This window comes from Shewanella sp. 125m-1, from assembly GCF_052977065.1.
Window position 1 is genome coordinate 1 of the sequence record NZ_JBRILT010000036.1, and the last position, 51,110, is coordinate 51,110.

The 51,110-nt window shown below is 43.2% G+C and carries 42 protein-coding genes; 20 read left to right on the forward strand and 22 right to left on the reverse strand.

Translation table 11 applies throughout. The annotated features are described in order from the left end of the window. Positions 1–122: 122 nt before the first annotated feature. From ACVBIK_RS14865 to ACVBIK_RS14875, 3 genes are all read right to left on the reverse strand, one after another. A complete protein-coding gene (locus ACVBIK_RS14865) occupies positions 123–941 on the reverse strand; it encodes a DUF2797 domain-containing protein (RefSeq protein ID WP_447170002.1) in 819 nt (272 codons plus the stop codon). 150 nt (positions 942–1,091) lie between these two features. Then, entirely contained in the window at positions 1,092–1,853 is a 762-nt protein-coding gene (locus ACVBIK_RS14870; protein WP_447170003.1) for a hypothetical protein, read from the reverse strand. 337 nt (positions 1,854–2,190) lie between these two features. Beyond that, positions 2,191–2,691, reverse strand: a complete 501-nt coding sequence (locus ACVBIK_RS14875) for a glycine cleavage system protein R (protein ID WP_447161540.1) — start codon at positions 2,689–2,691, stop codon at positions 2,191–2,193. Positions 2,692–2,951: 260 nt separating this feature from the next. Here ACVBIK_RS14875 and ACVBIK_RS14880 point away from each other — a divergent pair, with 260 nt between their 5' ends. From ACVBIK_RS14880 to ACVBIK_RS14905, 6 genes are all read left to right on the forward strand, one after another. Beyond that, on the forward strand, positions 2,952–5,207 hold the full coding sequence (locus tag ACVBIK_RS14880; protein WP_447161541.1) for an ABC transporter permease subunit: 2,256 nt from the start codon (positions 2,952–2,954) through the stop codon (positions 5,205–5,207). An 87-nt stretch (positions 5,208–5,294) separates the two neighbouring features. After that, entirely contained in the window at positions 5,295–6,947 is a 1,653-nt protein-coding gene (gene pstA / locus ACVBIK_RS14885) for a phosphate ABC transporter permease PstA (RefSeq protein WP_447161542.1), read from the forward strand. Between the two features lie 31 nt (positions 6,948–6,978). Continuing rightward, the gene (pstB, locus tag ACVBIK_RS14890; RefSeq protein ID WP_447161543.1) at positions 6,979–7,797 is read left to right on the forward strand and encodes a phosphate ABC transporter ATP-binding protein PstB; all 819 of its coding nucleotides are present in this window, start codon (positions 6,979–6,981) and stop codon (positions 7,795–7,797) included. A 21-nt stretch (positions 7,798–7,818) separates the two neighbouring features. Next, a complete protein-coding gene (phoU, locus tag ACVBIK_RS14895) occupies positions 7,819–8,529 on the forward strand; it encodes a phosphate signaling complex protein PhoU (RefSeq protein WP_447161544.1) in 711 nt (236 codons plus the stop codon). A 602-nt stretch (positions 8,530–9,131) separates the two neighbouring features. Next, the gene (locus ACVBIK_RS14900) at positions 9,132–11,108 is read left to right on the forward strand and encodes a BCCT family transporter (protein ID WP_447161545.1); all 1,977 of its coding nucleotides are present in this window, start codon (positions 9,132–9,134) and stop codon (positions 11,106–11,108) included. A gap of 79 nt (positions 11,109–11,187) precedes the next feature. After that, on the forward strand, positions 11,188–11,550 hold the full coding sequence (locus ACVBIK_RS14905; RefSeq protein WP_447161546.1) for a YajD family HNH nuclease: 363 nt from the start codon (positions 11,188–11,190) through the stop codon (positions 11,548–11,550). Between the two features lie 100 nt (positions 11,551–11,650). On the opposite strand, the gene ACVBIK_RS14910 is transcribed toward ACVBIK_RS14905, so the two are convergent. Beyond that, positions 11,651–11,890: a DUF1289 domain-containing protein gene (locus ACVBIK_RS14910; protein ID WP_447163593.1), complete on the reverse strand. Its 240-nt coding sequence runs from the start codon at positions 11,888–11,890 to the stop codon at positions 11,651–11,653. A 262-nt stretch (positions 11,891–12,152) separates the two neighbouring features. Here ACVBIK_RS14910 and ACVBIK_RS14915 point away from each other — a divergent pair, with 262 nt between their 5' ends. The 6 genes from ACVBIK_RS14915 (at position 12,153) to oleD (ending at position 19,965) form a co-directional block, all read left to right on the forward strand. Next, positions 12,153–13,331 (forward strand): chemotaxis protein, encoded by a 1,179-nt coding sequence (locus tag ACVBIK_RS14915; RefSeq protein WP_447161547.1) that lies wholly within the window; start codon positions 12,153–12,155, stop codon positions 13,329–13,331. A gap of 108 nt (positions 13,332–13,439) precedes the next feature. Then, positions 13,440–14,756, forward strand: coding sequence for a methyltransferase (locus ACVBIK_RS14920; RefSeq protein WP_447170004.1), 1,317 nt, complete (start codon positions 13,440–13,442; stop codon positions 14,754–14,756). Positions 14,757–15,016: 260 nt separating this feature from the next. Next, complete coding sequence (locus tag ACVBIK_RS14925; RefSeq protein ID WP_447161549.1) at positions 15,017–16,066, forward strand: 3-oxoacyl-ACP synthase III; 1,050 nt, start codon at positions 15,017–15,019, stop codon at positions 16,064–16,066. Positions 16,067–16,198: 132 nt separating this feature from the next. Beyond that, the gene (locus tag ACVBIK_RS14930; RefSeq protein ID WP_447170005.1) at positions 16,199–17,134 is read left to right on the forward strand and encodes an alpha/beta fold hydrolase; all 936 of its coding nucleotides are present in this window, start codon (positions 16,199–16,201) and stop codon (positions 17,132–17,134) included. Positions 17,135–17,139: 5 nt separating this feature from the next. Further along, entirely contained in the window at positions 17,140–18,861 is a 1,722-nt protein-coding gene (gene oleC, locus ACVBIK_RS14935) for an olefin beta-lactone synthetase (RefSeq protein WP_447170006.1), read from the forward strand. 6 nt (positions 18,862–18,867) lie between these two features. Then, positions 18,868–19,965: a 2-alkyl-3-oxoalkanoate reductase gene (oleD, locus tag ACVBIK_RS14940; protein ID WP_447170007.1), complete on the forward strand. Its 1,098-nt coding sequence runs from the start codon at positions 18,868–18,870 to the stop codon at positions 19,963–19,965. A 307-nt stretch (positions 19,966–20,272) separates the two neighbouring features. On the opposite strand, the gene ACVBIK_RS14945 is transcribed toward oleD, so the two are convergent. Continuing rightward, positions 20,273–20,983 (reverse strand): LuxR family transcriptional regulator, encoded by a 711-nt coding sequence (locus tag ACVBIK_RS14945; protein ID WP_447170008.1) that lies wholly within the window; start codon positions 20,981–20,983, stop codon positions 20,273–20,275. 294 nt (positions 20,984–21,277) lie between these two features. Between ACVBIK_RS14945 and ACVBIK_RS14950 the strand changes: the two genes are divergently transcribed. Next, on the forward strand, positions 21,278–22,180 hold the full coding sequence (locus ACVBIK_RS14950; protein WP_447170009.1) for an SH3 domain-containing protein: 903 nt from the start codon (positions 21,278–21,280) through the stop codon (positions 22,178–22,180). After that, complete coding sequence (locus ACVBIK_RS14955; protein WP_447170010.1) at positions 22,177–24,498, forward strand: hypothetical protein; 2,322 nt, start codon at positions 22,177–22,179, stop codon at positions 24,496–24,498. Before ACVBIK_RS14950 ends, ACVBIK_RS14955 begins: the two co-directional genes overlap by 4 nt. Positions 24,499–24,752: 254 nt before the next feature. On the opposite strand, the gene ACVBIK_RS14960 is transcribed toward ACVBIK_RS14955, so the two are convergent. Both ACVBIK_RS14960 and ACVBIK_RS14965 read right to left on the reverse strand, forming a co-directional pair. After that, positions 24,753–25,604, reverse strand: coding sequence for a mechanosensitive ion channel family protein (locus ACVBIK_RS14960; protein WP_447170011.1), 852 nt, complete (start codon positions 25,602–25,604; stop codon positions 24,753–24,755). A 230-nt stretch (positions 25,605–25,834) separates the two neighbouring features. Further along, a complete protein-coding gene (locus ACVBIK_RS14965; protein WP_447163548.1) occupies positions 25,835–28,129 on the reverse strand; it encodes a U32 family peptidase in 2,295 nt (764 codons plus the stop codon). A gap of 110 nt (positions 28,130–28,239) precedes the next feature. Between ACVBIK_RS14965 and ACVBIK_RS14970 the strand changes: the two genes are divergently transcribed. Both ACVBIK_RS14970 and ACVBIK_RS14975 read left to right on the forward strand, forming a co-directional pair. After that, the gene (locus tag ACVBIK_RS14970) at positions 28,240–28,911 is read left to right on the forward strand and encodes a glutathione S-transferase (protein ID WP_447161555.1); all 672 of its coding nucleotides are present in this window, start codon (positions 28,240–28,242) and stop codon (positions 28,909–28,911) included. 358 nt (positions 28,912–29,269) lie between these two features. Beyond that, positions 29,270–30,025 (forward strand): cytochrome b/b6 domain-containing protein, encoded by a 756-nt coding sequence (locus ACVBIK_RS14975; protein ID WP_447170012.1) that lies wholly within the window; start codon positions 29,270–29,272, stop codon positions 30,023–30,025. A gap of 76 nt (positions 30,026–30,101) precedes the next feature. On the opposite strand, the gene ACVBIK_RS14980 is transcribed toward ACVBIK_RS14975, so the two are convergent. Next, positions 30,102–30,953 (reverse strand): pseudouridine synthase family protein, encoded by an 852-nt coding sequence (locus ACVBIK_RS14980; RefSeq protein ID WP_447161557.1) that lies wholly within the window; start codon positions 30,951–30,953, stop codon positions 30,102–30,104. A gap of 327 nt (positions 30,954–31,280) precedes the next feature. On the opposite strand from ACVBIK_RS14980, the gene ACVBIK_RS14985 reads away from it, so the two are divergent. Together ACVBIK_RS14985 and ACVBIK_RS14990 are read left to right on the forward strand one after the other, a co-directional pair. Beyond that, the gene (locus tag ACVBIK_RS14985) at positions 31,281–33,002 is read left to right on the forward strand and encodes a phospho-sugar mutase (RefSeq protein ID WP_447170013.1); all 1,722 of its coding nucleotides are present in this window, start codon (positions 31,281–31,283) and stop codon (positions 33,000–33,002) included. 467 nt (positions 33,003–33,469) lie between these two features. Next, the gene (locus tag ACVBIK_RS14990; protein WP_447161559.1) at positions 33,470–33,955 is read left to right on the forward strand and encodes a VOC family protein; all 486 of its coding nucleotides are present in this window, start codon (positions 33,470–33,472) and stop codon (positions 33,953–33,955) included. Positions 33,956–34,389: 434 nt separating this feature from the next. Here ACVBIK_RS14990 and ACVBIK_RS14995 read toward each other — a convergent pair whose 3' ends face one another. Then, positions 34,390–34,734: a hypothetical protein gene (locus tag ACVBIK_RS14995; RefSeq protein ID WP_447163543.1), complete on the reverse strand. Its 345-nt coding sequence runs from the start codon at positions 34,732–34,734 to the stop codon at positions 34,390–34,392. 584 nt (positions 34,735–35,318) lie between these two features. Here ACVBIK_RS14995 and ACVBIK_RS15000 point away from each other — a divergent pair. Next, positions 35,319–36,314 carry a zinc transporter ZntB gene (locus ACVBIK_RS15000; protein WP_447170014.1) on the forward strand — a complete coding sequence of 332 codons (996 nt, stop codon included), beginning with the start codon at positions 35,319–35,321 and terminating at the stop codon, positions 36,312–36,314. Positions 36,315–36,603: 289 nt separating this feature from the next. On the opposite strand, the gene ACVBIK_RS15005 is transcribed toward ACVBIK_RS15000, so the two are convergent. The 6 genes from ACVBIK_RS15005 to ACVBIK_RS15030 are packed head-to-tail and all read right to left on the reverse strand — an operon-like array spanning position 36,604 to position 41,672. After that, positions 36,604–37,341, reverse strand: coding sequence for an ETEC_3214 domain-containing protein (locus tag ACVBIK_RS15005; RefSeq protein WP_447161562.1), 738 nt, complete (start codon positions 37,339–37,341; stop codon positions 36,604–36,606). Between the two features lie 2 nt (positions 37,342–37,343). Beyond that, positions 37,344–37,514 (reverse strand): hypothetical protein, encoded by a 171-nt coding sequence (locus ACVBIK_RS15010; protein WP_447161563.1) that lies wholly within the window; start codon positions 37,512–37,514, stop codon positions 37,344–37,346. A 20-nt stretch (positions 37,515–37,534) separates the two neighbouring features. After that, positions 37,535–39,010, reverse strand: a complete 1,476-nt coding sequence (locus tag ACVBIK_RS15015) for a transglycosylase SLT domain-containing protein (RefSeq protein WP_447161564.1) — start codon at positions 39,008–39,010, stop codon at positions 37,535–37,537. 60 nt (positions 39,011–39,070) lie between these two features. Then, the gene (locus ACVBIK_RS15020; RefSeq protein WP_447161565.1) at positions 39,071–39,670 is read right to left on the reverse strand and encodes an LPP20 family lipoprotein; all 600 of its coding nucleotides are present in this window, start codon (positions 39,668–39,670) and stop codon (positions 39,071–39,073) included. After that, entirely contained in the window at positions 39,667–40,671 is a 1,005-nt protein-coding gene (locus ACVBIK_RS15025; RefSeq protein WP_447170015.1) for a hypothetical protein, read from the reverse strand. The genes ACVBIK_RS15020 and ACVBIK_RS15025 overlap by 4 nt, the downstream gene beginning before the upstream one ends. Positions 40,672–40,694: 23 nt before the next feature. Continuing rightward, on the reverse strand, positions 40,695–41,672 hold the full coding sequence (locus ACVBIK_RS15030) for an LPP20 family lipoprotein (protein WP_447170016.1): 978 nt from the start codon (positions 41,670–41,672) through the stop codon (positions 40,695–40,697). A 609-nt stretch (positions 41,673–42,281) separates the two neighbouring features. On the opposite strand from ACVBIK_RS15030, the gene ACVBIK_RS15035 reads away from it, so the two are divergent. After that, positions 42,282–42,419: a hypothetical protein gene (locus ACVBIK_RS15035; protein ID WP_447161568.1), complete on the forward strand. Its 138-nt coding sequence runs from the start codon at positions 42,282–42,284 to the stop codon at positions 42,417–42,419. Between the two features lie 41 nt (positions 42,420–42,460). Here ACVBIK_RS15035 and panP read toward each other — a convergent pair whose 3' ends face one another. From panP to ACVBIK_RS15070, 7 genes are all read right to left on the reverse strand, one after another. Further along, on the reverse strand, positions 42,461–44,107 hold the full coding sequence (gene panP, locus ACVBIK_RS15040) for a pyridoxal-dependent aspartate 1-decarboxylase PanP (protein ID WP_447170017.1): 1,647 nt from the start codon (positions 44,105–44,107) through the stop codon (positions 42,461–42,463). 467 nt (positions 44,108–44,574) lie between these two features. Beyond that, positions 44,575–45,729 carry a glycerate kinase gene (locus ACVBIK_RS15045; RefSeq protein ID WP_447170018.1) on the reverse strand — a complete coding sequence of 385 codons (1,155 nt, stop codon included), beginning with the start codon at positions 45,727–45,729 and terminating at the stop codon, positions 44,575–44,577. A gap of 128 nt (positions 45,730–45,857) precedes the next feature. Then, entirely contained in the window at positions 45,858–47,216 is a 1,359-nt protein-coding gene (locus tag ACVBIK_RS15050) for a GntP family permease (protein ID WP_447170019.1), read from the reverse strand. A gap of 440 nt (positions 47,217–47,656) precedes the next feature. Continuing rightward, entirely contained in the window at positions 47,657–47,995 is a 339-nt protein-coding gene (locus tag ACVBIK_RS15055) for a prepilin-type N-terminal cleavage/methylation domain-containing protein (RefSeq protein WP_447170020.1), read from the reverse strand. Beyond that, on the reverse strand, positions 47,992–49,161 hold the full coding sequence (locus tag ACVBIK_RS15060) for a sugar diacid recognition domain-containing protein (protein ID WP_447170021.1): 1,170 nt from the start codon (positions 49,159–49,161) through the stop codon (positions 47,992–47,994). Before ACVBIK_RS15060 ends, ACVBIK_RS15055 begins: the two co-directional genes overlap by 4 nt. 109 nt (positions 49,162–49,270) lie before the next feature. Then, positions 49,271–49,912 carry a uracil-DNA glycosylase family protein gene (locus ACVBIK_RS15065; RefSeq protein ID WP_447170022.1) on the reverse strand — a complete coding sequence of 214 codons (642 nt, stop codon included), beginning with the start codon at positions 49,910–49,912 and terminating at the stop codon, positions 49,271–49,273. A gap of 31 nt (positions 49,913–49,943) precedes the next feature. Then, a complete protein-coding gene (locus ACVBIK_RS15070; RefSeq protein ID WP_447161575.1) occupies positions 49,944–50,522 on the reverse strand; it encodes a hypothetical protein in 579 nt (192 codons plus the stop codon). Positions 50,523–51,110: the final 588 nt, after the last annotated feature.

Consider the following 51,110-nt stretch of genomic DNA (forward strand, 5'->3'; position numbering starts at 1 on the left):
CCCAGAACAGTAAAACCAAGGCCTCAACGGTATGCCAAAAATAAAAATGCCGTTCACCTTAAGTGAACGGCATTACCTGCTTAGAGGGCATTTTTGTTTGACGTTATAGCTGTGAGCTAGGGTTAATAACTCACACTGACTTCGTAAGAGCCAAATTTACGCACATTAATCACCCCAGTATCAAAGATTAGATATTGGCCCTTAATACCTTGTAATACTCCCGATACTTCAGGGTTTTTATCAAAGTTATGAGAGCTGATTTTGGTTGGAAACACACTAACTGGGTAGTTAATTGTTTGAATTTGCTCGTCAAGCTTCGACACTGCAAACTCGCCGTGCTCTGCAGTGATCTCTTTTAAACGTTCGCTAATGTGCGGAATTAACGTTTCAGCTTGCTGCTTAAGGTCAAGATCATCGGCATTGCCCTTAAGCATAGTGCGCCAGTTAGTCTTGTCTGCAATCATTTCGGCTAGGGCGGTTTCAACTAAACCAGATAACAGACGAGTTTCTACTTTAAAAATAGGCAGGCCTTGAGTTGCACCTTGATCTATCCAACGGGTTGGTAGCTGGGTATGGCGGGTAATACCGACCTTTACACCTGAGGTATTTGATAAGTACACATAGTGTGGTACGAAGCAGTTAGCCTCACCCCAAGATGGCTCACGACAGGTGCCCGCAGCGTAGTGGCAGGTTTCTGGCTTCATAATACACATGTCACAACTCGCAAGTTTTTGCATGCACACATAGCAGTGGCCTTGTGAATAGCTCTTTTTAGTTTTCTTACCACAGCTACAACAGAGGATTTTACCGGTATGAGTTAACGTCAGTTGTTGACCAATTAATGGATTTAGATCCAGTAACTCTTCGCCAACAGGTAGCTGATATTGCACTAGATGATTCTCATCCAAGTGGCTGCGCATTTTTCTTAAGGTTCCAAGCATGACATTTTAATTCTTTTTAAGATTTACGCTTAGTCTAACAGATTGTTATACCAGCTTTGGAATGGTTTTTTCGATTGCTAGTGTGGGAATGCTTGATTGCAATGACATCTAGCTTATGGCTCAGAGTTCAGAGCTATGACATTACAATGATTATGATATGGGGATACATGGTACTGACTTGTAAGCGCCAAAAATAATTCTCGCTGATTTAAAGGCGCGAGGACAAGTCGCAAAGTAAGCCGGGATTGATGAGCGAATAGGTTCGGTTAAAATAAGTGCGTAAACTTGGTTTAGGCACTTATTTTTGGAAACACTTATTTTAGGGGGGTAGCATTGACCGAGGCTTAACTCCAGTTTTGGATTGTCTCGAGTCGTTAAATTGCCAAAATGTATTGTTGTTAGCAGATAGCCTTGGGCTAATAGATTTTGCTGAATGCGTTTTTTCAAATCATCACATGCCTCTTGTTGAAACTTAGGCAGGTCTTTTGCTAAGTAGTAGCTTGCGATGGTGTTTCTAAATGCAGCTGCACTAATATGCTTGGCTTCGGTGTCGATGTGTTTTGTTGGAATGACTTGTGGGATCTGCTTACTGTCGAGCTGATAACTCATGCTCAAGGTTAAGTGATAATCTCTATGAGCAATATCTTTAGCGAGTAGAGGTGGTTGATTGATTTCTATCGTTCTTGCAGAGGTATTAAATAAAGCTACCTGCAGATCAAGGGTAAAATGTGTACCTGGTGGCAGTAACTGCTGTCCTTTTTCTGCTGAATAAGTATAGGCAAACTCATTTTCTTCGACCAGAACAATATGAATGGGGTACTTAAGATGATTGTACTCTTTATCTGCATTTAGCTTTGATGAGACAAGTTGAGTCGAACCGACTACTAACGTTGCAAATAGCAGGAAAAACACTAATGCGGCGCAGATAAGTAATGTTGATATTTTACTCCATTTGAATGACGAAGAACGTCCTTATTGATTTTTTAAAGCTTATTTTTCAGATGTTTAAGTTGATTAAAGAGTTGATCGCCGCCGATGCTAGCATGAGCATTTAACTGCCGTCAATGTAACCAATTTACAGCCTAATGCCGACGTTATTGATGCCATTGCTTGGCTTTTAGTTATCTGATTTGTACAGGGGAGTTAAATACCAATAAAGCAGATTACGACTACGAAGACTATGAGACCGACATCTAGCCCCTTTTTTAACACAAGCCTGACTCTGCGGCGAGTCAGGCTTGTGTTAAGGTTACGCTGACAGCTTATCTAGCTGTACATCATCACCTATGCTGTGGAGCGCTTGGGTCAATTGCTCTTCATCACTCGCATCTTTCATTCCCACATTAAAATCGGCTCTGAACAGGGCTATACCCGAATGGCTGGCACTCTCGTAACGTGTGCTCATATGCTCAATATTGATCCCAAGTGAACTGATTTTATTTGAGATTTCATGTACTAAACCCGGTCTGTCATAGGCAACGAGGGAGTAACTTACATGCTTAATTTTAGCCTGTGGCTTACTGGTTTTGGAGTAGGTTAACGATACTCCCTCAAGCATCTCGAGATTTTCGATCAATTCATCCCAATGAGCGGCTGGGACTTCCAGCAGTAGGATCGCTGCAAAAATACCATCGATATGACGTAGTTCAGAATCTAGCCAGTTGCCACCATGGCGACTAACCGCATGGGCTATTTGCTCAACTAAGCCTTCTCTATCGCTTGCTTGTAGGGTAACTAGGTATTTTAACATTTGATATTACTCCTTTATTTATCTAAATAGTCGATCGTTATTGCCTGGTTTTGCAGGGGGTTAACGCCTAATATAGCCAAATTCAAAATCGGAACAGTATAAGTTAACCGCTGTAACACTAGTGTCATTTTTGCGTCATATAATGCTCCACATAAATTTACGCGTGCACAAAAATTGTTTTAAAACATTAGTGTTAGCATAGTCGTTAATGCAATCCCAGTTAAAAAACTTAACTGGCTTTATAATAATCGAGGTTCTTAATGGAAACTCAGGTATCTCAACCTGGACCTGCTACGAAAAACCTATTGATAAATAATGGTTCTTCGCGCAGAGCAATCAAGGATAAAGCAGCCCAAATTGGTGTCACCATTGGTGGGATCATGGTGTTTGTGGCGCTATTACTGATCTTCTTTTATCTACTTTATGTGATAAAGCCAATCTTCGATAGTGCCGAAGTGACACCGGTCGTGAGCGCTGAGTATTACGACCCAAAGCCTGCACTGATGGTAGGAAGTGATGAGCAAAATGAGATTATGTATCGCGTATCTCAGCTTGGCAAAGTCGATTTTTATGACACTCAAACTTCTCAACTAATACGCAGTGAACAAATTAATACGCCAGCGGGAACAGAGATTGTCAGTAGTTCGGCTGGAGCGCCAAGTGAGCAACGCTTTGCGCTGGGACTGAGTAATGGCCAGGTGATTATTGCTGGTCTTGAATTTGAGGTCACTTATCCAAATGATAAGCGCTTGATCACCCCTAAACTTCGTTTTTATAACAACAATGAGGTATTAACCGCGGATCGACAATCTCGCGCGCTAAATCATTTAGTATTTGGTTACCGTAGCGACAAAATGAGCTTTGTGTACCAGACAGACGACAAAGCGTGGCATCTCTCTCGCCAGGAAGGTGAAGAGAATATGATGACCGAAGAGGTGGAGTGGGGATCATATAATAGTATTATTCCTGACTCACCGGTTAATGTTCAGCAGCAGCTGATGACACCAGACCAGCGCCAACTTATTTTAAGTTCTGACAATAAACTATTTATTTACGATATTCGTGATGCAGAAGCTGTGCAACTTAGCCAAGTGCTGTCACTGGGGCGCGCTAAGGCAAATGTGACAAATGTGACGCTACTTGCTGGCGCTAGCTCGTTACTGGTGAGTTATGACACAGGAATTGTGCAGCAGTATTTTCAAGTGAATGGTGAGCAAGGTCGTCAATACCAGGAGATCCGTAACTTTAAAGGCCATGGCGATATTAAGAGCGTAGCCTCAGAATTTTATCGAAAAAGCTTTGCCACCATTACAGAAGACGGTGACTTAAGCTTGCTTTATACCACCAGTGAGAGAGAGCTCTTCTCGATGAACTTTGGGCTAGATAATCCTGGTACTGCCGGTTTTAGTCCGAGATCAAATGCCTTGATCGTCGAAGCTGGCAGCAAGCTTCATCTATTTAGTGTATCGAACAGTCACCCTGAAGTGTCGTGGAGTGCCATGTGGGAGAAGGTGTGGTACGAAGGTTACCCTGAGCCTCAATATGTGTGGCAATCAACGTCGGGCTCGGATGACTTTGAAGCAAAGCTCAGCCTAATGCCGTTAGCGTTTGGTACCATGAAAGCGGCGTTTTACGCCATGCTTTTTGCCACCCCCTTAGCCATTGCAGGCGCCGTTTATACCGCTTACTTTATGTCGCCTAAAGTGCGCGCCATCGTAAAGCCGACCATTGAAATAATGGAAGCGCTACCTACGGTTATTTTAGGTTTCTTAGCCGGTCTTTGGTTAGCCCCATTGATAGAAGATAACTTGCCCGGAATATTGACCTTACTCATTTTGCTGCCGGTGTCGATTTTAAGTACCGCTTTTGCTTGGTACAAGCTGCCTGCAAAGTGGAAGCAACGCTTACCTGAAACCTATCAAGAGCTCATGTTACTGCCTGTGATTATCTTCATTGGCTGGTTCTCGTTTGCTATTAGCCCTGGTCTAGAGTTGGCCTTATTTGACGGCGATACTCGTATGTTTATCACCAACGAGCTCGGCATTACTTTTGACCAAAGAAACGCGCTAGTCGTGGGCATCGCCATGGGCTTTGCGGTTATCCCAACGATTTTCTCTATCGCAGAAGATGCAGTGTTTTCGGTGCCTCGTCACTTATCAAACGGCAGTTTGGCACTGGGTGCAACCACATGGCAGACATTAACTCGGGTGGTATTGCTGACGGCAAGCCCTGGTATTTTTTCAGCTGTCATGATGGGCCTTGGCCGCGCGGTGGGTGAAACCATGATTGTACTTATGGCCACAGGTAATACGGCGATTATGGAGTGGAGCGTGTTTGAGGGCATGAGAACACTGGCGGCTAACATCGCGGTAGAGATGCCAGAGTCTGCGATTGGTAGCTCGCATTATCGTGTGTTGTTCTTGGCGGCCTTTGTGCTATTTATCTTTACTTTCTTCTTCAACACGATTGCAGAAGTGGTGAGGCAGCGTCTACGTGAACGTTATAGCTCACTTTAAAGCGTATTGTTATGGATGATAAGAAAATGAATTTTATGACGACATATATAAGTACTCGTTCACCTGTCGCTTTAAGAGGTTTAGCTAATGGGTAAGTGGTTTAAATCGGGATCTCCTTGGATTTGGATGACCAGTGGCGCAGTCAGTATCTGTTTGATTGCGGTACTCGGGTTATTGCTATTAATTGCTTGGCGTGGTCTGAGTTACTTCTGGCCTGCTGATATTTATCAGTGGGAGATGAAGAACCAACAAGGTGAGCGTTATACACTTATTGGTGAAATCTACGATAAAGAGGAAGTGCCAACAGAGCGCCTGCTTGCTGCTGGGCATAAGTTTGACTCAGAAGTCGGCGAGAACGTCATCCGTTATCTGGTTAAAACCGGTAACCGCGAGTTTGTTGGGTTAGATTTTCGCTGGATTTTAGCAACAGATATTATCTCTCGTTCTAAGCCTGAAAATATAGCCGTTATCGAACGTAGTAAAAATGGTGACTTCTATGGCTTCCCTGTGGCGATTATCGAGGACGGTAAGCGATTATCATCCCAAAATGTTGAAGCGGATTTTGAAAGCCATATAGAGCGAGCGGTTAAACTGAACGATGAAGCGCTTGCTCTGCAAAAAAGTGTGATTGGTTCAATTAACTATGAGCTTGAAAACTTACGTCTACAGTCTCGTCGTTATGAGTTAGATAACGCCTTAACCGACAGTCGTAAAGCCGAGATAGCCGCTGAGCGTGCTAAGTTAAATGCCGAGTATCAAATCGTAGAAAAAGAGTTCTTTGCCTTTAAAACTGAAGCGGGTAGAGATTCGGTTATTATTCGTGACATGCGTGGCGAAGAGGTGACATTAAAACTCGATACTATCTTAGATGTGACCTATGCCAACCGTTTAGGTGTGATGGGGAAAATTGGCCAGTGGTTTATTGGAGTGGGGAAGTTTGTCAGTGACGACCCACGCGAAGCCAACACCGAAGGTGGCGTATTCCCTGCGATTTTCGGTACCGTGTTTATGGTTATGTTGATGGCGGTAATTGTGACGCCATTTGGGGTTATCGCCGCTATCTACTTGCACGAATATGCCAAGAAAGGCCCCATTACTAAGATGATCCGTATTGCGGTGATTAACTTAGCGGGTGTGCCATCGATTGTTTACGGTGTATTTGGTTTAGGTTTCTTTGTTTATATGTTTGGTGGCACGCTAGATCAGCTGTTCTACCCTGAAGCACTACCAGCGCCGACCTTTGGTTCGCCTGGTGTAATTTGGTCGGCGTTAACCCTCGCTATTTTGACTTTGCCTGTTGTCATCGTATCAACAGAAGAGGGGCTCAGCCGTATTCCAAGTTCTGTTCGTCAGGGCAGTTTGGCGCTCGGTGCCACTAAAGCAGAGACCTTATGGCGCATTATTATCCCAATGGCCAGCCCTGCCATTATGACGGGGTTAATTTTGGCTGTTGCTCGTGCGGCAGGTGAGGTTGCTCCGCTGATGTTAGTCGGGGTGGTAAAGCTTGCGCCGACATTGCCTATTGATATGAATTTCCCATTTGTGCATCTAGAACGTAAGTTCATGCATTTAGGTTTCCACATCTATGATGTTGGTTTCCAAAGCCCTAACGTAGAAGCGGCGCGTCCCTTGGTATACGCTACTTCGTTCCTTTTGGTCTCGGTAATTGTGGCACTTAACTTAACTGCCATTGGTGTACGAAACCACTTACGCGAAAAATATCGTTCGCTTGAGCATTAATTGACGATTATCCTAAGCAGTAGGAAATAACATGATTTCAATAGATCAATCGGTAATGAAGACTGATATGCTAGACCTAGAAAACCTAACAAAAGAACAAACAGCCTTAGAGATCCGCAACTTAGATCTTAAATATGGCGACAAACAAGCACTATTTGATGTATCGATGAAGATCCCTAAGAAAAAGGTGACGGCATTCATCGGTCCGAGTGGTTGTGGTAAGTCGACCTTACTTCGCTGCATTAACCGTATGAACGACTTGGTCGATAACTGCCATATTGGTGGTGAGATCATGTTGCACGGCCAAAATATTTACGACAAAAAGGTCGATGTAGCCGCGCTACGCCGTAACGTCGGTATGGTATTCCAGCGTCCGAATCCATTCCCTAAATCGATTTACGAGAACGTGGTTTATGGTTTGCGCCTGCAAGGGGTTAATAATCGCCGCGAACTTGATGATGCTGCCGAGCGTTCATTACGTGGCGCTGCGATTTGGGATGAGGTAAAAGACAGGCTGCATGATAACGCTTTTGGTTTGTCTGGCGGTCAGCAGCAACGTTTGGTGATAGCTCGGGCGATTGCGATTGAACCTGAAGTATTATTACTTGATGAACCCACATCAGCATTGGATCCGATTTCAACCTTGACCATTGAAGAGTTGATCACCGATCTTAAATCAAAATATACCGTTGTTATTGTTACGCATAACATGCAACAGGCTGCGCGCGTGTCAGATCAAACCGCCTTTATGTATATGGGTGAACTGATTGAGTATGCTGATACCAATACCATCTTTACGACGCCTAAAAAGAAGAAGACGGAAGATTATATTACTGGCCGTTACGGTTAAGAGAGATAGGGAGTTACAGCAATGGAAAACATGAACTTAAATAGACATATCTCTGGTCAGTTTAATGCTGAGCTTGACGATATTCGCAATCGCGTGTTGGCGATGGGCGGCTTGGTTGAACGTCAACTTGAGCTGTCATTAGATGCCCTTGGGTCGCTAGATGCCGAGCTTGCGCAAAAAGTGATAGAAGGCGATCACAAAGTCAATGGTATGGAAGTGGCGATTGACGAAGAATGTGCGCGCATTATCGCTAAGCGTCAGCCAGCAGCAAGTGATTTACGTCTAGTATTGGCTATTTCTAAGACTATTACAGACTTAGAGCGAATTGGTGATGCCTGCGTAAAAATTGCCAAAGCGGCCATGGATAAGCGCTCTAAAAATCAGCAGCCTTTATTGGTGAGTATCGAAAACATGGGGCGTCATGCCACACGTACTTTGCATTCAACCCTCGACGCTCTTGCTCGAATGGACGCCGATGTCGCATTTGAGCTGCACAAAGAAGACACTAAGCTTGATAAAGAGTATGAAGGCATTATTCGTCAGCTGATGACCTATATGATGGCCGATCCGCGCTCTATTCCTGAAGTGTTAGATGTGCTTTGGGCCGCCCGTGCTGTTGAGCGTGTAGGGGACCGTTGTCAGAACATTTGTGAGTACATTATCTATTATGTGAAAGGTAAAGATGTACGCCATATCTCATACGAAGAGATGGAAAAAGATCTTAAACTTTAAGGTTTTTGAGTCATTGTGTTTTGCTTTGATTGAGTTGTTAAAAAAACGCAGTGAGATTGAGTTCACAATTCTGGTTAAATGTTGAATTGAGTTAATTAGAAAAGCAGCGATAAGCTGCTTTTTTTGTTTCTGCGCTATAGACGAAAACATCGACTCGATAAATAATGTATAGTGTAAGTGAATTTTGTGTTGTTAAAACCTGTGAGCCAAATTCTATTTAATAGTTGAACCATGTCGTTACACGGCAATTTTGGGTTGGGCTATTCAATATGATTTGTTAGCCTTTAGCGGTAAGTAAGTACTTATTTTTTGGTTGTTGAAAGCAACTAAAAAGAAAGGGTATTTATCACTATTGGTAATAGATGTTAATTAATCGACAGTGCTATCTTTAGTTTGCGTGATCCTAATATTAGGTGAAGCTAGTTTCAGATGATGCTCGAGATTTTCTAATCATTCTAAGGTGAGTATCACAGCGGGTTAAACCACAAAATAATGATCCCGTCGGTGTGTGCTTATATTTGGTAATACATTTCTAAGTCCTGGCGGCCCTTTCACACAACGCTAGGCGATGTTGTGTGTTCTTTATTTATTGCGGTAATTCTATGTCGATAAAATCGAGTATTAATCCACCAGTTTTTTTCTCTTCAGTCATTCTAATAACGTTAATGGTATTTGTTTGTGCCGTGTGGCCGACTCAATCACAAGACGTCTTCAAAGCAGCTCAATCCTGGTTCGAACTTAAAGCGGGCTGGCTTTACATTTTAGGTGTTGCCGTTTTCCTGATTTTTATTATTTTTGTCATGGTAAGTCGCTTCGGTGATATCAAGCTAGGCCCAGATCACGCAGAGCCTGATTACACCTATAAGAGCTGGATTGCTATGCTGTTCTCAGCGGGTATGGGTATCGGCTTAATGTTCTTTGGTGTGGCAGAGCCTGTAATGCATTACTTGTCTCCCCCCGATGCCGACCCAATGACGATTCAAGCGGCAAAAGACGCCATGAAGATCACTTTCTTCCACTGGGGTATTCATGCTTGGGCAATTTATGCGGTTGTTGCATTGAGTTTGGCGTACTTTTCATATCGACATAAGCTTCCTCTACTGCCACGAAGTGCATTGTATCCGCTGATTGGTGACAAGATTTATGGTCCAATTGGTCATGCTGTAGATACTTTTGCGGTGCTAGGTACCATGTTCGGTGTGGCTACATCACTTGGTTTTGGTGTATTACAGTTAAACTCAGGCCTTAATTACTTACTCGATGTGCCGGTTAATAGCACTGTGCAAGTGGCTTTGATTATCGGTGTATGTCTGATTGCGACGGTTTCGGTGTTTTCAGGTTTAGACAAAGGCGTTAAACGTTTAAGTGAGCTCAACCTAGTGCTTGCGGTATTGTTACTCCTATGTGTATTACTATTTGGCTCTACAGTTGAGCTACTGCAAGCATTTGTACAAAACACCGGGGCGTATTTAAGCGATATCGTCGGTAAGACGTTTAATTTATATGCTTATGAGCAGAAGAACGATTGGCTTGGTGGCTGGACCCTTCTTTATTGGGGGTGGTGGATCTCATGGTCACCATTTGTCGGAACCTTTATTGCCCGCGTTTCGCGCGGCCGTACTATTCGTGAATTCTTGGTGGGCGTATTGTTTGTTCCATCGACATTGACCTTTATTTGGATGACAGGTTTTGGTAACAGCGCTATTGAAGTGATTTCAAATGGCGGAACCTATCTGTCTGACGCGGTATCGTCAGACGTATCGGTGGCCTTGTTTGTGTTTTTTGAACATATGCCATTTTCAACCTTGTTATCGACAATTGCACTGTGTTTAGTGGTGACTTTCTTTGTAACATCATCTGATTCAGGCTCGTTAGTTATCGATAACCTGACCTCTGGTGGTGATCATGATGCACCTGTTTGGCAGCGTATTTTCTGGGCATTAATGCAAGGTGTAGTTGCTTCTGTTTTGTTATTAGCCGGTGGTTTACAAGCGCTGCAAACTGCTGCGATAGCAAGTGCATTGCCGTTCCTTATCGTTATGCTGCTCATGTGTTTCGGTCTGTACATTGCGCTTAAAGATGACTGGTTAAAAATCAACAGCGTGCAATCACATAATACCAGTGTGCAGTTTACCAAGACCAATGTGAGCTGGGAGTCGCATATTGATGTTTTACTATCGCATCCGAGCCAAGAAGAAGCGCAGAGCTTCCTTGATAGTGTGGCTCAGCCAGCATTAACAAAAGTACGCGATAGCTTCTTAAGTCGCTCAATTACGGCTGAGATTTTAAACTTTGATAACCGTGTACGCTTTGTGGTTCCAAGTGAAGATCATAATGACTTCGTTTACGGTCTACGTACCCGCGCATTTAGCATTACCAATCCGCTCGAAAGTGAAGTGGCTGACGGTGATATCGAATACTACCGTGTGGAAGTATTCTTAGAACACGGTGGTCAACATTACGATGTAATGGGCTTTACTCAAGATCAGCTACTGGCAGATGTGGTGACGCAGTACGAAAAGTACTTGCACTACCTACATCTTTCAAGCTCAGAGTACTTAGGTAGCGAAGCTAAATAATTCGCGTAATTTGCGGTGAAAAGTACCTAGGGTCAGTGATACAATTGGCTCTAGGTAACAAACTTTAATGAGAAACAGCATGTCGACCAATCAAGGGCAAAGTAAGTTAGATAGAGTATTAGCTGAGGCGAGAGAGTATAAAGCCAAGCGTGAAGTGGGTTATCGTGAGCAGGCGCTTAAGCTTTATCCTTGGGTCTGTGGCCGCTGTACTCGTGAATTTAACAATGCCAACCTAAGAGAGTTGACGGTGCATCATCGTGATCATAACCACGATAATAATCCATCAGATGGCTCTAATTGGGAGCTGTTGTGCCTTTATTGTCATGACAATGAGCACTCTAAGTTTGAAGAGCTTATTCAGTATGGTTCTACGACAGAAAACAAAGTTGAAGCTGCGACTTACAATCCATTTGCGGATTTGAAGAGTATGCTGAAAAAGTAGACCGTAAAGAGTTTAAAAAAGCCGCGAATGAGCGGCTTTTTTTGTATTAAATATCTCATCCTGGGATGTGTTTATATATTTAGGACAGGAACAGGATTGATTAATCGGCCTCTGAGCGTTCTAGTCTGCTCTGGGCTTCAATCCATTTGGCCCGACTGAGGATGGCACTATTTTCCCCGCCTTGCATCTTGGCCTTGCGCTCAGCCAGATTTTGCCAAATGAGCGCTTTACGTTCATCGCTTGCCTGCCCCCAACCGACTATTTCATCGATATGGCGATAACAGCCCATACAATAATCTTCATCATTTAAGCCGCATTTGGCCACACAAGGTGATTGCATCATAAGGTTTGTGTTGTATTTCTTGTTCGAATTTGCGGCAGATTCTAAGTTAGCTAGAATTAGCTTACAAGTGAAACTCTTTTCATTGGCCTAGAGCTTGGCTTTGACGTGGCTAATTCATAATATGGCTAATGAGGTAAGTAGACATAGCGATAGGTATTGTTGATGTCCGGTGGTAGAATTATAAGTTGATGTTTTTAATAAACTATTTTAATTGAATTTCAAATAAATTCTAATGAATTGTGTATTTTTTGGAGGAGTTATGAAAGCGATGTTTCGCTTTTGTTTGATAGCCGTTGTCGCGTTGCTGACAAGTGCGTGTTCACTGTTAGAAATTAAATTGGAAAGCGGCATTGAGCCGTTGCCAAAAGATCAACTCAATATGCGCGTTTTTAGTCGCGACTTTAGTACGGTTTTTTATAGCCAGGTAGAGAGCGCTGCTGATCTGATAGAGCGTAATACCGACAGTATTGCGATTAAGTCAAACACCTTAATGTGGAAGATTAACGCCGAGCAGAATCTACAACACACGATTTTTCAAGCATCACCAACAGCAGCGATGATTGATACTTGGGTGTTTACCGAGCAGATGGCACAGTTTTTTGAAACGGGAGCGGGCAAAAACTTATTTGCAGAGCAACAACCCGTCGCCGTTGAGACCAGCATCAAATTACGAGATCAGTTTGAGCGCACAATTAAAAATCTAGGTGGCGCTAATTTTAAAAAGAATCAAGAGTTCGTGAAGCAATACGCTGCGAGCCACCCCATAAAGGATATGGCGTTTGCACGGGAATCGGCATTTACCGAATGGCTTGAGTTCCATAAGATCAGTGAGTTTGATGCGGTGACGACTTTCGGCACCGTCCCTGAGGTGATGAGTGATATCTCTGACCGTATGGCGATGATCGCCGAGCAGATGCCAAAAATCTTAGGCTGGAAAGCCGAGCTATATGCCTTGCATTCCAACATTAATGCCGATGAAATTCAGCGCACGCTAACAAATATTAGCGATACCTCAGCTAAGTTCCAGCAGTTAATGGCACAAAGCCCTGAAATGATGCAAAGTTTAGCCGTTGATATGCGTAAAGAGCTCACTCCGCTATTAGATCAACTCAGTGCCAGTACCGATGATAAGCTAAAGCAGTTGTCGGTTGAGCGTCAGGCGCTAGAAGTTATGGTGAAGAATGAGCGTATTGCCCTAGAAGCGATGGTTGCTCGTGAGCGCGCAGCAGCGGCGATTGACTTAGAGCAGATTTCACAAAATGCGGTAGAGGTGGTTTTTCAGGAGTTGACCAAGACTCTTAAGAGCTTGATTTTGTACTTCGTACTCTTCCTACTGGTGGTGTTTTTCGCGCCATTAGGCCTAGGGGTGTGGTTAGGTAAGCGTATGCAAATTAAAAAGCTAAACGCCTCAAAACCCGAAGTTAAGCAAAAAGCTTAATCGGATCTAGCCGATGACATGTTAAACTGGCGAGCACTCTTCATAGGGTGCTCGTTTTTATTGCAGCGCTAAACCGCTGTGTGTTGCAACATTAAATTAGCTAAAAAGATGACTGTCACTTCAACTCAATCTCTACCTTTGTGTAAGCAAGCTGCATTAAGCGCAGCGCAAAAACTTAAGCAGATAGACGCGCTGTTAACGCAGAGTCAGTCGCTATGGCGTAGCCGCTCTTTTGAGTGCAACGAGCTGCCTTGGAGCGAAAGCTTTCCAAGACTAGCTAAAGCGGTTTGGCAACTCACTGACGACTCACTTGATGCCATTGATGCTTGTCAAAATAGATTGAATGAAGCCTTGTTAGGAGCCTTGTCAGAGGATTTGCTTGCTCAAGGTTTAACATGGCCGCTTGAGTTATTGCTGCAATCAGCCATAGGTGCTGATATTGGCTCCAGAGTTGCGACAAAATCAACAACAAGCTCAACAAAAAAATTAGAATCAACAGCACTGTTAACAGCAGAAGATGAGCCCCATTTTAGTGCCCATATTAAAGGCCGTAAGTGGCAACAGATTAATGCATTTGTTGCCACACTTCCGTTTGATGATACGCCAGTGCTTGAGTGGTGTGCAGGAAAAGGTCACTTAGGTCGGCTCATTGCAAAAGCCCACCAAAGACAAGTGGTCAGTCTTGAATGGCAGCCAAGCCTGTGTGAAGCCGGTGAGCAATTTGCAATAAAATGGCAACTACCACAAACTTTTATCTGTGCAGATGCCTTTGCTGGCCAAAGTGAGCAGTTACATACTGAGCAACTTGCCGTAGCGCTACACGCTTGCGGCGACTTGCATGTTAAACTACTGCAGCATGCCAGTGATGCTGGTACCAAGCAGTTGGTGATTTCACCTTGTTGTTATCACCTTATTCAAGCCAAGCAGTATCAAGCGCTATCGACAGTGGCTAAGGCGAGTGAGCTTAAACTAAGCCGTGCAGACTTGCAGTTGCCCTTACAGCAAAGCGTTATTGCTAACGACAAGCATAAGGGTTACCGGTTGCAGGAGATGGCTTGGCGACTCGGTTTTGATGCGTTGCAGCGCAAGGTGCGCGGTCTTGATGAGTATCTACCTGTTCCCGCAATCAAGCAGAGTCAGTTAAATGATGATTTTGCGGTGTTTTGTCGTTGGGCGGCTGACGCGAAAGGGTTAGCTTTACCTGCTGATATCGATTGGCAAGAGTATTTGGTGATTGGAGAACTGCGTCAGCGCTTAACTCGACGCATCGATCTTGTGGCGCATCTATTTAGGGCGCTCGTCGAACAATGGCTGTTACTTGACAGAGTATGCTTTCTTGAAGAGCAGGGCTACCGAGTAACCTTGAGTGAATTTTGTTCAAACAGTATTACGCCGCGAAATGCGCTAATTCACGCATTTAAATAGATTTTTCAGGCTAGCTCAATTTAATCTTATCGTAACAAACTGTTTATTAAGTTGTAATTAAGTTAGCTGTGATTGAATCCGCGCGAAAAGAGAGGCTCTTTAGTAAGTAAAGTCTATGATAGGTTGGATTAAAACTGCTCAGTAATGAGGTTTTTTATTGAATCATCAGCTTTTTCTTGCTCAAATGGCTGGTTAATAATAAATAACTATCTAGATGGGCTGTAAATTCGCCTATCTTGTGAGTGACGATAAGCAGTTTCATGAAATATTCCCGCGTTTTTATTAATAGTATGGCCTACGAGTTAGCGCCTGAAGTTGTATCGACTTCGGAGCTAGAATCTCGTTTAGCGCCTTTATATCAAAAGTTTCGTATTCCAATGGGGCAGATTGCTACATTGACAGGGATCCATGAAAGACGCTGGTGGCCAAAAGGGCACCGTTTATCTGATGGTGCTTTAGCCGCGGCACATAAAACCATTGATGAAACCGGTGTGCAGATCAGTGATTTGGGCGCAGTGGTTTACACCGGTGTTTGCCGCGATCAACACGAACCAGCAACAGCTTGTCGTATTGCGGCAGAGCTTGGCGTGTCTAAAGATACCGCGATTTACGATATCAGTAATGCATGCTTAGGTGTGCTATCGGGTATTTTAGATATTGCGAACCGTATTGAGCTTGGTCAAATTAAAGCTGGCCTAGTGGTCTCGTGTGAGTCGGCGCGTCATATCGTTGATATCACCATAGATAAGATGCTGGCAGAGCCAACCATGCAAAACTACGCGCAGTCTTTGGCAACCTTAACGGGTGGTTCTGGTGCGGTAGCGGTGTTGTTGACCGATGGCAGCTTAAATCTTAAAGGCAATCGCCAGCACCAATTATTGGGTGCGAGTCACTTGTCGGCGCCGCAGCATTATGATTTATGTCAGTGGGGGCTTGAAGAAGCGGGCCCACAACTGTATCGCGAATATATGCGCACCAACGGTGTCGCCCTGCTTAAAGAAGGTGTGGAGCTTGCACGTCATACGTGGAGTCACTTTCTTGAGCAGCGTAACTGGTTAGTTGAGCAGGTCGATAAAGTAATTTGTCATCAGGTTGGCGCGTCGAATCGTCGTAATGTACTGAGTGCATTGAATATCCCTGAAGAGAAAGAATTTCCAACCTATAAGTTGCTTGGCAATATGGGCACGGTTTCATTGCCCGTTACGGCAGCAATGGCACATGACCAAGGCTTTTTGAAAAGCGGCGATCAGGTCAGCTTTTTAGGAATAGGCAGTGGTTTGAACTGCATGATGTTAGGTCTTAAGTGGTAAGTCACTATTTATGGGTAAGCGCTAACGAGTAAGAGTTAACACACTTACGTTAATAGGAAGCTTGTCCATATACAGGCTAGCCCCCTTTAGCTAATAAAGCGTTCGACAAGTAACACAAAGATAGGAAACGTCATGCTAGACACTCTGCACCCTTTTAAACGTAACTACTTAGATAGAAACGGCAACAAGCTTCAGTACGTCAATGAAGGCCAAGGTGAGCCTGTGGTGATGGTACACGGTAACCCGAGCTGGTCTTTTTATTATCGCAACCTTATCAGTGCATTAAGTGATAAGCATCAGTGCATTGTGCCTGATCATATCGGCTGTGGTTTGTCTGATAAGCCTGACGACAGTGGTTACGACTACACCCTTAAAAACCGTATCGATGATTTAGAAGCCTTACTCGAACACTTAGATGTGAAAGAAAACATTACGCTGGTGGTACATGACTGGGGCGGAATGATAGGCATGGGATACGCGGCGCGTTACCCTGAACGTATCAAACGTTTAGTTATCCTTAATACTGGCGCATTTCATCTTCCAGCGAGTAAGCCATTCCCGTGGGCGCTATCGATTTGCCGCAATACTTTGCTAGGCACGTTTTTAGTGCGTGGTTTTAATGCGTTTTCGTCGGCTGCATCTTACGTTGGTGTTAAGCGTAAGCCTATGCATAAAGATATTCGCGAAGCGTATGTTGCACCCTTTAACTCTTGGGCGAACCGAATTTCGACACTGCGCTTTGTGCAGGACATTCCACTAAAACCTGGCGATCGCAATTATGAGTTAGTGTCAGATATTGCTGCTAGCTTGTCTAAATTCAAAGATGTTCCCACCGTGATCTGTTGGGGCTTGCAAGATTTTGTGTTCGATAAGCACTTCTTAACCGAGTGGAAGCAAAGAATGCCTCATGCCAAGGTGCATGAGTTTAGCGATTGTGGTCACTATATTCTTGAAGATGCCAGTGATGAGGTGATAGGTCACATCAAAGACTTTATCGCTGAAACTGAGCTCGAGGCTAAGCCCAAGGCGGAAGCCGTATTGGCAACAAACGATGAGTCGGTAGCGTAATCGCGATGGTGAGTCAGTTTAATCAAAACAATGACGGCGCAAATTTGTGCCGTCATTTAGTTAGTGCCGCAGAAACGAATCCCACTTCTCTTGCCGTTGCTGTGCAGCAATCTAATGGTAAAGCCGTGAGTGGCCTGCATTATCAAGAGATGGATTTTCACACTCTGAACGCCAAAAGTGATGAGATAGCCAGCGCGCTCCTCAGTCATGGTTTAGCGCCAGGTATGAAGGCGGTGTTGATGGTGACGCCGAGTATCGATTTTTTCTGCTTAACCTTTGCCCTGTTTAAGGCCGGAATAATTCCAATTCTAGTCGACCCGGGTATGGGGATTAATAACCTTAAGCAGTGTTTTGAAGAGGCTAAGCCTGATATTTTTATCGGGATCCCTAAGGCCCATATCGCTAGACGCCTATTTGGTTGGGGAAAATCGACCGTTAAACACCTGATCAATGTCGGCGGTAGCTCGATAGTGCGGGCATTAACAGGGGCTGCTCATTTAGATAGCTTATTGAAAGCCAATCAATCAGCGCCTTCTCAGCCGTTTGAGATGCAATGGCTAGATCAAGATGCCATGGCGGCGATTTTATTTACTAGCGGTAGCACGGGGACGCCTAAGGGCGTAATTTATTCTCATAAGATGTTTGAGGCGCAAATTACAGCGCTTAAAAATGATTATGGGATCAAGCCCGGTGAGCGAGACTTAGCCACCTTCCCGCTATTTTCATTATTTGGCCCCGCATTAGGCATGGCATCAATTGTGCCCGATATGGATGCCAGTAAGCCGATTACCGCAAATCCTGCTTTTATTTTTGCTGCAATAGAGAAGTATCAGTGTAGCAATATGTTTGTAAACCCAGCCTTGATTGAACGCTTAGGACAAGCGGGTGAAGCTAACAAACACAAACTGCCTAGTATTAAGCGTGTGATCTCCGCCGGCGCTCCCGCAACGATTGCATCGATCAAACGCTTTAGCTTAATGCTTAATCAAGACGTTGAAGTGCTCAATTCATACGGCGCGACCGAATCATTACCCATAAGTAAAATGGCGAGCAGTGCCCTGTTCGATACCACCGCTGTCACCGATAACGGCGGCGGAATTTGTGTCGGCAACGCCATTGATGGCGTTGATATTGCAATCATAGCGATTGATGAGCAGCCGATTGCATATTGGCATAACAGCTTAGCCTTATCTGTTGATGCAATTGGCGAAATCGTTGTTAAAGGCCCCATGGTGAGTCGCAGTTATTATCAGCGCGACAGTGCAACCTTGCTGGCAAAAATTCAAGATGGTGACAGTATTCGCCACCGTATGGGAGATTTGGGTTATTTAGATAGTGATGGTTTATTGTGGATGTGTGGCCGAAAGGCGCATAGAGTCGATGCAGATGCTTTACCAGCAACCAATAACCAGACTAAACGTTATTACTCTATTCCCTGCGAACGCATCTTTAATACTCATAGCGACGTAAAACGCAGTGCGTTAGTGGGCGTTAACATTGCTGGCAAGGTAACGCCACTTGTGTGCATAGAGCTAAAACAGTCTGTAGCCTGCTCACTCTCTGCTGTGCTTTATAGTGAACTTAGAGCGATTGCCGAGCAACATGCACAGACTCGAGGTATTGAGCGCTTCTTAATTCACCCCGATTTTCCTGTTGATATTCGTCATAACGCTAAAATTTTCCGTGAGAAATTAGCTGTTTGGGCACAAAAGCAGATCAAGGAATAATCTATTTTGTCAGTTGTTATCGATACGCTTAGTCTGAATGATTTTCCCCCTCAAGAGCAGGCCGCGTTAACGGCGCTTAAGCACAAGGTTAATCGCGCCTTTGTTACTGGAGCAGGAGGCTTCTTAGGTAAAGCCATTTGTGAGCGTCTACTCGCTGCGGGTATTAAAGTCACAGGGTTTGCCCGCGGAGCATATCCAGCATTAGATGCAATGGGCATCGATATGATCCAAGGTGATATCGCTGACGAGCAGGCAGTGTTATCGGCTATGCAAGGCTGTGATGTGGTGTTTCATGTCGCATCCAAAGCGGGAGTCTGGGGCAGTAAACAAAGCTATTTTTCACCCAATGTCGACGGTGCTCGCCACATTATTGATGCCTGTAAAAAGCGTCATATTGAGCGTTTGGTTTACACCAGCACGCCAAGTGTCACCTTTGCTGGGGAAGATGAAGCGGGCAATGATGAATCCGCGCCCTATGCTAAGCATTTTTTGAATTATTATGGCGAGTCTAAGGCGATAGCCGAGCAGATGATGCTTAACGCTAACGGTTGCATACTGGGTAATGGCAAACACTTAGGCACCACAGCCCTTAGGCCTCACCTTATCTGGGGGCCAAATGATCCGCATCTCGTCCCTCGTGTGCTTGAACGTGCAGTAGCAGGTAAATTGAAGCTGGTGGGCAAGCAAGACAAGCTAGTCGATACCATCTATGTGGGCAATGCCGCTTACGCTCATATCTTGGCCGCGGTTAAACTTTGCAGTGAAGATGCGAGTCGTGCCGCTTGTGCTGGTAAAGCCTATTATTTGAGTAACGATGAGCCGATCACTATGGCGGCGATGCTAAACAAAATCCTCGCCTGCCAAGGGTTTGCACCAGTGACAAAGCGAGTGCCCAGTCATGTAGCCTATATCGCAGGATGCGTGCTTGAGTCTGTTTATGGTTTATTGGGTAAAACAGATGAACCCATTATGACGCGTTTTGTCGCAAGGCAGCTTTCAACCAGTCATTACTTTGATATTAGCGCGGCTAAAAACGATCTCGGCTACAGTGCCTTAGTGAGTATTGATGAAGGGATGAAGCGACTTAAGACCTCTTTACACTAAACAAGAGCAGAATAAAACCTAACTGGAGGCTGGTTAAGACTCACTTCTGATAAAAAAAAACAGCAATTTATTTGCTGTTTTTTATGGCTCAAGTGCAATTTTATATTTCAAGTGACAGATATTCAGATGTTTTATATTAAAAGAACAGGGGTGTTTGGAAAAGCTGAGCTGATTTTTATTTAATACTTAGCCATTTATCAAGTATGTAAAAGTAATGGTTGTTTATTAATAGATGACGAATGTAGATGTTCTAGTTAACTGCTGGAGTACACTTTAAGCTTAACGTTCTTACTTATCATTTATGGAATTAAACTTTTATTACTTTCCGGTATGCCAATAACGCAATGACTTGTTCTTTTGTCGATAAGTTAAGTTTTGCTTTTAATTGTCCAAGGTGGTACCTGACAGTTCTCTCGCTTATATTCATTTTTTTAGCAATGCATTCTGCGGTTAAACCTGACGAAAGCCATTGTGCACATTCTATTTCCCTTGCTGATATATTGCTTCTTATTTCACTTTCAATTGAAGACTCATTTAAACGATTAAGTTTAAAATGAAAAAGGTTAGCTAATACAATTAATTCATTATAGTGATGAGTCAACCACTGTTGAGAGTCTTTCATATTGGATAACGAAAACCCGAAACCAGTAAAATCATGTGAGTCGGGTATAGACAGTGATACGCCTTCCATGAGGTTAAATGAGTCTGCTTCTGACCAATACTGCTGTAATAATTCGGTCTGCGGCAGTAGCTCTCTTGCATACTCCCAGGTAAAGGGTATTGAAGTAGCGAGGCTGATTTTTACGGTTGGATCAACAGAGGCGTAGTTACTTTCAATGTAACGGTTGACCCAAGTCTGTGGGTAGTCAGAGACGATTTTAGGTAAAGAACTGTTTGATGAGAAACAGAAATAACCATACTTTGAAATACCTATCTCATTTATTAAAGATTTGAACTTGGACTTTAATTCATTCTCGGTTCTACAGGTTAGTAGTTTTTCAGCTATTTCAATGTTCATCGTGCTTGCTAAGTTGTTTTTAATAAGTGGTTAATAATAGTCAATAGATGTGTAACTGTCATATTCGACAGGTCGGAAAATAATGTGGTAGCTAAAATTAATTCGTTATTAATTCGGCGCAATTTATTAAGTTACTGATACAGAGACTTTTAGTTATATCCTTAGTGATACTAGTTGTAGTAATCACTTTATTTATACATTTATATTCTAACGGTCTCTCAATCCACTTGTTATCGATGTGGATGTTTATTAAGCGAATTTCATTTTGTGTTAAATAGCATAGAGAGTGTTGAAATGAAAAGCATATATGTAAGAAAGGGTTTAGTTGCGATAGCTTGTGCCTTTACTATTACAGGCTGTCAATCTACAGCAAATGATAACCAATCTATTGGTATGGCAACAGGTGCCATACTCGGTGGGCTTATAGGTACGCAGATTGGTGATGGCACGGGAAGAACGGTTGCAATAGCCTCTGGCGCCCTACTAGGAGGTTGGCTTGGTAGTGAAATAGCTGCAATGTTATCTCAGTCTGAACAAAAGGAATTAAATCAAACCACTGGTAAGACGCTTAATGATGTCCCCGATAACCAAACCGTCGAGTGGAAAAGCCGCGAAACAGATTCAACTGTTAAAATGACGCCTACCAATACTGAGTCAAAATCCCGCAATAGCTCACTCGTTAAGTTAAAAGAAGTTCAGGCTCCTCCAAAAATGAAACTTATCAATCAGCCTTACATATCAACCACTAGTGCAAATGTCAGAAGTGGGGCAGGCACTCAGTACCCCCTTGTTGGTGGTTTGCAACCGGGTGAGTCTTTTTATGCGGTAGGTAAAGTGGTTGGCTCCCCTTGGGTTGTTGTTGCAAAGAATAATGTCACTTTAGGTTATGTTCATCAAGATTTGGTGGCGCCGCAAAGTGCCACGCTCGTCTCGGCTACAAGCCAATCCAATAATCAGCCAGTGATAAGAGAGCAAATCACAGCGACAAATGTCGATCAAATCCAGCTGCCTGCAACCGAGTTAGATGACATAACACTGGGGGGGGAGCCGATTGTGGTCGATGTTGATGTACAAGAGGTTGCGGTGGAGTCGACCTGTCGCACCATGACCTACGAAATGGATCAAAATCAAAATGCGGCAAAGAAGGAGTCGTTTGAAGTTTGCGAAGCGACTGACGGCGCATGGGAGATCATATGATGAAACTATTTATTCGACTCATTAATTATTCACTGCTATTTAGCTTGCTGTTGGCACTATTCGCTTGTAGCAAATTTGAAATTGGGCAGCAGGTGTGGATTGATGTACAAGGTGAAGACCCAGGCCAGCGAGGTTTTGCCTATGGCCGTATCGTCAGTATTAATGGCGATTTAGCTGAAGTAAAAATTCGTAAGGCAGGAAATATTCCTTATGCTCATGAGCTAGCCGATGAGTTGCAAGCCAATGAGATTGTGTTTATCAATGTTGAGAAAATTTCTGAATATGAGAGTGGTAAAGCGAGTTACGATAAATTTGTTAGCTTAAATAAAAAGCTTAACTCTGTACTAACTAAAGTAGAGAAAAGCCTTAAAAATAATCGTTCAACTAAGCGTAATATAGAGCTTTTGAAAAAATATCAACAATTCGCAATAGATAACGGATATGTACAATATAGTAATGCGATTGAATTGCTTAAACAGTCGTTAGAGATATGGCCTGCCGATAGCAAAAAGATTAATAAATTTGTTACCTGGGGAAATGAAGCCCCTAGAATTCTTAATACATTTATAGCTAAAGACGTTGCTGCGAAGAGGGTTACATTTAATAACCAAGCCATAGGTGCTGGTATCTCCGTATTTGGTAAGCCAATCGTTGCTGCAAAGAATGCTTCAATTGATAGTCAATATAATAAAACTGTAGATCTAGCTATGGCTTTATTATTCGTTCCGATTCAAGGTTATGCGAATCTGGTCAGCCAAGAGGAGGCTTGGCAATATTATGGACAGTTTAAGGAGCAGGTCAGCGCTTTTATGCATGAAGTGGGAGGTTTTAGTCAATTAGCGGCGGATAAAGATATCGCTAATGACAAACTTATGGAGTTTGAAGATTATCTAGAGACATTTGAAGAGAAGATTGATGAGGAATGGTTAGAAGGAGTAAGAAAAGTACTCTTTAGAAAAGTTGCTGTAAATGAATTAGTAACCGAGGAAGAAGCTGAGGCCGCATTCAACAAGCTTAAAAAACAGGTTGCCAAGCTTGAACAAGAGTTGGATATGGAGATCTTAACTTTAGATGATTTAGATACGGTGTTCCTTGCCGCAGTTGATAACAATATTGAACGTAACGAGATGGTAGAAACGCAGCAACTGCAGGAGTTTGAACAAGTTCAACAACAACTGTGGTCGAGGGTCAATTTAAACAGCCTATTTAGTCAAAGCGCGGCCGATCTCGCTTATCAGAATTTATTAAAGTCATCAGAACTGCATCAAGTTGAATTTCAGCGAAAGCTCATTTCGGATGAGCAAAAACAAGCCTTGTATCAGGCGGTCGAAGATAATCAGCCACGAAAAAAAGCGGCCGAGCTTAAGTTACAGCAACAGCTAGTAGCCTCCGCCAGCAGTGCTAATTTACTGACAGATCAAGATGTTGAGCAGGCAATGTTAACCTTGCAGCCTGAAATAGATCGTAGCAACAAAATCCAAGGCTTAAAGGTTGATTCCTTAGCAATTGAGTCGGCGCTGTTAGCCCAGTTGCAAACCAATCAACTGGCGGATCGTAAACAGAATCTGTTTAAGAATAATCACAAGTGGTATGTGCGTTTATCGGGATTATTACCTGAAGCTGAACGTGCTCGTCACAACTTGTTAAAGGAAACAGAGTTATTCTGTGAGTTAACGCTTGAATCCGGCGGGCAAGGGCAATTAAGGTGCCCGCTGACGCCAATAAACTCTGCCATCACCTATGATGCATTGTGGCAGGTGGTTGTGGGCTATGTACCAGCCACAGCGAGAGTGCAGCTAGAGGTAAAAAAATTAATCGATGGACCAGAAGGCACTCCACAATTTCGTCATTCGCGCATTAATCCTGGTAAGGCATTGGTGGAGACTAATTATCAAAAAGTGGTGGGCCAATTATCTAGGCCTCGGCGTTTTAATAACTTTATTCAGTACGAGCTTAGTCTCGTGCCATTTGTAAAGGCCGCAGCAGCGGTTGAGCTTGCGGGCGCTGACAAAGCCGTGATAAAGCCGCAAGTACTGATCGCCAAAAGTACCAAGCTTGGGGTGGAGGCGTTTGCGATGGGTGACAGCCAAAGTTGGTGTAAACCGGGTATTGAAGTGGAGCTTAAGACTAAAGATGGTAATTTTTATAAAAACGGTCAGGTAAGCACTTTTGTTAAAAAACTAGGCGTGGTAATAGAGAGACAATGCGCAAGCGCTACAGAGGCTAAAGTGGTGGGAAAAGCTGAAGGGAGTAAAGTGTTATATCGTGCTAACGCCAAAAAGTCCGGCCAGTGGGTAGCCATTCCCTCTTCAAGTTAGCCATGATTTTAGGCGGAAAATATGATTAGCGGGTGGCTAAGAGATAGGATGTTAGTGACTAACCCAAAATTACGATGTCAGTCTCTCGATATCAGTTAACACCACTTTATTTTATCTAATTTCATTTTCTACAACTAGCACTAAGCCCTGTTATACAGGGCTTAGTGAGTGATAATTTTTTAGATTAGATTAGATTAGATTAGATTAGATTAGATTAGATTAGATTGGCAGTCTGTTTGTTATCATCAAACCGCTTAATAATCTTTAGGATCTTTACCAAAGGCCTCATGGTAGGCAATCATAAAATCTTCTCTGATTAACTGCTCTAAATGAACAGCCTGCTCTGTCGGGCAGAAAATCATGATATGGACATTTTGTTCGCCATTTACGCCACTATTGATATGAATATGCGGCTCAGGCCCTGGTAGGTCGACACCTGCGTGTTTTTCAATAATGCCATTATAGCGTTTAGCCACCTCATAAAAGTCTTCGCAATGTGCTTCAATTTTCTCATGGAGTTCAGGGAACAGTGGGTACAAGTTATAAAATTCCACCACAGTAATACTAAAGTCATGGTAGACATAACGCTTCATAAAGTTGAGGTTTTTCACCGCATAGCTAAAGAACATACTATTAGGCAAGGTGGCTGTTTTACCGGTGAAGTGATACTGGCCGTGGTATAGATCAATTTCTTGAATAACCGTTGCCATTAAGTTGTGCTCAATCACTTCGCCACATATTTTGCCTACTTCAATCCAGTCGCCAATCACAAACGAGCGCGAACTAGCTCTTTGAATCGAACCGGTAAAACACAAAATAATTTCTTTGGATGCCACAACAAACGCAATCGCAATCGCGGTCACCGACAGGGCAAATTTGCTGATTTCTGTCTGCCATAGCATAAACAGAATCACAAGAATTAAGATAAAAGTGCCGTTTTTAGTACGAGACATCCACTTGCGCTGAATTTCAGTGAGAAACGCCACATCACCGCGAATTTGGGAAATGATTAAGCGCTTAACAAGTGAAATTAAGACGATGACTAGGACTGTAAGTAACAGTTTATGGTTTAATAAAAAATCGACCACGAGTGTTAGATTCTCCACAAAGCCCTCTTTTGAATTTTAATTAAAGTAATAACGTTCGCTGAGTCATCACTGTAAGGCAGTGATTTATTAATACCAATCTAAAACATTATAAGCAAAATTATCGTGTTATGGCGATAGCCTGACTTAAACAAGCGGTTTTTATAGCTTAAGATCATACTAATGCTTTCTATCACTTAAATGATAACGCCGCCAATACCCCTCATGCGAAGGGATTGACGTTTTGGTTATTATAAACCGTTGTGATACTGGCTCACTGTTGATTGCGGCACCATGCGATTAAGGGTGTCGACGACTTGAGGTTCGCCCTGCAATAGTTGCTCAAACTGCTCGATGAGCGCCACTTTATCGGGGGCGGTTTTATCACCTAAACCGATATTGGTTAGATCAATCATAAAGCCATCAAATAGATGAGCAAGATCATTGATGATCTCAATATTCAAAAACTGATCTTGATTGTAAATGCTTGGATAGCCAGCTTTTTGCTTATCAATCGCAAAATTATCACCTTTAAGATTGGTAATGCTTGTCGATTTATCGCATGACAACATACAGCCATTATCGATACGGGGCTTTTCACAACCAACACTCTGTTGGAAAAAACACTGCCTACTGGCCATCAATAGAATAGGGTGGTAAATGCTGTAGAACATTTTAAAATTGGCAGGACGAGCAATGTGTTTTATCTGCTGCAGGTTTATCTCATTTGAGACAAAGGCACCACTACAATCAAACTGCTCCTGTAATGCAAGTAACGCATAGGAGTTAGTCGTGTTTAAAAACGGCCCTGCAATCCACTTAATACCTAGCTCGTATGCTCGGTAGGCAATACCGGTATTATTGGTCACAATCAGTGCCGGTTTGACTTGCTCTAATAGGTTGATAGCCACATCAAAGTCTTTACCAATTAGTACCGATGGGAACCAAGGGATGAGCCGTGGGTTAGCTTTTAAGAAATCAACATATTGAGTGCAACCCCGCTTGTAAGCATCAGGAAGCTTAAAGTAAATGTCTGCGTCGGTGGCATCAAGTAGCGCAGTATCGGCCTCATCACAGATTAATATCGACAGTTTTGCTTGTTGGCTAGGTATTGGCTTTGGATGATTAACCAGTTTAGGCAGTTCAACTGTGGGCAATACTGGCGTTTCATGGTTGAGTTGAAATTGTATCTGTTTTTTAAGCACGCTCAGTTCTTTAAACGGGATACTTAACCCTGTCGCTAAGTCGTCGATATTGAGTAGTTGCAGATTAAATTCGGCATTGTTTAAACTTTTAAAACGTTTCTCAATGGCGCTGCTATCGATACACGCATCGTCACTGTTAACCAGTAAGCTACGTGATTGCACCACAAAATGTTTTGCCTCAAGCTGGGTTTGTCCCACAACAAAGTCTTTGGTGCTAACCCTAATTGATAGGGGGCTACCGAGCTTGCCTGCAAAGGCGAGCGTTAGCGGTAGCTTCTCAATGCTTAAGTGCTTTATCTTATCGGTCACGCTTGCCTGGATCTGGCTTTTCTCTACTTGCAGTGCTTGCTCAGCATCGTGGATCTGCACCACCGAGATGGATTGACTGCCATTGTTAGTTAACTTGTCTTTTAGATGGTTTTTCGAGTGATCACGAGGATTATCGATAAACATCGATTGGTTTAAATCGCCTTTTAAGAAGGCGTTAGTCAAATCTCGATTAAATACTTTATAAAGGCGTTCGCCATCTTCGAGTAGCTCACCTGTGGCTAAGTAGCCGTCTATTTGTTTTCGGAAGCTATCAATGACGGTATGGACGTAACTCGCGCCTTTGATGCGTCCTTCAACCTTAAATGAATGCACTCCGGCTTCGATTAAGGCGGGGAGATCGAAAAATGCCGAGTTATCTTTTATGTTTAGCGGGAAATTATTGCCCGATGGCGTGGTTTGATATTCTTCACGGCATGCTTGACTGCATCGACCGCGATTGCCTGAGTTACCGACACTTGCAGACGTGGAATAACATAGCCCTGAGAAAGCAATACATAAAGAACCGTGTACAAACACCTCAGTGGTAATGTCGTGCTCACGACCGGTTGCAGTGAGCGCCGTGATCTCACGTAAGTTAAGTTCTCTTGATAAGTTTACCCGTGATGCACCAAGCTTTTTAAGAAAAGGCAGTTGGCCAGCATTATGGGTGGTTAACTGCGTGGATGCATGGATTGCTAAGCTCGGGAAATGCTTGGTAAGCAGATGGAACATACCGATATCTTGTACGATAACGCCATCTAAGGTGGTATTAACCAGACGACTTAATAGCTTAGCGAGAGACTTAAACTCTTGCTCTAAGATAACAATATTTAACGTGAGAAATATTTCACATTGGTATTGGTGTGCAAGTCGAATAATGCCAACCAGTTCTTCAAAGGAAATATTAGCGGCGCGGTTACGGGCATTAAACGTATCTAAGCCACAGTAGACTGCATCGGCTCCTGCAATAATGGCCGCTTTTATCGCATCGACATCACCGCCCGGTGCTAATAATTCAATTTTCGGATCCATGGTTACCACTTGTTGTCATAAATTTAGAGGGGATGTTACCCGTATATTTTGCGAATGAATATCGTTAAAGTAAATTATTCGCATTTGCTAATGGAGCTCTGCAAGTCACAATGGATAAAAGCATACAATTACCCGTACTCTACTCGTTAAGAAATTGCCCATACGCAATGCGTGCAAGATTGGCTATCTATGCCTCGAGGCAGCAGGTTGAATTACGGGATCTCGTCTTAAGTAATAAGCCGCTTGAACTTCTTCAAGCATCACCTAAAGGCACGGTGCCGGTTTTGGTACAAGCAGATGGTAAGGTTATCGAACAGAGCCTAGAGGTGATGCTGTGGGCATTAACCTTAAGTGATCCAGATGACCATCTCGATAACGCAGATCCACAAGCATTAGATGAGATGCTCGCGCTTATCACGGTTTTTGATACAGAGTTTAAAGTTTGCTTGGAAAAGTATCGTTGCTCAAAACGCTACCATGAAGCCTCTCTTATTGAAGATAGAGAGGCCTGTGAAACCTATTTAAAGGGGCTTGAACAACGATTAACCCAACACAAATATTTAATCTCAGATAGCCCCAGTTTGGTTGATTTAGCCTTGTTACCTTTTATACGTCAGTTTGCTCGGGTCGAGCGGCAATGGTATCGGCAATCACCTTATCCCAACTTGAGGGATTGGCTTAATAGTTATTTACAAAGTCGAATGTTTAGCAAAGTAATGACTCAGCATCCATTATGGCTAGAAACAGGTGAAGGGATAGTGTTTAGTGCTAATGATTTGTAATACGATTCAACACATTAGATCCAAAGTAAATGTTTAAGAGCCTGTTGTTGCTTATTAACGAATATTAACTGAAACTTAAATCTGTTGAGTTATAATGAGTGCCTAACATTAATGAAGCTATTAATGTAGCCATCAAAGTGAGCTCTTAAGTGAGTCTCAAAGTCAGTATTAGGGCTGAGGTATATTCAGACCTTACGCTTGGCTTCTCGCGTTTGCCATCAATTAGCAAAAGTTTTGTGATGTGATTGCACTTATGGCGCCGCTCAAATATGTACGCGCGATGTTTAACACAGGTTAGCACAGGTTAGATGGGTAAACCTTTTAGCAGTATTCCTTTACGCAATATAGAACTGAAATAATGAGTGATGAATTTATGACGGGCAAAGAGAACAGCGAACAGAGCAAGTGGGTTAAATATGTCGTTTGGGACAAGTCGGTTAGGATTTTCCATTGGATTAACCTTATTTTGGTAACCAGCTTAATGTTTGTTGGCTTGATTATGTTATTTAAGTCAGAACTTGGGATTACGGGTCTAGCTGCAAAAATAAAACTCAAAGAGTTGCATATCATTATTGGTTACCTATTTGCGGTCAATCTAACGATTCGGTTGCTATTTGGTGTTATTGGCAGTCGCTATACAAAGTTCGCCCATATGCTGCCTAGCCTTAAGCAGAGCCGTGACTATCGAAATGCGTTAAAAGCGGGAGAAAATCCACAATATCTGGGTCATAACCCGTTGGGTAAATTAGCTGTTGCAGCAATATTTGTGTTGTTAATTGTGATTATGGCGACAGGATTATTCCGCGCGGGGACAGATGTGTATTACCCGCCATTAGGTGGGACGGTTGCTGAGTATTTAGCACAAGATGGTGTCGCACCTGACTCACTCAAACCCTATGATGACACTGGGGTTAATCAAGAGAAAGTCGCACAGTTAAAGCCCTATAAAAGTATTGTAGGTAAGGTGCACCTTTATGGTTCATATTTACTCATGCTATTGATATTTATTCATATAGTCGGTGTCGTCATCGCAGAGTTACGCCATCAGCCAGGAATTGTCTCAGCGATGTTCTCTGGTAAAAAGTACCTTAAAGACAAACCTGTTGACGAGTAAGCTAGATAGTTTATGAGCTAACATTTAATAAGAAGCCCGCATATAGCGGGCTTTTTTATGCTCGGTCTACAACTTGCTATTTTCGCTGCGATTGAAACTCAGGGCGATAGCTTTGCGGCAGTTCAAATACTTTGTGCTCAGCACTCATTGGGCAGATAAAGCTTAAATGGCAAGAGGTGAGCTGTAGGTTAGGTGTGAGTTCGCTGCCATTGCCGTGTTGCCGATCACCGACCACTGGGTGACCAATACTTGCCATATGGATGCGAATTTGGTGCTTACGTCCAGACTCAATCTTTACCTGTACTTTCGACTGATTAAGCTCGCTGTTGTATTCAAGACGATGAGCGTGTGACAGCGCTGACTTATTATCAACATCGGTGTCGATTGTGACCTTGCCATCGGGGAACTTGCCCTCAACAATCACTTGATAAAATTTATCCAGTGCACGGGTCTCAAATAGATTAGCAATCGCAGCGGTGACTTTTTTGCTATGGCCTAAGACTATCAATCCGGTGGCGGCGAGATCCAATCGATGGATGATGTAAGCGCTTCTGGCAGGTTCAAGGTGAGTTTCAGCAAAGCGATTAATGGTGGTGTGGTCGCTCCATTTAGAACCTTGGCAGCGCATGCCAAAAGGCTTATACCAAATACTGTATTGCCCCTCATCGAACAGCAACTCTGCATCATTGACCTTTTCATCTAACACTGCTTGGTTGTAATAGAGGTGGATTTGATCACCGACCTTTAATGCTTTTTTCGCGCGGCGAAGGCGATTGGTTTGCTTACCATGACTATGCCAAACCGCGCCTTTTTGCATTGCTTGCTTAATAATTTGCTTGGATAAGCCCGTATCTTCTGCGAGCAGGGTAGCAGCATCAATTTCGCTGGACTGGACTTTGATATGGGTTTCTATTTTTAACGGGCTCATGATTAACAGTTCGCAACAGGGTGTTATTTAGCAAGCTGGTAATTTTACACGATTATCGAATCACTTTCTTATACTGATTGGTTTATGCTGCTTAAAACTTAATATCGCGGTGGGCAAGCGAGCTTGATTAGACAAAAAGAGAGGGTGGTTAATGACTCAAGAGGATCTTAAGCCTTTGGCTATTTGTGATGAAAACTTAATGCAAATTGTCTTGTTCAAGTGAGCTGCTAGGCTTAGTGTTTAATTAACGTAAATTGATGCAATGGAAATCAAATAGATTGCCTTGTTTGATCCCCGTGCCAGTGTAAATAGCAAATGGAGTGAGTGATGGATACGCAATTATCATTAAGAGTAAAACATTGGATGGCCAGTGACCCAGACCCATTGATGCGACAAGAGCTGCAAGCTTTGCTGGACTCAGATGATAGCGCAGAACTTGAGGCGCGCTTTGCTGGTCGACTCGCCTTTGGTACTGCGGGATTGCGTGGCGTGGTTGGCGCTGGTCCGACTCGAATGAATCGCTTGGTGGTGCAGCAAACTTCAGCAGGACTTGGCGCATACCTTAAAGCGCAAATTAGCGATGTTGCGACTCGCGGCGTGGTTATTGGTTATGACGGTCGTCACGACTCAAAGCAGTTTGCCCATGACACAGCCAGTGTATTGGCTGCTCTGGGCATAAAGGTCTACCTCACTGCCAATGTAGCCGCAACGCCGCTGGTGGCCTTTGGTGTTCTGCACCTTGGCACCGCAGCTGGCATCGTGGTGACGGCGAGTCATAATCCGCCGCAATACAATGGTTATAAAGTGTATTGGGGTAATGGCGCGCAGATCATTCCGCCCCATGACAGTGGTATTGCTGCCTATATTGATAAGGCTGCTACCGTGGCCATTCCATTGCTCGACCTTAAGATCGCAAAAGCTGCTGGTCAGCTTATCATGCTTGAAGATGACTTTTATTATGCTTATCGCCAGGGCGTGAGTTTAGCCCCAGTGCTGCAAAATAATACTCAACCTGAATTGGTCAGTATGGCGTATACCGCCATGCATGGTGTGGGTAACGAGATGGCACTCGATGTATTAAAAGATGCAGGGTTCACGCAAGTGTATTCGGTTGCCGAGCAGGCAGAGCCTGATGGTGATTTCCCTACGGTAAACTTTCCTAACCCTGAAGAGAAAGGGGCGATGGATATGGTGATTGCTGAGGCTAAAAAGCACAATGCCATGCTTGCCTGTGCAAACGATCCTGATGCTGACCGTTTTGCCGTCGCAGTCCGAACGGCTTCTGGTGATTATCAGATGCTAACGGGCGATCAGGTCGGTGTGCTATTTGGCCATTATCTGTTAACTCACGCTAGTGACAATCACCATTTAACTTGCACTACGATTGTATCATCGAGTTTATTATCAAAGGTTGCCCAGAGTCTAAATGGCACTTGCCTAACGACACTGACAGGATTTAAGTGGCTAACCAATGTGGGCATGAGTGAAGAGACTGACGATAACCGCTTTGTGTTTGCTTACGAAGAAGCGCTCGGTTACACCGTAGGCTCTATGGTGTGGGACAAAGACGGTTTGTCGGCAATCGTTGCGTTTGCGCAGTTAACCGCAGAACTTGCCAGCCAAGGACAAACCATTTGGGATCGGCTAGAAACGATCTACCGTGAACATGGCTTCCACCTTAATGCTCAAGTGAGTATTGCGTTAAAGCCAACAACGCCCAATATCGGCGCTTACCTTAGAGAGCATCCTCCAGTAGAGATTGCAGGCCATAAGGTGATATCGACTGATGATATTAGCCTAGGTAAACGCTTCTTTTCTGATGGGAGCGAGGAAGATATTGCGCTTCCAGCAAGCGATGTGCTGATTTATCGCCTGCAAAATGGCTCGCGGGTGATTGTAAGGCCTTCAGGTACCGAGCCTAAAATTAAGTGTTATTACGAGGTTGTTGAGTCTATGAGTGCTGAAGACACCTTGGTGAGTGCTCAGCAACGCGCGCAGGTAGAAATGACGCGCTTTATTGAGGCGCATCAGGCGGCGCTGCCTAAGTAAACTTATTTTACTGCTGAGTTGATGCTAGCAATTAATATTTAGCACTTAGTGAGACGGTATCTAGCACTTAGCTCTTAGAACTTAATATTGAACACGTAACTTTGAACACAAGCAGTTAGCTGCTCACAGTAAGCCTTGAGGGAGAGTGAACCTCCCTTAGGGCTAACTAACTAACTAGGTCCCACCTCTACCACTGCCGTTATATCAGTGGCTGTCCTCGCTATCAAATCGCCTAATCTTTTCTAGTAAGGGAGTAGTGTCACTTATGACTACGATCTAGGAACTGATAAAAAGGCTGCTGTCGCTGCACGTGTAATGAATTGATGATAGCTAATGGTTATTGATTTAATGATAACAGGTGATTATGAATTTAATAACTATTGATAATTTTTATTAATGCTTCATGCGCCATATACTCACTTCATCGAAACAAGTTATGAATTAAATATTAGTCTTTGGAGATAATTATGAAAATGAATCATGTCGGTATCATGGTAGGCAATATGGACAAAGCGGTTGAGTTTTATACTAAAGCTTTAGGTCTTGAAGTCGTCATGGGCAACACGCAAGTAGAAGAAGAGCGTGAAACTGCAATTGGTAGAATGTGTGTTGCTGTTTTTGGTGAAGGTTTTAAAGGGTTTAATATTGCTCACTTAGTCACGGCAGACGGTATTGGTTTTGAACTGTTTGAAATGAAACAGCGCCAAGAGCGTCACCTGGTGGATTTTTCTCGGATTGGTATTTTCCATTTTTGTCTACAAACGGATGACTTTCACGGCGTGATAGAACGTACTGAAAAGTTTGGTGGCAAAGTCCGAATGGATATTATGCGTTATCATCCAGAAGATGATAGCAAGCAAGCTAAGATGGTGTATTTAGAAGATCCATTTGGGAACCTATTTGAGCTTTACTCCCATACTTACCAAGAGACTTACTCTTCTGAATATGAGTAACTGATTTTATTGGTAATTATAAAAGGGCAGACCAAGTGTCCAATGCCGGTAAGTTAATGAAGTTAGTCTGAGAAAATTTGATGACTTAGAAAGATAAGAATGAACCACCTAGGGGACAAAGAGCACAAAGAGCACGAAGAAAGCGACCAAGAGCTTTTGCTTTTCTTCGTGCCCTCAGTGTAGCAAACGAAGTGAGCGCTTCGTGGTTTATCGCTTTTAAAGCCAAGAACCCAGTTTGTGCAGGGTTCTTAGTTTTTTGTTTATTAATCAAGTTTTGGCTTAATTTACCAGCATTGAGACCAAGTGTCGGCCTTTTTTGTTAGCAATATTTGAGTTGCAGTGAAGGCTACTTAGGGCTGCGTTTGGGCCGTTACTGCTGTAGGTACACCGCAGTTGATCGAACCATGGTGATTATTGATCTGCAGAGGCCATTTTTATGGGATATTTATTTGATTAAATAAAGCGACTTGCTGTTTTAGCGCTTGTGCTTTGAGTTCTGTCAGTACTATGGTTAAACCACCTATGGCAGTCATGCTAAATAGCAGCGCTTGTTGCCAGCCCGATAAAGAGATTTGTGCAAAAAAAAACTGCGAAGCATAACTAACAGCGTTTCTAAGATCTTGGGTATTCACGATAAACCTATTTTTGGCTATGTCATGTTCGATATAGATGGGGGTCGCCAATCCACCAAGTTTTACTTTGAGCTTGCTGTCTTGCTGTTCGACTCGATAGCCTAGTGCTAATAGCTCACTTTTTAAATTACCTTTTAAATCCGTCATCCTTGCTCCCTTAACCCTTATCTATCCTTGATGTGTCTGATTTATGCAATCGTTGACAGTTTCTATCTTTGCTCATATTTAACAAAAGGTTGAAGCGTAATAAGCTGGGAGTCAATTGAGCATTTTTCAATGACTTTTATGCAATGGGCAAGCTACGCAAGAACGGCTAATTCTCGGCTTAGTTCATTCTAGACTTAATCCATTCTCGATTTAGCTAACTGTTGATTTAATAAACGATTTATTTAACTCATTATCGATTTGGTTAACTATCGATTTTACTAGCATGGTCTGATAGTCAATGCATGAGTATCAATGCATGAGTATCAATGCATGAGTATCAATGCATGAGTATCAATGCATGAGTATCAATGTATGAGTATCAATGCATAAGTATCAATGCATAAGTATCAATGCATGAGGGTAAATACGTTAGCGCAAGCAATTGAATATTGGGTGTTACTTGATAGGATTGATATATCATGCTTTAACTAATAAATGTTATGGCAGAGCAACTAGACTTATTTTGGTGCAAGCTTTCGATAATCAAAATATTTAGTTTAGTTTTTTATTTGGAATTTAATAATATGCTGCAGATGATTGATTCTGAAAAAGAACCAAAGGGTTTGATCCACGCATTAAAGCTGGATGGCAAGGGCGGGGCGACCACCATTGCTTGGCGGGAAGTCTTAGACGTTACCCCGAGTCAAGAACATCTTTGGCTGCATTTTGATTATGATGAACCTGAAGCACAGCAATGGATTAAAGACTGCAGTGGTTTAAATGAAGTTGCTGTCGATGGACTCTTAAGTGAAGGTAATCGACCTCACGTGCTCACTCGTGGCGAAAATCTGCTCATTATATTACGCGGTGTAAATCTTAATCCTGGAGCTGAACCTGAGGATATGGTTTCTGTAAGAATATGGACTAATGGCCGCGTATTGATCAGTACTCGAAAGCGAATTTTATTATCCACCGGAGATTTGACTAGCGACTTAGCAGAACATGTTGGCCCAAAGGATATCGCTGCATTGTTAGTTAGTTGGATAGAGCGCATAGTGAGGAGAACGACCGATACAGTCGATCTACTCGAAGATGATTTGTTGACGGTTGAGGATGAATTGTTTTTAGGCGAGCCTAAAGATATCCGTAGTGCGCTATTACGAGTGCGCAAACAAAGTATAGGGATCCGGCGTTATATTGCTCCACAGCGAGAAGCCCTGAATCGCTTGATTTCTGAGCCGTTAAGCTGGCTCAATGAGTTGGATCGGCTTAACCTTCGGAGCATTGCAGAGCGTCAGATCCGTCATATTGAGGATATTGATGCGGTAAAGGAGCGAGCCAGTATGGCTCATGATGAATTGGCAAGTAAAGTTGCTGATGATTTGAATCAGCGCAGTTACGTGTTAACGATTGTCGCTGCGGTTTTTTTACCCTTAGGCTTTTTTACCGGTTTGATGGGCATCAACGTTGGCGGAATGCCCGGTGTGGAGTATAAGTTGGCATTTTGGATTGTAGTCGGGATGTGCACTGGTATTATGGGGCTGCTCTTGGGCTTGTTTTACTGGCGTAAGTGGCTTTAATTCTAAGAATAAATCCAACCTGGAAATCATGTTAAGTTCAAGGTTGGATATTGCCAGCTAACCAGATCGCGACTGAATTAATCGTTAACTGTTGTTAGCTTTTTCCTAATGTTAACTTTTTTACAAGGTTAGCTTTGTGCTAGTGAGAGCAGTTGAGTCAATCTAATATAGAACATTTTTGTAATCTAATCCGAGATTCATCTTGGACAGGTTACGAGCTGAAAATTGGGCCTTTGTCAGTCACAGTGAAGAACTGAGTTAGTCCCAATTTTCAGGAGATTTAATAGGGTTATGGATTGATGAGGCGGAATTCAGATTGAGTTAAAATAGCTTCCTCCAAAGCGCCTAGCCCCAAGGTGCTATAGCCGTAGAAGTTGGGCGTAAATTGCTCTCTCACCGCGATGGCCGGAGCTGAGATATTTTCACCCAGTAGCATACCGTCGACCAATTTAGCTAAGGTCGCTCTTTTTTCGGCGTTCAATGTGGTATTGAGTTCACTATAGCCACTCACGGAAGAGTAAAGATTACTGAAATCACCGCTGGTATTCTCTTCTATATAATAAGTAATTGTTTTAGATAGCGTTGCCCGAATGTCATTCACCGATTCTTGCTGACTAAAAGAGGTAGTCAGAAGATCATGGCCTCCGGCAGAGACCAGAGTGTCGGCACTAAAACCTGCTTCAGGGAACACTAGGTAAGCAGAAATAGCGCCATCTTTACTGATGGCTGATAGAATAAATCGGTCATCTCGATAGTATTTGATCACATCCCCATTGTAAGTATGTTTGATATACACGGGAGCACCTAAATTCTCTTCAAGAATATCGGACGAGGCTCGGATATAAATTTTGTCCAGCTTATCTTGCGAAGGAATATCGGTAAATTTGGACAATGAAAAATCATAGATTTTAACCAGGGCGTCAGTGGTGTCATTAAAGCCACCAAGGGCAATGGCAACCAAGGACACTAGGGCAATAATTCTAGCCAGTTTTCCTTGAGTTTCTGCTGTGTTGTCGTTAGTGTTCATTTCTACTCGTTAATATCTTTTAGCTTGTCTAACACGTTGTCTTTACCATCTTCAACGGCTTCTTCGATCTGATCTATTGTATCCTGACCGAGCAGGTCGATGATCTCGTCATTGTATTGCACACCGATATAGATCCCAATGGCTATCAATATCATGGGGATAGATTTAAGCATATATTCTGTCTCTGTTTGTATTATTGGTAAAGTGCGATTCGTTGACTCACCTTCTGCAAGTAATTTTTGGTTTCATCGTAAGGCAATTGCTTTAGCAGGTGGTGGTAGACCTGATCCGGTGGCATCTTGTTGATGACTTCAGCGGCCTTGCGGATGTTAGTTGAACGGTTTTCGTTGAAGGCTCTGGCTACATTACCAGCCCCTGTGTTGTATGCTGCAATCATACAATATAGTCTGCTCTGCGGATTAGTAATGCTCTTGAGGTATTTGTCATTCAATATATGTAAATAAGCAGCGCCAGTCTCAACATTCAATGGTGGTACATAAAGGTCTTCAGCCTTCATAGGAGCATCTATGTTGCGAATGTGCCTATTCACATCATGTCCAGCGCTGCTAGGCACCACCTGCATCAGGCCAAAGGCTGGGACATGAGATTTCGCATCGGGCCTGAAACTCGACTCACTATGCATAATGGCCATAATGACAGCTTGGTCTATTCCCCATTTCTTACTTTCTGCAGTGGCCAGAGGCAAGTACTGGTTGGCGCGGTTGTTTAAGCTCTTATTGGGTAATTTTACGGTATAAGACACTATTTTTTTCTTGGTTGCTGGCTTAATTACGACAGCTGGGGGCAGAAGTGAAGTCGGTTTATTCGGCTGACTAGGTTTGATCTCGGTTTTGTCTTGCACGCCAACCAGTGCAGTTATTTGCTTATCGGCAACTGATGGCTGTTCGAGCGCCTGTGGGGCTGTTGGTTTGCTGTCAGAAACAATGGAATCCAGTGCAACATCTTCAATACCCAGCTCTTTTCGCTTAGTATCAAACAGGGTTGCGATATGTGTCAGACGAACTTTAGCCTCATCCAATAAGGCCTGTTTTTGCTTATGCGCTCTTTCAAAAATAAATGATTCTGGTATACCCGTGTTAGACTGAATTAATCTATCAGCCTGAATATCCAACTCCTTCATTTGCAGGTCAACCTGCTTAATAATAAAGGATTTTTCCTGTCCCTCTTGCTGGCGTGAATAATTGACTTGTGCAAGCGAGACGCTGGCCTGTGTCAGGTTGAGCGTCTGCCCATCTACAGTCATCTCCTGCTGTACGATGGCGCGCGTGGATTCATTGGCAGCATTAACATCTAATAATACCGATATGGTCGCGGTATTATTTTCATAGTCGATGACCTTTTTAATTGTGTTGCCGCCCTTGTACTCGACGCTTTTTGTTTGGTCAGAAACTTCCCCACTCCCCCACTGTCCAATGAGCTCGGTTCGCTGCTTGTCGAGAGCTTCATTGTACTGCGATCGCCATGCCTCATACTCATCCAAATACTGATTAACATATTGATGGAATTCAGCAATTTTCTCTTCAATTGGTTGGTTAATGCGGATTTTTTCCTGTTCCAACTCGGTGAACGAATTCTCGGTATTTGCATTAGCTGAAAACACAATTGGGATAATTGAAAGGGCGATTAGGGTTTTGTGATAGTATTTCATTGTTTTCTCTGTTTGCCAGGCATAAAAAAGAGGCTATGAAAATAGCCTCTAGATATTGCTTTATATTGCTTTAAGTGACTCGAGCGCGTTAGATAGGTCTTTGGCAGCTTTCTCGTTATTGAACTTGTTCCACAAGCTGGCATCTTGATTGGCAGTGTCGATCACCTTGTTGACATTAGCCTGGTAGGTTTCTTTATCCATACCCACAAGTACATATAAGCCACCGCTTGGGCTTGCCTGACTGACAATAACCTTACTATTTGAAAGCGAGCGCGTGACAACGGTTTTAGTTACGTTTTCAAATGTTTCAATTACATTCTCACTGGCACCGTCCAGCGTGTTAGTATTGACGGTGCTACTGACAGCTTGTTTAAACATATTATTGACGTCAATTTGGAACTGTGAAGCCAGCTGTACTCTGGCATCATTAATGGCTATTTTTCGCATTACGTTCATGCCCGCGACGCTCTTTTTGGCATAACCCATGCCACCGGCGGCCAAATCTGTTGGCATTACGTCACAAATCCACGCAGGGGCTTCTGCGTTTGGTGCGTCGGGAAAGGTACAGTTAGCAAATTGCTGTGCTTGCTCGACGGTTTGAGTGGCAGAACAAGCTGATAATGCCACTGTAATAGCGCATATTAATATAAGTTTTTTCACAATGGTAACCCTGCTTGCCCTAGAGTACATTCAAGATCAAGGATGCTGCTGCAAACTTTGGGAACAATTCTAGCTTCATCACCTTTCTTAATTTTTAATGCAGTTTCTTCATCAATCATGACCCAAGAATAGTCAGGTTTAATGCCGTGCAATGGAATATCAACTACATCACCCTCACCGACACTAAAAGTTTCTACTTCGCCTTCAGAGTTTTTGATGGCATTAGCGAATGTAACTTCAGAATCAGGTTGTATATTAGTCTTTGAGCCCATTCCTATTTTGACCATTGGGCCACTTTCACAATGACGTAATTCTAGTACTGGTGCACTAGGTGCCAGCAGTTCTTTTAGTTCAGCATCGTGTTCAATAGATTCTGCAGCAGCGGCTAATGCCAAGCTTGAGTATTGAGCATTTGAAATAGGGCATTTTGAGTTGGTTGTTTCTGTGCTAAAGGAGTCGTCACCATCAAGTTCAATTCTTTTTATCAATGTCATATCAGGTAGAGACACTACTTTTGCAATAGCTGCAAATTCGACTTTGTAGTCACAGCTAGCGGGGATTTTTTTACGCTCACCGTCTTTATTTTCATAGTAGCGAGTTTCATTATGTGATGCACTTAAATCACTTTTCGTTACTTCGGTAATAATCGCATAGTCAGCTATCGGTACGCCTTTTGTATTATAGCGGCCGCTCTGCTCTGCAAGTTTTATTTCATTTTTAAGTTTGCTAGCTAACTTGCGATCAACGACCTGAACACCAGACGTAGTAAGTTGTGATTCAATTTTGTTTATTAGAGTGGCTTTAAGTTTGTCTGAGGCGGACTCTTTAAAGTTGATATCAACTGGTAATACAATGTATTTTTTATCAGCACTTTTTTTTGTCGGAACTTCTGACGATTCAATGTTCACCATAGTATTAGGGTGACAAACGTTCTCAGGGCTAGAAGCACAGGCTCCTAATAACAAAGACACACTGATGGCTACCACTGTTTTATTAAGCATTATTAACTCCATTATTTTATATTTTATAATGTTAAACCGAGAGCTGGCCACAGTCCGCGCTCATCGACTTGTGTAGAAAAATGGCGCTCTGCACCTTCTTTAGATATTTTGTAATTGGAAAGGGAATTACCTGTTGATATTATTTCACTGCTACTAATGACATTGTTGTTTTTATTTATAAGTTGCAGGCTTGATATTTGAGTTGAAATGTAGGCATCAGCAATATTGCTTTGGCGTAAACTTGAAGTAATTTTTAGAGTATGTGTTGCTTTAGGTGACTTTTTTATTGTTGTTTGGATCCCTTCTAACGACAACTTTTCAGCTAACATAAGCGCCATTTTTGGACTGGTATATGGTGGCTGGATGTAAATCAAGATGCTTGATTTAACTCGTGATGAATCGTTGGTTATCTTTTCAATATAAGCTGTATCTATTTTAGTGCTAGGTGATAGGGAGGAGAGCATCGCTAGCCTGACAATGGCATAATCTTTGTAATAATCACTATTTTTATTGATTAACCACCACTGAAGAGGATCTTGATGCGATAACTTATCAAGCTGCGCCTTTATCTCTTTGTTGATATTATTTAGGTCAGAGATTAGCTGGTTGATGACGCTCGACTTCTTTATTTGTGCTTGAGCATAAAAATAGATGTCATTGTTTGCTATGTTGCTATATTCAACACCGCTAAATGCAATGTTTGATGTTTTCGTATTGACGGCATTATTGATATATGCGCTAGAGTAACTTTCGTTTCCGATGCTTCTATGGGTGTCATTCATAGAAAAAGATGAATTAACTTCAGTCCAGAGTGAGGCATTAATGTTGCTAAGTGCTGACTTTTTCGCTTGTTCTAAGTTTCTTCCTTCACCGACAGCTATAATAAAATCTGGATTGTTTTTTTGAGGTGAATTATACCAGGCTGGAACACTGGTTGATTGGCATCCAAGAGTTAAGGATACTAGCCAAATGTACAGAAATAATTTGCATGTAGATTTCATTTTTGATACTAAACTCTGGTGGTTTTATTTATTGTTTTAGATGGTTGTAGTTTTTAATTGATATTTTCGGTCTTATTTATATGTTTTGTTTGGGGATTTATTATTTAGTGAGGGGAGGCGCCGTAACTTTCTCTGGTGTGAGTTCGCTATAGGCTAACAAATAAAAGGCATCCATTCCCTAATAAAAGTAAATTAGTTTGTTTTAATAGTCCTAGTGAAAAAGTTGTTTTTCATTTTGCATATAATAATATTGATGTAGCTTCTGCGTTGTGATGCCGTTCAAATAAACAAACTTATTTAAATTGTTGTGTGGTGATTTGTTTGGGATAAATCCAATTAATGAATAAGTGAATTTAGTAATTGAATAAGTGGGCACCACAATTTGAAGAGTTATTCAGTAGTAGAATAACTGAGTTCAATTACTGAATTACTGAATTACTGAATTACTGAATTACTGAATTACTGAATTACTGAATTACTGATGGGCTAGGTATTTTATGCGTTTTATGTATTTTTAATTAAAGTTTCTTAAATTTCGCTCGTGGACTACCTAGAGTACATATATAGCTGCAGCGGAGAATTTAACTATAGCCACATTCGTAAATCTAGTTGAAAGTTGTATTATTTAAAAACAACAGAAAGTCGCTAGAGGCCGCTGGATTTAGCATCATAGATATTAAACGTAAGCTGCAAACGAGTCCAATCGGTGAGGTGACGGATCTGTTTATTACGGCAAGACTCGATTAAAGCAAAACGCCAATCGAGCCTTGCACAACACAATAGCTGAATTAGCTTTGTGCTAGTAAGAGCAGTTGAGGCAAGTATTGCGTTTCGCTATTGGCTATTTCTACTTGCTCCGCTAACACCTGTTGTAAAATTTCATGGCTAGTTAGCGGGTTTGCTAACACCACTCTAAATACCACGGCTTTGATATCCATTAGCAGGTGGTTTTCAGGATTAATACGGGTACGCGATACAAACGAGGTACCTTGTTCACGCTGAGTTTTTTGCACAAACTTAGTGAGACCGTCTAGTAGCGCATTAAACTTAGTGAGCGAGGCTATATCGCCTATTTCACGCGCTTTAGCCATAGCGATTTGCACTGATTGTGGAACGTAGCGGTAGGTGAGCAGGCAAAGCTCAGGCTTAGATACCAGTTCAAAGTCGGTTTCATTGGTGATTAAATCGGCAAAATAACGCGCCTTTTCAAGGCTGTTGTTGATTAAAATCTCATAGCCTTCACGGCCTATCACGGTAAGGCAAGCATGGACTAGCATCGCCATTCCCGGGCGTGAGCCTTCAAGGGTTTGGCTGCCTAAATCTTTTGAGCCTTGACGCAGAATATACTCGGCGTGGTGCTTAATGGCATTAGCAAAGGTCGGGTCTTTAAAGAGCACCATGCCAGCGCCCATAGGCACATACATCTGTTTGTGGGCATCGATGGTGACTGAATCAGCCCGCTCAATACCTGCAAGTAGGTGACGATACTTATTGGATAGTAAGCTCGCGCCGCCCCAAGCTGCATCAACATGAAAGTGACAATTTAGCTCAGCGGCTAGATCGGCTAATGCATTTAGCGGGTCGATATTGCCGGTTTCAGTGGTACCTGCAACGCCGACAATTGCCATGACTTTAATGTTATCTTGTTCAAGTTGCTTAGCTATTTCACGCATCTTAACCACATCGACCTTGTTATCGTTTGATGTGGGTACTTGAATAATGTTTTCTCGGCCAATACCGAGTAGGTCGGCGGTTTTAGCCAGCGAGTAGTGTCCGCGCTCAGACACTAAAATGGCTAAATCGTCATAGCCATAGTGGCGTAACCCTTTGAGCAGCCCTTGCTTGGCGATGCCTTTAAAGTCGCCATCCGCTTTAAGCAGTTGGTTTCGTGCTGTCCATAGCGCGGTAATGTTAGCGACTGTTCCGCCGGAGCAAAATGCGCCTAAAGAGACATCAGCGCTGTGCATCTGGCTTTGGTAAAACGATTCATTCTCGGCATAAACAAGATGGTGCATCATGCCGAGCACTTGGCGTTCAAGTGGCGTGAAGGCTTTAGATGTCTCAATTTTTACCAGATTCTGGTTCAGTCCTACCATCATCTTAGACAGAGGTAATACAAAGTAGGGCAATGCAGAGGTCATATGGCCAATAAAACTTGGCGCCGAGGTGTGCACCGAATGTGCAACCAGCGTTTGCATCATATTGTCGGCGTAATCGGAGACAAATTGCGGCGCAGCCGGAATATGATACTGCTGAAAATCAAGTTCAACTTCTGTGAGGGGTTTCTCTACCGTGACCACACTTTCTTGCAAGAAACCCATTAAATTCTGTGAAATATTCTGCTCAATTACACTCAGGGTTGAATCTGGGGCTTCTGGAACCGTAAAAATTCGCAGTAATGCCTCTTCTGAAGCGGTGGCTTTTCTTGCTGTCATGGGGCTAACTTTCTCTACTAATCACGCTGCTTTCTGAGCTGAACAGCTTTTCGAAACGGACGGTCAAAACGGACGGTCACTTTACTTTATGCTGTATAGCGCATCAAGTAGAAAAATAAAGTGGGCATCTTGGTTGCTGTAAAGCGCCGAGATATAGATGGATAGATTTCTCTTAAGTGCAAGGCGTTTTCATGTGGTCACTAAAAACAAAAAACTTATGCGCCAATGTCGGTATGTTAAGCCAAACTTGATTCGTAAACAAAAAGCCAAGAACCCAGTTTAAGCAGGGATCTTGGCTTTAAAAGCTTATAAACCACGAAGCGAACACTTCATTTGCTTCGCTTACTTTATAGAGGGCACGAAGAAAAACTCGGACAGTATTGCTTCGTGGTCGACTCTTATCTTTTAAAGTTATCAAACTCTCTGAGTTACTTCTTTAAGTGAACGGTACTCGCGGGTCGCTCAGCTTATTTCGCCGCCGATAGCGCGTATAGCGCCGCTACATTCGTCGCAGTGCTGTAGAGATTGTGTTTAGCGCTGCTTAACACCTCTGCAAGGGGCAGGGCTCTTGGCGTAATTGAAAACAGTGCATCGATGCCATGCTCAAGTAACATGTTAGCATCATCACTCACGCAGCCGGCAATGGCGATAACCGCAATACCTTGCGCTTTGGCAACACTTGCAACGCCCATAGGTGTTTTGCCATGCAAGGTTTGGCTGTCAAGGCGACCTTCACCGGTAATGACTAGATCTGCGCCCTCAAGTAAACCTGCAAGATTAACCGTCTGCATCACTATGTCTATGCCGGGTTTTAGCTCAGCGCCTAAAAAGGCTATTACACCTAAGCCCATGCCTCCAGCGGCGCCCGCTCCGGCATAGTCACGATTATCTGTGAACCCACTTTTAGCTATGATGTCGGCGTAGTGACTAAGCGTGCCATCAAGCTGCTTAACCATTGCTGGCGTAGCGCCTTTTTGGGGGCCAAAAATTGCTGATGCGCCTTTGTCACCGCAAAGCGGGTTGTTAACATCGCAAGCCACTTCAAAAGAGCATTTTTTGATAAGCGGGTGCAAGTCGGTTAAATCAATACTGACTAGCTCAGCTAAAGCAGCGCCTCCTGGTGAGAGCGCTTTGCCTGCACTATCGAGTAAATGCGCGCCGATGGCCTGAGCCATACCAGCGCCGCCATCGTTAGTTGCGCTGCCGCCAAGACCGATAATAATATGTTCGATACCGCGATTTAATGCATCGACAATTAACTCACCAGTGCCGTAGCTGGTGGTGATAAGCGGGTTGCGCTTATCTGGTGCGACTAAATGCAAGCCAGAGGCGGCGGCCATTTCAATTACAGCGGTCTTTTTACTGCCTTGGTAACCCTCACCTAAAATACCGTAGAAAGCGGCCACGCGATCGCCCAGAGGCCCCGTCACATTTATTTCAACGATAGAGCCTTGGGTTGCATCCACCATGGATTGTACCGTGCCTTCGCCACCATCTGCGACAGGGACTTTAATGTACTCGGTTGTCGGCAAAACCGTGCGAAATCCTCGCTCGATCTCATTGGCCACTTCCATTGCAGTGAGGCTTTCTTTGAAAGAGTCGGGGGCAATCACAATTTTCATGCAGTATTCCTATAAAACGAGTCAGGCTAAAAAAGGGCTAACAGACTTGTAATGATGCTAGTGTGGATTCATGTCTGTACAGTAGGCAAGCCGTTCAAGGCTTGCCTATTTGTATCGAGCAAAGAGCGTTAAAGTAACACTAAGCTTAGTAGGTAAACCAAAGCCATAGCCGTAACACCTTGAATCAGCGTGGCCATGGTTTGGGCTTTGTAAGCTTGTTTAACACTCATGCGGCTAAACTGAGTAACGACCCAGAAAAAACTATCGTTGGCATGAGAAACTGTCATTGCACCTGCACCAATGGCCATAACGGTTAATACGCGGCCCATATCACTGGCAAGGCCGATATCACCTAGCATAGGGGCTACCAATGCTGAGGTTGCAACTAACGCAACGGTAGAAGAGCCTTGCGCCGATTTAAGGGCTGCAGCAACGACAAATGGCATAAAGATCCCTATGCCTAATGCAGACAGTGATTCACCCAAGAAAGTGCCGATGTCAGTTGCTTTAAGCACGGCGCCAAATGCACCGCCCGCACCAGTAATAAGTAAAATCGGTGCTGCAACGACTAAGCCTTGGCTAATACGCTCACTGAATTCTTTGATTTTGTCGTTGCCTTTCAGTAGTGATAGTGACAAGAACAAACCTATCATCAAGGCATTAACTGGCTGCCCTAAGAAGGCCAAGATATCGAAAAGCATGCCATCACCAAGTGGCGCCGATGGGAAGTTAGCTACCGAGCCTAAGCAGATCATCAAAATTGGCACAAAAATCGGCGCAAATGCACGAGTCGGGCTTGGAAGCGTACCGTAGGTTTGCTTAAGCTCTTCGAAGTTATCCTTTTGAGTTAACAGCTCCTCTGCACCTTCGCCATCAGGTTGGGTATTGGCAAAACGGTTGGCCCACAGTGTACCGGCTAAAGCAGCAACTGCTGCAACAAAGATCCCGACGAAAATTACCAAACCTAAGTTTGACTCTAGACCTAAGTTACCTGCAGCGGCGATTGGACCAGGCGTTGGTGGCACAAAGGTATGAGTCGCATACAAGCCTGTAGCTAATGCCACGCTCATAGAAACACTCGACACCTTCATACGATTTGCCATCGACTGTTTAAGTGAGTTTAAAATGACAAAGCCTGAGTCACAAAACACAGGAATAGACACGATATAACCGATAATCGACATGGTTAGCGTTGGGAAACGTTTGCCCAGAACCTTAATCACCACGTCAGCCATGGTTATTGCCGCACCGCTTTTCTCCAAAATAGTGCCTATGATGGTACCTAAGACGATGACGAGACCGATGTAGCCCAAGATCCCGCCGAAACCTGAGGTAATGGTTTTGGCGATATCAGCGCTCGGCAGGCCGTAGGCAAAGGCCGCTAGAAACGATGCGAGAATTAACGTTAAAAAAGGGTGTAGTTTGTATTTAGAGGTGGCGATAACGATAAACGCAATTACAGCCAGTAAGATCAGTACTAAGCTCATAGGGGATCCCTGTATGGGTATTTTTATATGTAAGGTATTGTTGTTTTAGCCAGGTTGGCGCACCGTTTCGACAGTGCTGACCAAGGTATTTCAGGCCGAAATATTATGCGGCGGTGAAAGGAATATTTCTTTGGCGATGTTCACGAATTTTGATGAGATGAATACAAATATTTTGTGCGGATGCACAATTGAGGCGCAGAGGGCTTTTTGAGTTAGAGTTTTATTTAACGCTTTCTATTTAAAGCTTTTAAATTAACAATCACTGTGCTTGACAGTGATAACGGGCTCTGTGGCGTTTATGGCATTTTCATAACGAATATGACAGTTAAAGCTGACGCTTTTATCATTAAGATCTTCGGAGAAAAATATATAAATCTGATTGTTGGGGCTCGATTTGTCGACAAAGAAAGGCGCTGCATCATTATCAAGTTTAATGGTGGTCAGTGATACTGAATCGATATCAAGCCAAGCGCGAACCTGACGATTAAGCTCATTGAAGCTATCGTTACCATCGACTGCAGGGTAGCCATTGTAAAGCGGAATAGTGACTCCTGCATATTCAATGCTACATTTTCCCCTTCAATCACCGCTTTACTATGGACTATATCCAGACCGCTTTTCATCGCTCCAGCGATACCCTCTAGCACTGCGACTTTACTGTCGGCGTGAAAATTAACAAACTTGGGTAAGGCGATAACCGCTAAAACTCCTAGTACTATGATCACCACGACTATTTCAATGAGGGTAAAACCACGTTTACGTGCAGAGGTTAAGGTCATACAGTTCCTATCGTTTGAGATTTTCTTAGTACCACCTGGCCAATATACAGTTGCAATAATCCATCGAGTTGATTGATATTTGTGCCGGTTATTTGTTGGATCCTGCCGAGTCTATAGCGTAGCGTATTTCGGTGAATAAAGAGAACATTAGCACACAGTTGCAGGTCGCCAAAGTGCTGCAAGTAAGCGGTCAGCGTTTTTATCAATTGACCATTTTTATCAGCCTTGATGAGTGCTTGATAGGGGCAGAGCAGTTCTTTACCACGCCAATTATCTTTCAGAACGGATAATAGCACCTGCAGCGAATAGTCTTCGTAAAGGTATTTACTGTGTTCGGGCTGCATCTGTTGGCCAATGGCCAAGGTTTCTAATGCCGTCTGGTAGGAGCGATTAATCTCTTGTGGTTTAGGAAAAAAATGTCCGAGTGCGATCTTAAGACGACGATTGAACTCTTTAGGAAGCCTGCTGAGGAGTTGATCGATACGTTCACTTTCAAGCTCGGGATCCCAGGACTTTCCATCGAGGAAAGCAGGTTTTAAAATGACGAGTTCAGTCATCGACGTCATCGCCACTAGATTGCCGCGCGATGGGTTCTCCAGCAGGTGCAATACTTGCTTTAGCATCGAGTTAGCCGCGGTTTCCTCTTCATCAGTCTGTACTTGAATAACGGCAACCACACGGGGCGCATCAAGATCGATATTAAGCTGAGAAGCCCAGTTACGCTGATGAGACGTAAATGGCCCTTCCGATTTAATCAACTCAATGATCAACTCCTCTTTTTGTCGATACTGCCATTGAGCTTGTTCTATCGTATTGGCCTGCTCAACAATAATTTCAGCAGTCATCTTGAGTAGCTCACCATAACTGTGTAATTTTTCAGGTTCGCCGGTTATGCCTATTACGCCAATAATCTCGCCTTTATAGTGCAGGGGCAGGTTAATTCCTGGCTTAACACCTTGTAGCGTGCCAGTACTTTGTGTGCTGATCTCAACAGTTCGCTGCTGGCTAATCGCAAGTAGTGCACCCTCATGGATAGCACCAATGCGGTGGGATTCACCCGAACCCAAAATCACGCCATGATTATTCATCACATTAATATTGTGACCAATGATCTTCATGGTGCGCTTAACGATTTGCCGTGCCAAAGAACCATCTAAAAAGTACACGTTTAGCCTCACTAATGCTTGAAATAATCGACGTTTTTGCCTAATGGTGATCGGCGTAAAGTATTGCTACAGTGCCTTAAACTGATGAAATGTGGCATTACTTTATAAGTTATTTGTGAGCTTGATAGGCATTTGTGCGCTGCGTTTGGCTTGCGGCAATTAACAGGGCAACACGCTTTTGTAATTGAGGGATAATCAGCTGTTCAAAATCTGGGTTTCGTTTAAGCCAAATATTATTTCTTGGACTGGGATGCGGCATCACTAAGGTGTTTGGCCACAATGTGTGCCAGTTAGCTACCGACTCTGTGACGCTGAGTTTCTGTTTTAGGTGCCACTCTATGGCATATTTTCCGACTAACAATGTCAATTCAATATGTTCTAGTTGATCTAATACTTGCTGGCGCCATTTTGGGGCACATTCTGGACGGGGTGGTTTATCACCACTTTTTTTATCGGCAGTGGTGTAACTACCGGGAAAACAAAAGCCCATAGGTAAAATGGAAAACAAGTTAGGGTCGTAAAGTTGTGCTTTAGTCACACCAAGCCATGTCCGCAGGCGCTCGCCACTAGCATCATCAAAGGGGCGGCCTTTATCATGTGCTTTTTGTCCTGGTGCTTGGCCTGCTATCAGGATTTTGGCTTGTTTGCCTAACTGAACAATAGGCCTAGGCTCAAGCGGCAAAGCCTTTGCGCAAATCTGGCATCGTGCAATATCTACTTGAAGTTGTGTGAAACTAGATTCGTTAGGCATAGTATTTAATTTTGGTTTTGCTGCTAGTTACCTAGCTATATTGAATGATTTGGTAAGCCCAATAGCCTAGGTAACCGTAGCCAATAGCAAGGGTTGATAGGCTTAAGAACTTCACTTTAATGTCGGCTTGGCTAATCAAGGCGACATGGGCGCATGCAATTGCAAAAATGGCGATAGGTGTAACGAAATAAGCAGCGATTAATAGCGAGATAGCGGCGAGTACAATAATTAACGCACTGTTTTTAGTCGGTGCTTTAGTGGCTGACAAGTTCAGTTGAAGTGGTAATAAGCTCAGTCCGATGGCAATAATAATCACACCAATATTCATCGAAATAGCACCAGCAGTATCAAAATAAATCAGTGCGACAAACAACGCAATAACCGACGGGATAATGGCGACAAGCGTATGCATTTTGGCAAAGTTACGGCTGTGATATTTACCCGTAAAGTAAAACAATGCATTGAGCAGTAAATTAAACAAGCTGAAACCGCCAAGTGTTATAGCGAGCAGCAACACGTTGGTGGTGTCAGACGCCATAGCAAATGCGGGAAGTGGTGCAATAAAGATTGTAAGAAGAGCAGCTTTATAAATAGATGTTGAACGAGTCATGAGAAGTCTTTAAATGAATATGATGATATTAAGATCTACTAAAGCAGTGATAAGTTCAAGTTGAATGGAGATGACGCGAGCTTTTAGCGCGAATTTTTATCTTTGCGGTGATCGAGCTCACTTAATTGTTCTGGACTTCATTTAATTGTTTGGGATTTCACTTAATTGTTTGCGGTGTTTGCGGTGTTTGCGGTGTTTGCGGTGTTTGCGGTGTTTGCGGTGTTTGGGCTGACTGGTCACTCTATAGTGTCTGCGCTAGCTAAACAGTATTAGGGCAAAAGTGGCTATCCATGAAAGACAGAGAGGGCAAGCACGAAGACAAAAGCTAAGCTCGTTGAGTTTTATCTTTAAGCTTTTCCTCCGAGAACTCGGTGAAAGCGAAGCGCTTCGTGGTAGATAAGCACTTATGGAAGAGTTATGGTTGATGTAAATTTTTTGCAACGGTCACACAGAGAAGCCAAGCACGAAGACAATAGCGACGATTATAGGCAATAAAAAACCCGCATTAAGCGTAATGCCGATCATTTAGCAGTTTATTGATCGGTTGACCGATCTTTATAAGATGGCAAAATCCGAGTGTTTTTAAAC

Coding starts and splice junctions, on each gene's coding strand:
- ACVBIK_RS14980 (WP_447161557.1), bottom strand. CDS start 30,953: ATGAGCCCGTTAAAAATAGAAACCCATATCAAAGTCCAGTCCAGCGAA.
- ACVBIK_RS15065 (WP_447170022.1), bottom strand. CDS start 49,912: ATGCCTAACGAATCTAGTTTCACACAACTTCAAGTAGATATTGCACGA.
- ACVBIK_RS15070 (WP_447161575.1), bottom strand. CDS start 50,522: ATGACTCGTTCAACATCTATTTATAAAGCTGCTCTTCTTACAATCTTT.
- ACVBIK_RS14910 (WP_447163593.1), bottom strand. CDS start 11,890: ATGCAATCACCTTGTGTGGCCAAATGCGGCTTAAATGATGAAGATTAT.
- ACVBIK_RS14865 (WP_447170002.1), bottom strand. CDS start 941: ATGCTTGGAACCTTAAGAAAAATGCGCAGCCACTTGGATGAGAATCAT.
- ACVBIK_RS15005 (WP_447161562.1), bottom strand. CDS start 37,341: ATGAACACTAACGACAACACAGCAGAAACTCAAGGAAAACTGGCTAGA.
- ACVBIK_RS14905 (WP_447161546.1), top strand. CDS start 11,188: ATGTCGACCAATCAAGGGCAAAGTAAGTTAGATAGAGTATTAGCTGAG.
- ACVBIK_RS15050 (WP_447170019.1), bottom strand. CDS start 47,216: ATGAGCTTAGTACTGATCTTACTGGCTGTAATTGCGTTTATCGTTATC.
- pstA (WP_447161542.1), top strand. CDS start 5,295: ATGGGTAAGTGGTTTAAATCGGGATCTCCTTGGATTTGGATGACCAGT.
- ACVBIK_RS14925 (WP_447161549.1), top strand. CDS start 15,017: ATGAAATATTCCCGCGTTTTTATTAATAGTATGGCCTACGAGTTAGCG.
- ACVBIK_RS14945 (WP_447170008.1), bottom strand. CDS start 20,983: ATGAACATTGAAATAGCTGAAAAACTACTAACCTGTAGAACCGAGAAT.
- ACVBIK_RS14990 (WP_447161559.1), top strand. CDS start 33,470: ATGAAAATGAATCATGTCGGTATCATGGTAGGCAATATGGACAAAGCG.
- ACVBIK_RS14875 (WP_447161540.1), bottom strand. CDS start 2,691: ATGTTAAAATACCTAGTTACCCTACAAGCAAGCGATAGAGAAGGCTTA.
- ACVBIK_RS14970 (WP_447161555.1), top strand. CDS start 28,240: ATGGATAAAAGCATACAATTACCCGTACTCTACTCGTTAAGAAATTGC.
- ACVBIK_RS14880 (WP_447161541.1), top strand. CDS start 2,952: ATGGAAACTCAGGTATCTCAACCTGGACCTGCTACGAAAAACCTATTG.
- ACVBIK_RS14955 (WP_447170010.1), top strand. CDS start 22,177: ATGATGAAACTATTTATTCGACTCATTAATTATTCACTGCTATTTAGC.
- panP (WP_447170017.1), bottom strand. CDS start 44,107: ATGACAGCAAGAAAAGCCACCGCTTCAGAAGAGGCATTACTGCGAATT.
- ACVBIK_RS14950 (WP_447170009.1), top strand. CDS start 21,278: ATGAAAAGCATATATGTAAGAAAGGGTTTAGTTGCGATAGCTTGTGCC.
- ACVBIK_RS14920 (WP_447170004.1), top strand. CDS start 13,440: ATGACTGTCACTTCAACTCAATCTCTACCTTTGTGTAAGCAAGCTGCA.
- ACVBIK_RS14995 (WP_447163543.1), bottom strand. CDS start 34,734: ATGACGGATTTAAAAGGTAATTTAAAAAGTGAGCTATTAGCACTAGGC.
- oleC (WP_447170006.1), top strand. CDS start 17,140: ATGGTGAGTCAGTTTAATCAAAACAATGACGGCGCAAATTTGTGCCGT.
- ACVBIK_RS15015 (WP_447161564.1), bottom strand. CDS start 39,010: ATGAAATACTATCACAAAACCCTAATCGCCCTTTCAATTATCCCAATT.
- ACVBIK_RS14930 (WP_447170005.1), top strand. CDS start 16,199: ATGCTAGACACTCTGCACCCTTTTAAACGTAACTACTTAGATAGAAAC.
- pstB (WP_447161543.1), top strand. CDS start 6,979: ATGATTTCAATAGATCAATCGGTAATGAAGACTGATATGCTAGACCTA.
- ACVBIK_RS15030 (WP_447170016.1), bottom strand. CDS start 41,672: ATGAAATCTACATGCAAATTATTTCTGTACATTTGGCTAGTATCCTTA.
- ACVBIK_RS14985 (WP_447170013.1), top strand. CDS start 31,281: ATGGATACGCAATTATCATTAAGAGTAAAACATTGGATGGCCAGTGAC.
- ACVBIK_RS15045 (WP_447170018.1), bottom strand. CDS start 45,729: ATGAAAATTGTGATTGCCCCCGACTCTTTCAAAGAAAGCCTCACTGCA.
- ACVBIK_RS14915 (WP_447161547.1), top strand. CDS start 12,153: ATGAAAGCGATGTTTCGCTTTTGTTTGATAGCCGTTGTCGCGTTGCTG.
- ACVBIK_RS15025 (WP_447170015.1), bottom strand. CDS start 40,671: ATGCTTAATAAAACAGTGGTAGCCATCAGTGTGTCTTTGTTATTAGGA.
- ACVBIK_RS14975 (WP_447170012.1), top strand. CDS start 29,270: ATGAGTGATGAATTTATGACGGGCAAAGAGAACAGCGAACAGAGCAAG.
- ACVBIK_RS15055 (WP_447170020.1), bottom strand. CDS start 47,995: ATGACCTTAACCTCTGCACGTAAACGTGGTTTTACCCTCATTGAAATA.
- ACVBIK_RS15010 (WP_447161563.1), bottom strand. CDS start 37,514: ATGCTTAAATCTATCCCCATGATATTGATAGCCATTGGGATCTATATC.
- ACVBIK_RS15000 (WP_447170014.1), top strand. CDS start 35,319: ATGCTGCAGATGATTGATTCTGAAAAAGAACCAAAGGGTTTGATCCAC.
- ACVBIK_RS14965 (WP_447163548.1), bottom strand. CDS start 28,129: ATGGATCCGAAAATTGAATTATTAGCACCGGGCGGTGATGTCGATGCG.
- phoU (WP_447161544.1), top strand. CDS start 7,819: ATGGAAAACATGAACTTAAATAGACATATCTCTGGTCAGTTTAATGCT.
- ACVBIK_RS14900 (WP_447161545.1), top strand. CDS start 9,132: ATGTCGATAAAATCGAGTATTAATCCACCAGTTTTTTTCTCTTCAGTC.